The sequence below is a fragment of the Streptomyces sp. NPDC091682 genome (assembly GCF_044756625.1).
GTDB lineage: Bacteria > Actinomycetota > Actinomycetes > Streptomycetales > Streptomycetaceae > Streptomyces.
The window spans coordinates 55,718-112,838 of record NZ_JBIVTH010000020.1; the positions used below are offsets into that span (position 1 = coordinate 55,718).

The 57,121-nt window shown below is 70.3% G+C and carries 52 protein-coding genes and 1 tRNA gene (1 of these 53 only partly in view); 37 read left to right on the forward strand and 16 right to left on the reverse strand.

Features of this window, described 5'->3' with window-relative positions; all coding sequences use genetic code 11:
* Positions 1-85 precede the first annotated feature (85 nt).
* From ACIQK6_RS34010 to ACIQK6_RS34020, 3 genes are all read left to right on the forward strand, one after another.
* Entirely contained in the window at positions 86-1,033 is a 948-nt protein-coding gene (locus tag ACIQK6_RS34010; protein WP_329103682.1) for a hypothetical protein, read from the forward strand.
* Between the two features lie 103 nt (positions 1,034-1,136).
* Positions 1,137-2,708 carry an APC family permease gene (locus tag ACIQK6_RS34015; RefSeq protein ID WP_329103684.1) on the forward strand — a complete coding sequence of 524 codons (1,572 nt, stop codon included), beginning with the start codon at positions 1,137-1,139 and terminating at the stop codon, positions 2,706-2,708.
* Between the two features lie 220 nt (positions 2,709-2,928).
* Positions 2,929-4,368, forward strand: coding sequence for an amino acid permease (locus ACIQK6_RS34020; protein WP_402696501.1), 1,440 nt, complete (start codon positions 2,929-2,931; stop codon positions 4,366-4,368).
* 74 nt (positions 4,369-4,442) lie between these two features.
* Here ACIQK6_RS34020 and ACIQK6_RS34025 read toward each other — a convergent pair whose 3' ends face one another.
* Both ACIQK6_RS34025 and ACIQK6_RS34030 read right to left on the reverse strand, forming a co-directional pair.
* Complete coding sequence (locus ACIQK6_RS34025; protein WP_402696473.1) at positions 4,443-6,212, reverse strand: SpoIIE family protein phosphatase; 1,770 nt, start codon at positions 6,210-6,212, stop codon at positions 4,443-4,445.
* A 105-nt stretch (positions 6,213-6,317) separates the two neighbouring features.
* Positions 6,318-6,701 carry a hypothetical protein gene (locus ACIQK6_RS34030; RefSeq protein WP_329103690.1) on the reverse strand — a complete coding sequence of 128 codons (384 nt, stop codon included), beginning with the start codon at positions 6,699-6,701 and terminating at the stop codon, positions 6,318-6,320.
* 121 nt (positions 6,702-6,822) lie between these two features.
* On the opposite strand from ACIQK6_RS34030, the gene sigJ reads away from it, so the two are divergent.
* Positions 6,823-7,773, forward strand: a complete 951-nt coding sequence (sigJ, locus tag ACIQK6_RS34035; RefSeq protein WP_329103692.1) for an RNA polymerase sigma factor SigJ — start codon at positions 6,823-6,825, stop codon at positions 7,771-7,773.
* Positions 7,774-7,908: 135 nt separating this feature from the next.
* Here sigJ and ACIQK6_RS34040 read toward each other — a convergent pair.
* Positions 7,909-7,996, reverse strand: a tRNA-Leu gene (locus ACIQK6_RS34040).
* Positions 7,997-8,160: 164 nt separating this feature from the next.
* On the opposite strand from ACIQK6_RS34040, the gene ACIQK6_RS34045 reads away from it, so the two are divergent.
* The 3 genes from ACIQK6_RS34045 (at position 8,161) to ACIQK6_RS34055 (ending at position 10,736) form a co-directional block, all read left to right on the forward strand.
* Positions 8,161-9,486 carry a M20/M25/M40 family metallo-hydrolase gene (locus ACIQK6_RS34045; RefSeq protein ID WP_329103723.1) on the forward strand — a complete coding sequence of 442 codons (1,326 nt, stop codon included), beginning with the start codon at positions 8,161-8,163 and terminating at the stop codon, positions 9,484-9,486.
* Positions 9,487-9,615: 129 nt separating this feature from the next.
* Entirely contained in the window at positions 9,616-9,849 is a 234-nt protein-coding gene (chpH, locus tag ACIQK6_RS34050) for a chaplin ChpH (RefSeq protein ID WP_266598362.1), read from the forward strand.
* A gap of 158 nt (positions 9,850-10,007) precedes the next feature.
* Entirely contained in the window at positions 10,008-10,736 is a 729-nt protein-coding gene (locus tag ACIQK6_RS34055) for a chaplin (protein ID WP_402696474.1), read from the forward strand.
* Positions 10,737-10,775: 39 nt separating this feature from the next.
* Here the strand turns inward: ACIQK6_RS34055 and ACIQK6_RS34060 are convergent, their stop codons facing one another.
* Complete coding sequence (locus ACIQK6_RS34060) at positions 10,776-10,964, reverse strand: DUF5703 family protein (protein ID WP_030009118.1); 189 nt, start codon at positions 10,962-10,964, stop codon at positions 10,776-10,778.
* 47 nt (positions 10,965-11,011) lie between these two features.
* On the opposite strand from ACIQK6_RS34060, the gene ACIQK6_RS34065 reads away from it, so the two are divergent.
* On the forward strand, positions 11,012-11,662 hold the full coding sequence (locus tag ACIQK6_RS34065; protein WP_030009117.1) for a hypothetical protein: 651 nt from the start codon (positions 11,012-11,014) through the stop codon (positions 11,660-11,662).
* Between the two features lie 66 nt (positions 11,663-11,728).
* Here ACIQK6_RS34065 and ACIQK6_RS34070 read toward each other — a convergent pair whose 3' ends face one another.
* A complete protein-coding gene (locus tag ACIQK6_RS34070) occupies positions 11,729-14,098 on the reverse strand; it encodes an ATP-binding domain-containing protein (protein ID WP_402696476.1) in 2,370 nt (789 codons plus the stop codon).
* Complete coding sequence (locus ACIQK6_RS34075) at positions 14,095-15,078, reverse strand: aldo/keto reductase (RefSeq protein WP_402696478.1); 984 nt, start codon at positions 15,076-15,078, stop codon at positions 14,095-14,097. The genes ACIQK6_RS34070 and ACIQK6_RS34075 overlap by 4 nt, the downstream gene beginning before the upstream one ends.
* A gap of 100 nt (positions 15,079-15,178) precedes the next feature.
* On the opposite strand from ACIQK6_RS34075, the gene ACIQK6_RS34080 reads away from it, so the two are divergent.
* Positions 15,179-16,228 (forward strand): LLM class F420-dependent oxidoreductase, encoded by a 1,050-nt coding sequence (locus tag ACIQK6_RS34080; RefSeq protein WP_329103735.1) that lies wholly within the window; start codon positions 15,179-15,181, stop codon positions 16,226-16,228.
* A gap of 235 nt (positions 16,229-16,463) precedes the next feature.
* A complete protein-coding gene (locus ACIQK6_RS34085) occupies positions 16,464-17,294 on the forward strand; it encodes a ferritin-like domain-containing protein (protein WP_329103736.1) in 831 nt (276 codons plus the stop codon).
* On the opposite strand, the gene corA is transcribed toward ACIQK6_RS34085, so the two are convergent.
* Positions 17,272-18,264, reverse strand: a complete 993-nt coding sequence (corA, locus tag ACIQK6_RS34090; RefSeq protein ID WP_329103738.1) for a magnesium/cobalt transporter CorA — start codon at positions 18,262-18,264, stop codon at positions 17,272-17,274. The two genes, ACIQK6_RS34085 and corA, sit on opposite strands and share 23 nt — an antisense overlap.
* A gap of 54 nt (positions 18,265-18,318) precedes the next feature.
* Between corA and ACIQK6_RS34095 the strand changes: the two genes are divergently transcribed.
* The 4 genes from ACIQK6_RS34095 to mshC all read left to right on the forward strand — a co-directional run bounded on the left by ACIQK6_RS34095 (position 18,319) and on the right by mshC (position 21,861).
* The gene (locus ACIQK6_RS34095) at positions 18,319-19,038 is read left to right on the forward strand and encodes a histidine phosphatase family protein (RefSeq protein WP_329103740.1); all 720 of its coding nucleotides are present in this window, start codon (positions 18,319-18,321) and stop codon (positions 19,036-19,038) included.
* Positions 19,039-19,115: 77 nt separating this feature from the next.
* The gene (locus tag ACIQK6_RS34100) at positions 19,116-19,706 is read left to right on the forward strand and encodes a DUF3090 domain-containing protein (RefSeq protein ID WP_329103742.1); all 591 of its coding nucleotides are present in this window, start codon (positions 19,116-19,118) and stop codon (positions 19,704-19,706) included.
* On the forward strand, positions 19,670-20,521 hold the full coding sequence (locus ACIQK6_RS34105; protein WP_402696482.1) for an SCO1664 family protein: 852 nt from the start codon (positions 19,670-19,672) through the stop codon (positions 20,519-20,521). The genes ACIQK6_RS34100 and ACIQK6_RS34105 overlap by 37 nt, the downstream gene beginning before the upstream one ends.
* Before the next feature lie 110 nt (positions 20,522-20,631).
* Entirely contained in the window at positions 20,632-21,861 is a 1,230-nt protein-coding gene (mshC, locus tag ACIQK6_RS34110) for a cysteine--1-D-myo-inosityl 2-amino-2-deoxy-alpha-D-glucopyranoside ligase (RefSeq protein ID WP_329103746.1), read from the forward strand.
* Between the two features lie 155 nt (positions 21,862-22,016).
* On the opposite strand, the gene ACIQK6_RS34115 is transcribed toward mshC, so the two are convergent.
* From ACIQK6_RS34115 to ACIQK6_RS34135, 5 genes are all read right to left on the reverse strand, one after another.
* Positions 22,017-23,015 carry a PAC2 family protein gene (locus ACIQK6_RS34115; protein ID WP_329103748.1) on the reverse strand — a complete coding sequence of 333 codons (999 nt, stop codon included), beginning with the start codon at positions 23,013-23,015 and terminating at the stop codon, positions 22,017-22,019.
* A gap of 127 nt (positions 23,016-23,142) precedes the next feature.
* Complete coding sequence (locus tag ACIQK6_RS34120; protein WP_329103750.1) at positions 23,143-24,750, reverse strand: glycerol-3-phosphate dehydrogenase/oxidase; 1,608 nt, start codon at positions 24,748-24,750, stop codon at positions 23,143-23,145.
* 40 nt (positions 24,751-24,790) lie between these two features.
* Complete coding sequence (gene glpK / locus ACIQK6_RS34125) at positions 24,791-26,317, reverse strand: glycerol kinase GlpK (RefSeq protein ID WP_329103752.1); 1,527 nt, start codon at positions 26,315-26,317, stop codon at positions 24,791-24,793.
* A gap of 81 nt (positions 26,318-26,398) precedes the next feature.
* Positions 26,399-27,181, reverse strand: coding sequence for an MIP/aquaporin family protein (locus tag ACIQK6_RS34130; protein ID WP_329103754.1), 783 nt, complete (start codon positions 27,179-27,181; stop codon positions 26,399-26,401).
* 314 nt (positions 27,182-27,495) lie between these two features.
* Positions 27,496-28,263, reverse strand: a complete 768-nt coding sequence (locus ACIQK6_RS34135) for an IclR family transcriptional regulator (RefSeq protein ID WP_329103756.1) — start codon at positions 28,261-28,263, stop codon at positions 27,496-27,498.
* A 275-nt stretch (positions 28,264-28,538) separates the two neighbouring features.
* Between ACIQK6_RS34135 and metH the strand changes: the two genes are divergently transcribed.
* The 4 genes from metH to ACIQK6_RS34155 all read left to right on the forward strand — a co-directional run bounded on the left by metH (position 28,539) and on the right by ACIQK6_RS34155 (position 36,705).
* Positions 28,539-32,051, forward strand: a complete 3,513-nt coding sequence (gene metH / locus ACIQK6_RS34140) for a methionine synthase (protein ID WP_329103757.1) — start codon at positions 28,539-28,541, stop codon at positions 32,049-32,051.
* A 113-nt stretch (positions 32,052-32,164) separates the two neighbouring features.
* Positions 32,165-32,866: an HAD family phosphatase gene (locus ACIQK6_RS34145; RefSeq protein WP_329103758.1), complete on the forward strand. Its 702-nt coding sequence runs from the start codon at positions 32,165-32,167 to the stop codon at positions 32,864-32,866.
* Positions 32,867-33,445: 579 nt separating this feature from the next.
* On the forward strand, positions 33,446-35,050 hold the full coding sequence (locus ACIQK6_RS34150; RefSeq protein WP_329103759.1) for an ABC transporter substrate-binding protein: 1,605 nt from the start codon (positions 33,446-33,448) through the stop codon (positions 35,048-35,050).
* A gap of 71 nt (positions 35,051-35,121) precedes the next feature.
* On the forward strand, positions 35,122-36,705 hold the full coding sequence (locus ACIQK6_RS34155; protein ID WP_329103761.1) for an ABC transporter substrate-binding protein: 1,584 nt from the start codon (positions 35,122-35,124) through the stop codon (positions 36,703-36,705).
* Positions 36,706-36,810: 105 nt separating this feature from the next.
* On the opposite strand, the gene ACIQK6_RS34160 is transcribed toward ACIQK6_RS34155, so the two are convergent.
* Positions 36,811-37,482, reverse strand: coding sequence for a response regulator transcription factor (locus ACIQK6_RS34160; protein WP_329103763.1), 672 nt, complete (start codon positions 37,480-37,482; stop codon positions 36,811-36,813).
* Between the two features lie 64 nt (positions 37,483-37,546).
* Entirely contained in the window at positions 37,547-38,467 is a 921-nt protein-coding gene (locus ACIQK6_RS34165; RefSeq protein ID WP_329103765.1) for a RecB family exonuclease, read from the reverse strand.
* Between the two features lie 68 nt (positions 38,468-38,535).
* On the opposite strand from ACIQK6_RS34165, the gene ACIQK6_RS34170 reads away from it, so the two are divergent.
* The 3 genes from ACIQK6_RS34170 (at position 38,536) to ACIQK6_RS34180 (ending at position 41,551) form a co-directional block, all read left to right on the forward strand.
* Positions 38,536-39,834, forward strand: a complete 1,299-nt coding sequence (locus ACIQK6_RS34170; RefSeq protein WP_329103768.1) for a site-2 protease family protein — start codon at positions 38,536-38,538, stop codon at positions 39,832-39,834.
* Between the two features lie 18 nt (positions 39,835-39,852).
* Complete coding sequence (locus ACIQK6_RS34175) at positions 39,853-40,749, forward strand: tRNA (adenine-N1)-methyltransferase (RefSeq protein WP_053632380.1); 897 nt, start codon at positions 39,853-39,855, stop codon at positions 40,747-40,749.
* Positions 40,750-40,939: 190 nt separating this feature from the next.
* A complete protein-coding gene (locus ACIQK6_RS34180; protein ID WP_329103771.1) occupies positions 40,940-41,551 on the forward strand; it encodes a hypothetical protein in 612 nt (203 codons plus the stop codon).
* 4 nt (positions 41,552-41,555) lie between these two features.
* Here the strand turns inward: ACIQK6_RS34180 and ACIQK6_RS34185 are convergent, their stop codons facing one another.
* Positions 41,556-41,876 carry a ferredoxin gene (locus tag ACIQK6_RS34185; RefSeq protein WP_329103773.1) on the reverse strand — a complete coding sequence of 107 codons (321 nt, stop codon included), beginning with the start codon at positions 41,874-41,876 and terminating at the stop codon, positions 41,556-41,558.
* Between the two features lie 264 nt (positions 41,877-42,140).
* Here ACIQK6_RS34185 and arc point away from each other — a divergent pair, with 264 nt between their 5' ends.
* From arc to prcA, 6 genes are all read left to right on the forward strand, one after another.
* Complete coding sequence (gene arc, locus ACIQK6_RS34190) at positions 42,141-43,907, forward strand: proteasome ATPase (RefSeq protein ID WP_329103774.1); 1,767 nt, start codon at positions 42,141-42,143, stop codon at positions 43,905-43,907.
* Positions 43,908-44,173: 266 nt separating this feature from the next.
* A complete protein-coding gene (gene dop / locus ACIQK6_RS34195) occupies positions 44,174-45,685 on the forward strand; it encodes a depupylase/deamidase Dop (RefSeq protein ID WP_329103776.1) in 1,512 nt (503 codons plus the stop codon).
* Between the two features lie 199 nt (positions 45,686-45,884).
* Positions 45,885-46,097, forward strand: coding sequence for a ubiquitin-like protein Pup (locus ACIQK6_RS34200; RefSeq protein WP_030233608.1), 213 nt, complete (start codon positions 45,885-45,887; stop codon positions 46,095-46,097).
* Positions 46,098-46,473: 376 nt separating this feature from the next.
* On the forward strand, positions 46,474-46,707 hold the full coding sequence (locus ACIQK6_RS34205) for an endonuclease VII domain-containing protein (protein ID WP_399433914.1): 234 nt from the start codon (positions 46,474-46,476) through the stop codon (positions 46,705-46,707).
* Positions 46,659-47,498: a proteasome subunit beta gene (prcB, locus tag ACIQK6_RS34210; RefSeq protein WP_329103779.1), complete on the forward strand. Its 840-nt coding sequence runs from the start codon at positions 46,659-46,661 to the stop codon at positions 47,496-47,498. Before ACIQK6_RS34205 ends, prcB begins: the two co-directional genes overlap by 49 nt.
* Before the next feature lie 46 nt (positions 47,499-47,544).
* Positions 47,545-48,309 (forward strand): proteasome subunit alpha, encoded by a 765-nt coding sequence (gene prcA, locus ACIQK6_RS34215; protein WP_329103781.1) that lies wholly within the window; start codon positions 47,545-47,547, stop codon positions 48,307-48,309.
* 86 nt (positions 48,310-48,395) lie between these two features.
* Here prcA and ACIQK6_RS34220 read toward each other — a convergent pair whose 3' ends face one another.
* The gene (locus tag ACIQK6_RS34220; RefSeq protein WP_329103783.1) at positions 48,396-49,394 is read right to left on the reverse strand and encodes a LacI family DNA-binding transcriptional regulator; all 999 of its coding nucleotides are present in this window, start codon (positions 49,392-49,394) and stop codon (positions 48,396-48,398) included.
* Between the two features lie 146 nt (positions 49,395-49,540).
* On the opposite strand from ACIQK6_RS34220, the gene ACIQK6_RS34225 reads away from it, so the two are divergent.
* The 10 genes from ACIQK6_RS34225 to tatC form a co-directional block, all read left to right on the forward strand.
* A complete protein-coding gene (locus tag ACIQK6_RS34225) occupies positions 49,541-50,803 on the forward strand; it encodes an MFS transporter (RefSeq protein WP_329103786.1) in 1,263 nt (420 codons plus the stop codon).
* 128 nt (positions 50,804-50,931) lie between these two features.
* Positions 50,932-52,293 carry a Pup--protein ligase gene (gene pafA / locus ACIQK6_RS34230; RefSeq protein ID WP_030016332.1) on the forward strand — a complete coding sequence of 454 codons (1,362 nt, stop codon included), beginning with the start codon at positions 50,932-50,934 and terminating at the stop codon, positions 52,291-52,293.
* Between the two features lie 139 nt (positions 52,294-52,432).
* Positions 52,433-53,374 carry an FKBP-type peptidyl-prolyl cis-trans isomerase gene (locus tag ACIQK6_RS34235; RefSeq protein WP_329103788.1) on the forward strand — a complete coding sequence of 314 codons (942 nt, stop codon included), beginning with the start codon at positions 52,433-52,435 and terminating at the stop codon, positions 53,372-53,374.
* Positions 53,375-53,402: 28 nt separating this feature from the next.
* Positions 53,403-53,795, forward strand: a complete 393-nt coding sequence (locus ACIQK6_RS34240) for an FKBP-type peptidyl-prolyl cis-trans isomerase (protein ID WP_329103790.1) — start codon at positions 53,403-53,405, stop codon at positions 53,793-53,795.
* A gap of 173 nt (positions 53,796-53,968) precedes the next feature.
* On the forward strand, positions 53,969-54,925 hold the full coding sequence (locus tag ACIQK6_RS34245) for a WYL domain-containing protein (protein WP_329103792.1): 957 nt from the start codon (positions 53,969-53,971) through the stop codon (positions 54,923-54,925).
* Between the two features lie 103 nt (positions 54,926-55,028).
* Positions 55,029-55,997: a WYL domain-containing protein gene (locus ACIQK6_RS34250; protein WP_329103794.1), complete on the forward strand. Its 969-nt coding sequence runs from the start codon at positions 55,029-55,031 to the stop codon at positions 55,995-55,997.
* A gap of 14 nt (positions 55,998-56,011) precedes the next feature.
* Positions 56,012-56,239, forward strand: a complete 228-nt coding sequence (locus ACIQK6_RS34255; protein WP_030011077.1) for a hypothetical protein — start codon at positions 56,012-56,014, stop codon at positions 56,237-56,239.
* Positions 56,240-56,265: 26 nt separating this feature from the next.
* Positions 56,266-56,466, forward strand: a complete 201-nt coding sequence (locus ACIQK6_RS34260; protein ID WP_329103796.1) for a hypothetical protein — start codon at positions 56,266-56,268, stop codon at positions 56,464-56,466.
* 170 nt (positions 56,467-56,636) lie between these two features.
* A complete protein-coding gene (gene tatA, locus ACIQK6_RS34265) occupies positions 56,637-56,927 on the forward strand; it encodes a Sec-independent protein translocase subunit TatA (RefSeq protein ID WP_266598430.1) in 291 nt (96 codons plus the stop codon).
* 47 nt (positions 56,928-56,974) lie between these two features.
* Positions 56,975-57,121, forward strand: the 5' portion of a protein-coding gene (gene tatC / locus ACIQK6_RS34270; RefSeq protein ID WP_329103798.1) for a twin-arginine translocase subunit TatC. It continues 819 nt past the right edge of the window; 147 of the gene's 966 nt are visible here — the first part of the coding sequence; the start codon lies at positions 56,975-56,977; its stop codon lies off the right edge, out of view.

Below are 57,121 nucleotides of genomic sequence, written 5' to 3' on the forward strand. Positions count from 1 at the left end.
CCGACCGCGCGCGTGCGCACTGCGCGCGGGGGAGGCCGTCGCCGCCCCGCCCCCGTCCGCCCGCGTCTTGGAGGGAAACCCGCGGATGTCCCCGCCTCCGCCGCCCCTCGGCCGCGCCCGCAAGCGGGACGCCCGGCTCTTCGACCCGGCCCTGTGCGACGCCGAACTCGTCGACGTGCGCTCCCAGTTCACCCAAGGGCGGTGGGCCCGGGCCCGTGCCCTCCTCGTCGGCACCGGCGACGACTGGGACCGCCGCGGCCACCGCGTCACCGTCCTCGCGCAGACCCCGGCGGCCACCGCCTGGGCCCGCGAGTGGCTGCTCGCCGAACCGGAGAGCGCCGACGCCGCCACCCTGCTCGCCTGCGCCGCCGTCTTCACCGCCCTGCGCCAGAAGGGCACCCCGGCCACGGCCGAAGCGGCCTGCCGCCGGGCCGCCGCTCTGCACCCGGCGGACCCGACGCCCTGGCTCGGGCTCCTCCTCCTCTCCCGCGCCTTCGGCAGCGAGGAGGAGTTCAGCCGCCACTTCGACCAGGTCCGGGCCCGTCACCGCGAGCACCACCACGCCCATCACCTGATGGTCGCCAGACTGGCCGAACGTGCCCTCGGCTCCGGCCAGGACCCGCTCCACGAGGTCTACGACTTCGCGTCCTGGGCCGCCGAGGAGTCCCCGGCCGACTCCCCGCTCGCCGTGCTCCCGGTCGTCGCGCACGCCGAGCGGTACCGGGTGCTTGCCGCCACGCACGGCCACTCGCCCGAGTCGGCCGCCGCCCATTGGGCGGGCCGCCGCGCCCGCCAGGTCCTGCGCTCCGCCTTCGACTGGTGGCTGGAGTGGGAGCGCGAGGACCACCCCCGCAACCGCGTCGACCTCAACTTCCTCGCGCACGCCAAACTCTGCGAGGGTCGCCCCGCCGAGGCCGCCGCCCTCTTCCACCGCATCGGCAGCCATGCCACCCGCGCCCCCTGGTCCTATCCGGACCGGGACCCGCACGAGGCCTTCCTCGCCGCCCGCGGCGTCGCCCTCGGCACCGCCTGACCAGCACCGCCCGCCGGACGCCACCGGCCGGACGACACCCGCGAGCGCCCCCCCAGAAAGACGCCCATCCCCCGAGCACCACGCCCCCCGAAAGGACGCCGCCATGCCGACGGGCAGATCCTCCACGCTCCAAGACCCGGCCGAGATCCGTACGTACAAGGGCCAGGACCGGGCCCTGCGCGCCGACCGCCTCGGCACCGCAGGGCTGCTCCTGTCCGTGCTCGCCGCCAGCGCGCCCCTGATGGTCGTCGCCGGTGTCATGCCCACGACCTTCGGGGTCATGGGCATCGTCGGCCAGCCCCTGCTCTTCGTCATCCTCGGCGCCGTCCTCGCGCTCTTCAGCGTTGGCTACGCCGAGATGAGCCGCCACGTCCACAACGCCGGCGCCTTCTACGCGTACATCGCCCGCGGCCTCGGCCCCACCGCTGGCGCGGGCGCCGCCCTCGTCGCCCTCGTCGCGTACAGCGCCATGCAGGTCGGCGTCTTCGGCATCCTCGGCTTCGAAATATCCGGCCTCTTCGCCACCTACCTGGACATCGAACTCTCCTGGTGGATACCGGCGCTGCTCGCCGTCGCCGCCACCGGCGCGCTCGGCTGGCTCAAGATCGACCTCAACGCGAAGGTCCTCGGGGTCCTCCTCCTCGTCGAGTGCGTCCTGGTCGTCGTCTTCGACGTCGCCGCCATCGCCAAGCCGGCCGCCGAAGGCCTCTCGCTCCACGCCTTCAACCCCGAGACCCTGGGCGGAGCCGGCTTCGGCACCGCCCTCTGCTTCTGCATCGCCGCCTTCGTCGGCTTCGAGCAGTCCCCGGTCTACGCCGAGGAGACCAGCAAGCCGCACATCGTCGTCTCGCGCGTGATGTTCCTCGCCGTCGGCTTCGTCGCCCTCTTCTTCGCCGTCAGCGCCTGGGCCCTCACCGTCGCCACCGGCCCCTCCGAGGTCGTCAAGACCTCCGCCGAGGCGGGCCCCACCCTGCTCTTCCAACTCACCGAGGCCCGCCTCGGCACCACCTTCACCGACGTCCTGCACGTCCTCTTCGTGACCGGAATGTTCGCGGCCATGCTCAGCTTCCACAACGTGGTCGCCCGCTACGCCTTCGCCATGGGCCGCGAGGGCCTGCTCCCGGCCACCTTCGGCCGCACCAACGCCGGCACCGGCGCCCCCGCCACCGGCTCCCTGCTGCAGACCGGCGTCGCCGCCCTCGTCGTGATCGCCTTCGCGCTCACCGAGGACAAGGCCCCCGCCGACCCGGCCGTCGCGGTGCAGCCGCCCGACCCCACCACCCCCGTACTGCACCTGTTCACCTGGATGGGCAGCGTCGGCGCCCTCGGCGTGACCCTCCTCATGGCCGCCGCCTCCTTCGCCGTCATCGCCTTCTTCGTCCGCCGCGGCACCGCCGGCGCCCAGGTCTGGCGCCTCGTCGCGGCCGGCGCCTCCGGCCTCGCCCTGCTCGCCATCGCCGTCTACACCGTCAAGGACTTCGGCGTCCTGGTCAGCGCCGAGCAGGGCTCCGCGCTCAGCTGGGTGCTGCCCGGCATCATCGGCGCCGCCGTCGTGATCGGCCTGGCCTACGGAGCCCTGCTACGCCGCAGCCGCCCCGAGGTGCACGCCCGCATCGGCCTCGGCAACGAGGCCTTCCGCCTCGACCAGGCGGCAGAGGGAACCCCCGGCGACTGACCTCGCTTTCCAGCCCCTACGAAGCCTCCGGCACCCGTTTCCATGGTCGTCGGGGGCTTCGGTATGTAGGGGGTGCTTTTGGAGGGGAGCGGAGCCTCATGGTCTCCTGTTGCGACCAAACCACCCGGATCGCAGCACAGGGGACACCACCCAGCTCCCCTGCGCGGCGGCCCGGGCTTGCCTTGTCCCACCCACGAAGGCGAAGTCCTACATGAGTGACCTGAGTGACCGCACCTTGACCGAGGCACCCGCACCGGCGCCGACCCGCCATGTCGACGCCGGCGACGAGGGCTACAGCAAGGACCTCAAGTCCCGTCACATCAACATGATCGCGATCGGCGGGGCCATAGGCACCGGCCTCTTCCTCGGCGCGGGCGGCCGCCTCGCCGGCGCCGGCCCCTCCCTCGCGATCGCCTACGCGGTGTGCGGAGTCTTCGCCTTCTTCGTCGTCCGGGCCCTCGGCGAGCTCGTCCTCTACCGGCCCTCCTCCGGCGCCTTCGTCTCCTACGCCCGTGAATTCATGGGAGAGAAGGGCGCCTACACGGCCGGTTGGCTGTACTTCCTGAACTGGTCCACGACCACCGTCGCCGACATCACGGCCGCCGCGACCTACGCGCACTTCTGGTCGCTGTTCACCGACGTCCCCCAGTGGGTCCTCGCCTTCATCGCCCTCGCCATCGTGCTCACCGCCAACCTGATCTCGGTGAAGTACTTCGGCGAGATGGAGTTCTGGTTCTCGCTCGTCAAGGTCGCCGCCCTCGTCGTCTTCCTGATCGTCGGCATCTGGCTCGTCGCCACCAGCCACGACATCGGCGGCACCACCCCCGGCCTCGCCAACATCACCGACAACGGCGGCCTCTTCCCCTCCGGCGTCCTCCCGATGCTCCTGGTGATCCAGGGCGTCGTCTTCGCGTACGCCTCCGTCGAGCTCTGCGGAGTCGCCGCCGGCGAGACCGAGAACCCCGAGAAGATCATGCCGAAGGCGATCAACTCGATCATGTGGCGCGTGGGCCTCTTCTACGTCGGCTCGGTCGTCCTCCTCGCCCTCCTCCTGCCCTACACCGCGTACAGCTCCGACCAGAGCCCCTTCGTCACCGTCTTCGACAAGCTCGGCGTCCCCGGCGCCGCCGGCATCATGAACCTCGTCGTCCTGACGGCCGCCCTCTCCAGCCTGAACTCCGGCCTCTACTCCACCGGCCGCATCCTGCGCTCGATGTCCCTGTCCGGCTCCGCCCCCAAGTTCACCGGCGTCATGAACAAGGGCAAGGTCCCCTACGGCGGCGTCCTGTTCACCGCCGCCTTCGGCCTCGCGGGCGTCGGGCTGAACGCCTTCATGCCGAAGGACGCCTTCGAGCTCGTCCTGAACTTCGCCTCGCTGGGCATCCTCGGCACCTGGGCCATGGTCATGATCTGCTCGCTGTTCTTCTGGCGCCGCGCCCAGCAGGGCCTCGTGGAGCGCCCCTCGTACCGCCTGCCCTGGGCCCCGTACACCCAGATCGTCACCCTGGTCTTCCTGTTCACGGTGCTGGTCCTGATGTGGTGCGACGGCGGCGTCGGCCGCACCACGGTCCTCTTCGTCCCGGTCATCGGCGCCGCCCTGGTCGGCGGCTGGTACCTGGTCCGCGGCCGGGTGGCCGAACTCGCCACCACCCGCCGCTGATCCCACGACCGTCGAAGCCCCCGCACCGGACCCGTCCGGTGCGGGGGCTTCGCCACGCCGGCCCAGGAATCGGCCTAGTGTCCCCGCCGTGCGGCGGTGCGGGCGGCCAGGACCGTGACGTCGTCCTCCGCGTCGGTGACCCGCAGCGCCGCGAGCACCGTGTCGATGACCTCGTTCAGGGCCCCGTCCACCGGTAGCGGAATGCCGGTGAGCCGTTGCAGGGAAGCCTCGATGTCCTCGCCCCGGCGTTCGACCAGGCCGTCCGTGAAGAGCATCAGGACACAACCCGGCTTGAGTTCGAAGGACGCGTCCTCGTACCGGCCGTAGCCGGTGCCCAGCGGCGGGCCCACCGGGACCGGTGCCAGGAAAGGGCCCTGCCCGCGGCCGATGACCATGGCGGGCAGGTGCCCGGCGCTCGCGTGGACGCACGTCCCGGCGGCCCGGTCGACCAGGACGAGCAGGCAGGTGGCGACCCGGTCCAGACCGCCCGCGAAAACGACCTGGTCCGCCTCGCGCAGGATGTCCGCCGGAGGGTTCCCGGACGCGGCCAGCGCGCGGATGAGGGAGCGGTAGTGGCTCATGGCGACCGCCGCCTCGACCCCGTGGCCCATCACGTCGCCCATCACCAGCAGGGTGCGGCCGCCGGGCAGCGCCAGGCAGTCGAACCAGTCCCCGCCCACCAGGACACCCGTGCCGGAGGGCAGGTAGCGGGAGGCCACTTCCAGGTCGTCGTGCGGGAAGGTGGGCTCGGACAGCAGCGCCTGCTGCAGTTCGAGGGCCATCCCCTGCTCCCGGGCGAACCGCTCCGCCTTGGCGAGACTGGCGGCCGCCCGCTCCGCCAGGGTGCGGGCCACGACGACGTCCTCGAGCCCGAAGGCCGGCGAATCCCCGGCACGCACCAGCGTGAGGGTGCCGATCGGGCGGTCCTGGGCGATCAGCGGGACCACGACACCCGAGTGGATGCCCGCCTCCCGGTACGCGGAGACCCGGTCCGCGCTCGGCGCCGCCCGGCTGAAGGCCTCGTCGGAGGAGAAGTTGCCCCGCCACGGTTCACCGCTCTCCAGGCACTGCCTGACCGCGGAGCCGGGCTGGTAGTCCACGTGCTCCCCGGCCGCGCCGAGCACCCGCACCCGCGGCAAAAGTTCCCGTACCGAGGCCACGGCGACCCGGCGCAGCCGTAGGGCCCCGCCGGCGGGCAGCCCCCCGCCCGGCCCCTCCCGCGGGATGAGCTCCACGCTCGCGGCGTCGGCCAGCCCGGGAACCAGGAACTCGGTCAGCTCGCGACAGGTGGTGTCCACGTCGAGGGTGGTGCCGACCCGCACCGCGGCGGTGTCCAGCAGGAGCAGGCGCCGGTTGGTGCGCGACAGCTCCCGCTGCCGCTCCCTGGGGGCGCTGACCTCCAGGCCGATGCCCGCCAGCCCCAGTACGCGCCCGTCCTCCTCCAGTCGGTGGTAGGTCCCCCGCCACACCCGCGACTCGTACGGGGAATCGGCCAGGGTGCGGCCCTCCAGGACGAGTTCCCGGGGGCGCCCGTCCCGCAGTACCTCGTGCAGCACCTCATCGGGGCGCTCGACGTCCGGCAGCACCTCGTTCAGCGTCCGCCCCAGCAGCGCCTCGGCGGGCAGGCCGTTCATCACGGCCATGTGCGGGCTGACGTACAGGTAGCGCAGGTCGGTGTCGAGCAGGGCGATTCCCGCCCGGGCCCCGTCGAGGACCTGCCGCAGCAGTCGGTACTCGCGCACCAGTCGGTTCACATCGGACGGATCGCCCGCCAGGGCGGCGGCGACCACCTCGTCCACGTCCTGGCCGAACAGCGGACGAGGGCCGGCACCCTCAGCCCACATCACGGGACCTCCCTCAGCCGGTCTGCCCCTACGATGTGGTCCCAACATAGCAAAAGGGCAGGTCAGGGCGGTATCGCGTCGCTCTGACCTGCCCTGTTGCACGGATCAGGAGCGGTGGGCCGACGGCCTGCGGCTCAGCGCGAGCAGGCTCAGGGCAAACATCAGGACACCCAGGGGGACATGGACCGACGGTACGCGCGCGATGCCCAGGACCACCTGCACCGAGGCGAGGACGAGGAACCCCGACGAGTAGAGGATCGGCCGGGGCGACCCGCCGCCCGGCCGCCACGCCAGCACCGCGGCGATCACGTACAGCATCGTCGCCCCGTACATCACGCGCGCTCCGATGCCGTGCAGCAGTTCGCCGTGGGCCGAGGACAGCAGCACCCCGGCGGTGACCGCCTGGAAGAGGATGGCCAGGGTCTGCAGGCCGACGGTGACCTGCAGGAAAGTGAAGGTACGCGGCTGCTCCGTCGTCAGAGTGGCCATGGTGGCGGTCCTCTCTTCTGCCTCACGGCGTAGATCGATAGGGTCTCGGTAGTCCGACGACGTGGGCCCGCACAATGTGAGGCGGGGCACCGGGAGGCGGGCCGGGGGAGCGGTCGTGAGCATGAGTACGTCGTCCACGCACGGGGGCGCCGGGTCCGATCCGGCCCTGGACGTGATCGTCGGGGAGCGGACGCACCTCACCAACCTCGCCTACCGGCTGCTCGGTTCGCTGGCCGAGGCCGAGGACGCGGTACAGGAGACGTACGCGCGCTGGTACGCGATGCCGAAGCAGAAGCAGGAGGCCGTCGAATCGCCCGGCGCCTGGCTGACGACGGTCGCCGGCCGCATCTGCCTGGACCTGCTCGGCTCGGCGCGGGCGCGGCGCGAGCGCTACGTCGGCGAATGGGTCCCCGAGCCGCTGCCCGACCGCGCGGAGTGGATCAGCGGGCCGGCGGGCGGCGGGGCCGGGCCGGTCGATCCGGCGGACCGGGTCACCCTGGACGAGTCGGTCAACATGGCCTTCCTCGTCGTACTGGAATCGATGACCCCGGCCGAACGCGTCGCCTTCGTCCTCCACGACGTCTTCCGCTACCCCTTCGCCGAGATAGCCCGGATCGTCGGCCGGACGCCGGCGGCCTGCCGGCAACTGGCGACGTCGGCCCGCCGACGCGTGGGCGCCGCGCAGGTCCCGACGGCCCCGACGGCCGGACAGGCCCCTCTGGTACGGAACTTCAAGGAGGCGTGGGAGGCCAGGGACATCAAGGCCCTCGTCGGTCTGTTGGCACCCGACGCCGCGATGATCGCCGACGGCGGCGGGCTGGTCGGCGCCGCCCTGCGTCCGGTCGAGGGCAGTGCGCGCATCGCCGAGTACCTGATCCAGATCGCCGACAGGGCTCCCGGACTGGAGCTCCTCGAACGCTCGGTCAACGGACGGCCCGGCCTGGTCGCCCAGCACACCGGGGTCACCGTGACCGTGGCGGCGTTCGAGCTCAGCGGCGATCGCGTCACCCGCATCTGGGCGGTCCGCAATCCGGAGAAGCTCCGCCCCTGGTTGGAGGACGGCCGGGGCTGAGTCGGTGCGCCCCCGGTGACCGGCACCGTTAGGAACGGCCGGTTCCACCGGGGCGCCGCCCGGCAGGGGACAACGAAAGAGCCGGCCAGAGTGACTTCACATCACTCTGACCGGCTCTTCCAGGTCGTTTGACCATGGTGTCCGAGGGGGGACTTGAACCCCCACGCCCGATAAAGGGCACTAGCACCTCAAGCTAGCGCGTCTGCCATTCCGCCACCCGGACAAGGTGTCTGTCTCGCGTCCCTCGCGGGCCGTTCCGACGTGGAAAACATTACCAAACATTCCGGGGTCCTCGATCACACCCCCGGCGACCGAGGATCGCCCTTGGGGAGAGCGGCCCGGAGCGGGAGGATGGGGGTTCGGTACTGATCAGTGGGAGGAAGCAGCGTGAGCGAGTCGAGCACGGGCAGGACCGTCTCCGGCGAGGACGAGGTGGTCGACCTCTGCCGGGACCTCATCCGGATCGACACCAGCAACTACGGAGACCACTCGGGCCCCGGGGAGCGCAAAGCGGCGGAATGGGTCGCCGAGAAGCTCGCCGAGGTCGGGCTGGAGCCGCAGATCTTCGAATCGCACAAGGGGCGCGCCTCGACCGTGGCGCGGATCGAGGGGGAGGACCCCTCGCGGCCGGCGCTGCTGATCCACGGGCACACCGACGTGGTTCCGGCCAACGCCGCCGACTGGACGTACGACCCCTTCGCGGGCGAGATCGCCGACGGCTGCCTGTGGGGCCGGGGCGCCGTCGACATGAAGGACATGGACGCGATGACGCTGGCCGTCGTGCGCGACCGGATGCGCAGCGGGCGCAAGCCCCCGCGGGACATCGTGCTGGCCTTCCTCGCAGACGAGGAGGCGGGCGGCATCTACGGGGCCCGGCACCTCGTCGACAAGCACCCCGGCCTCTTCGAGGGCGTCACCGAGGCGATCGGCGAGGTCGGCGGCTTCTCGTTCACGGTCAACGAGAACCTGCGGCTCTACCTCGTGGAGACCGCCCAGAAGGGCATGCACTGGATGCGGCTCACGGTGGAGGGCACCGCGGGCCACGGCTCGATGACCAACAGCGACAACGCCATCACGGAGCTGTGCGAGGCCGTGGGCCGACTCGGCCGCCACCAGTGGCCGGTGCGCGTGACCAAGACGGTGCGCAGCTTCCTGGACGAGCTCTCGGACGCGCTCGGGACACCCCTGGACCCGGACAACATGGACGCGACGCTCGCCAAGCTCGGCGGCATCGCCAAGATGGTCGGCGCGACGCTGCGCAACTCGGCCGCCCCGACGATGCTCGGCGCCGGCTACAAGGTCAACGTCATCCCCGGCCAGGCGACGGCCCACGTCGACGGCCGCTTCCTGCCGGGCTACGAGGACGAGTTCTTCGCCGACCTGGACCGGATCCTCGGCCCGCGCGTGAAGCGGGAGGACGTGCACGGCGACAAGGCGCTGGAGACGGACTTCGACGGCAAGTTGGTGGACGCCATGCAGGGCGCCCTGAAGGCCGAGGACCCGATCGCGCGGGCGGTCCCGTACATGCTCTCGGGCGGTACGGACGCCAAGTCCTTCGACGACCTCGGCATCCGCTGCTTCGGCTTCGCTCCGCTGCAGTTGCCGCCGGAGCTGGACTTCGCCGGGATGTTCCACGGTGTGGACGAGCGGGTGCCGGTCGACGGACTGAAGTTCGGTGTGCGGGTGCTCGACCGGTTCATCGACAACGCCTGAGATTCGAGAAGGTGTGCGCATTCCACTGAGAAGAGTGAATGCACTCATACGCTCGTAGCCCCGGTGAACCCTCCTCGTTACAGGTGTTGCGGTCCGCGGCTGGGACCGCATTGCCTACTAGGAGGAACAATGATCAAGAAGGTTGTCGCCGCAGTGGCTGCCACCGGTGGCCTGGTTCTCGCGGGTGCGGGCCTGGCCCACGCCGATGCGGGTGCGCAGGGTGCGGCCATCGGCTCCCCCGGTGTCCTGTCCGGCAACGTCGTGCAGGTTCCCGTTCACATCCCCGTGAACGTCTGCGGCAACACGATCTCCGTGATCGGCCTGCTGAACCCGGCCTTCGGCAACACCTGCGTCAACGCCTGACGCGTCTGAAGTCTTCGGCCCCGGAGCGCATCCCGCGCTCCGGGGCCACCGGGCTTTCAGGCCCGAATTTCCTTCACTTCCGGCGCACCGGCGGGGGAGCCAGGTGGGCCGGGCCGTCGGACGACGGCCGAAACGCACACACCAGGGGACGAGTACAGATGCGACGACCGGCACAGGTCACCAGGAAGACCCTGATCACGATGGCGGCGGCGGGGGGTGTCCTCGCGATGGGCGGGGGCTACGCACACGCGGACTCCGCCGCCTCGGGGCACGCCGCGAACTCTCCGGGCCTGCTGTCCGGGAACAACCTGCAGGCGCCCGTGGACGCGCCGGTGAACGCCTGCGGGAACACGATCACGGTGGTGGGAGCTCTCAACCCGGCCTTCGGGAACCACTGCGCCAACGGACCCGGCCACACCAAGCCGAAGCCCCCGAAGCCGCCGAAGCCGCACCACCCGGGCGACGACGAACCGTGCGACGACCACCCGGGCAACCCCGGGAACCCGGGCAACCCGGGCAGCCCGGGTAACCCCGGTAACCCTGGGAACCCCGGTAACCCCGGTAACCCCGGTAACCCTGGGAACCCCGGTAACCCTGGTAACCCTGGTAACCCCGGCAACCCTGGTAACCCCGGGAACCCGGGCAACCCCGGCAACCCTGGTAACCCCGGGAACCCGGGCAACCCCGGCAACCCTGGTAACCCCGGGAACCCGGGCAACCCCGGTACCGGCACCCCCGTCACGCACCCCGGGCCCGGAACCGGGAGCAACACCCCCGGTCTCGCCGCCACCGGGTCCGGTGACGTGCTCACCGCCGGGCTGCCGCTCGCGGGCGGCCTGCTGCTCGCCGGCACCGTGCTCTACCGGCGGGCCCGCAACGCCGCCTGACGGACGTTCACGGCGCGGGCCCCGTCCCCGGGGCCCGCGTCACCAGGTCGCGCGGACCTGACGGATGATCCGGCGGCGCAGTCGCACACGGCGGCTGCCGTCCCGGTACAGGCTCAGTCGGTCGAGTTCCCAGTTCCCGTACTCGGCATGGTCGGTCAACAGGCGGGTCGCCTCCTTGCGAGGTACACCGCGGGGCACGTACACGTCGACGAATTCGTATTCCGGCATCGCATCTATTGTGCGGGCAGAGCCCTGCTACGGATAGCGTCTGTCCTATGTCTGATGCCGATCTGCCCACTGTTGCCGAGGTACGCGCCGCCGCCGAGGCGGTCAAGGCCGCGCTCGACCGTCACCTCGCCGCGGTCGAGCACAGGATCGGGGACGAGGACCCGGACGTCTACGCCGCGTTCAACGAACTCGCCGCCGCGGCCGAGGTGTACGACGAACTCCTCTACGACCGGTACGACGAGGTCACCCCCTTTGAGATCCCCACGCCCGAGGACGGTGTCCCGTACACCGGCCCCGCCGAGCCCGCCGCCTTCAGCGTGCTCATCCGCCGCGACTACGCCGTGGTCGAACCGGCCCGGCTGATCGCCCAGGCCGAACGGGTCGCCGCGCACGACCGGGACGCCGAATTCGTGGGCGACGGCGGCAGCGCCGACGCGCTGGGCGTCCTCTTCGGGGAGTACGAGCCCGACGAGATCGCCTCCCGCTACAAGGACTTCGGGCTGGAGGAGGGTGACTCCACGCTCTGGATCGCGGCCTCGGAGGAGGTGGCGGAACCGGGGGAGTGGCTGGGCTCGCCCTTCGGGCACATCGACCCGCAGGACGTGCTGCACCGGTTCGACGTCAGCTCCGTCTTCGACGAGGAGGCCGACGAGTTCGACGAGGACGAGGCCGCGGAGCCGGGGCTGACCCCGGCCTGACCCCCGGCCTTGACCCCCACCCCCGATCCGTGGCCCCCGTCCTCCCGGGCGGGGGCCACGGCCGGTTCACTGCGGCTGCTGCGCGCCCGCCGTCGCCAGGGCCGTCAGCAAGCCCGTCAGGCGCGTCGTACGCGGCTTCGCGGGCACCTCGGCCACTGCGTGCGGCAGCGCCTGGTCGACCCCGTGCACCACGGACAGGTGCCGCTCGCCCCGCCCGAACGCCGTGTAGACCCAGTCCCGCGACAGCGCCTGCGCCGCGTCACCTGGCAGTACGACGACCACCGCCGGCCAGCGCGTGCCCACGGCCTGGTGCGCCGTCACCGCCCAGCCGTGCCGCACCCGGGACTCGACGAGCTCCTTCGGCACGACGATCCGTGCGCCCGCCCGGTCCAGGTGCAGGCCCTCGGCGTCGGCCGACACCACCCGGGCCGCCAGCGCCCGTCCGGCCGACGGCACGTGGACGACCCGGTCACCGGGGTCGAAGCCGCCGAAGCGGCCCGGACCGGGGTTCAGGCGCTCCTTCAGGGCGGCGTTCAGCGCCCTGGTGCCCGCCGAGCCGCCGTGGCCTGGGGTGATCACCTGTACGTGGTCCGCCGGGATCCCGAAGGCCCGCGGCACCGATTCCGCCACCAGCTGCACGGCCCGGTGCACGGCTTCCCCGGCGTCCTTCACCGGAACGATGACGACCTCCTTGCCCGGGGCGTCCACCTGGTTGAGCTCCCCGATGCCGATCCCGGAGACGAGCTCGCCGAGGGGGCCCGGGTCGGGGGTGCGGGAGATCGACTGCGGGCAGGTACGGGCCGCCAGCACATCGGCGAACACCCGCCCGGCCCCGGCCGACCCGAGCACGCCGGGGTCCCCGGAGAGCACCAGCCGGGCCCCGTCCGGGACGGACTCCACCAGGGCGGCCGCGGTCTCCACGTCCAGCTGCGGCGCGTCCAGCACCACCAGCAGGTCCAGCGCGAACTGGCCGTCCGCGTCCCGCCCGGGCCCCTCGGCGCCGGACAGCAGCCCGGCCACGGTCACCGGGTCCGGGCCGCCGCCGGGGGCGTGCGCGGCCACGCAGACCCGTAGGCCCAGCTCCCGGGCCGCGACGGCCAGGGCGACCGGTTCGGCACGGGCGGCCTCGCCACCGGTGTGGGTGACCAGGCCGTGGCCCGCGACCGCGCGGATCAGCTCGGCGGCGGAGGGACTCGGCGCGGACCCGGCGGCCCGCTCCCAGTCCCCGGGGGCGTCGAAGGTGCCTGCGGCCAGCCGGGCCAGGCCGTCGGCCAGGCTCTCCTCGGCCATGGCGGCACCCTCCAGGCCCACGAGCAACCGAACGGGCTGCGCTGCGTCCTCGGCGTCTTCGGTGTCCTTGGCGTCCGCGCCGACCGGCGGCCCCAGGGGCTCGTGGAAGACCAGCACCGAGCCCTCGGCGATGGCCTGTTCCAGCGCCTCGGCCGGATCCGGTACGCCGTACTGGGCCAGGGCCTTCTCCAGCACCGGGGCCTCCAGGGCGGTGTGGCCCTTCAGCCCCGCCTGGGCCAGCAGCCAGCCCACCAGGACGGTGGTGCGGCGCTCGTCCCCGGGACCCGCTTCGGGGCCCAGCAGGGTCCGGGCGAAGCCGTCGGCCTGGGCCGGACGTACGGCGGGGAGCGCCAGCAGCCGCCAGGGGTTCTCGGTGAGCTGCCCGGCGGCGTCCTCGCCCAGGGCCGCCGCGGCGCTGGCCGCCAGGGCCTCGGGGGCGCCACCGCGGGCCAGTACCGCCCGTACGCCCTCGACGCTGTCGGCGGAGGGCGCGGGCGCGGCCGCCACGGCCGGGGTGACGGGGCGCGGTGCCGGGGGCGCGGCGGGTGCCTTGCGGGGCGTGGCCGGGGCCTCGTCGAAGTACACGGCGGAGGGCTTCGCACCGCTCTCCACGGCCCGGACGGCGGCCAGCAGGTCGGCTGCCCTCCCGCTCAGCTTCGCACCGGCCTCGACGGGCGCCTCCCGCTCGGCCTTGCGTCGGGCGATCCGCTCCCGCTCGATCTTCTGGGCGGCCAGTTCGGCCTGGGCCTCGGAGAGCGCGGGCGTCACCTGGGCCTCGGCGGCCGGCTCGGCGGTGCCCTCGGGGTCGGCCCCGGGATCGGCGTCGGCCTCGGCTTCGGATCCGGCCGCGTCATCGGCTGCCGCAGGGGCGGTCTCCGGGCCGGTCCCGGCCTCGGGCCCTGCGGGGCTCTCCCCCACCCCGCCCCTTCCCGAAACCGAGGGCTCCGCCCCCGGGCCCCCGTCTTCGCCCGCGGCGACCCCGTCGTCCTCGGCACCGCCCGCATCCGCCTCGGACCCGGCGTCCGCCCGCCCGGGCTCGGGAGCGGCTTCGGGGGCCGCTTCCGGTTCGGCGGCTGCGGACGGGTCGGCCTCCGGGGCGGCCGGGTCCTCCGCGGCAGCGGTGTCGGCCTGAGGGTCCGTACTCACAGCGTGCTCCAGTCCTGATCGGGGTAGCGGTGCACCGGAGCCGAAACATCGTCCAGCGCCCGGCAGATCTCCTCCGGAAGACTAAGGGCCTCCACCGACAGTGCCGCCCCGAGCTGCGCGGACGTCCGCGCGCCGACGATCGGCGCCACCACCCCCGGCCGGTCCCGGATCCACGCCAGGGCCACCTGGAGCGGGGTCACGGCCAGGCCCTGGGCCGCCGTCACCACCGCGTCCACGATCCGCCCCGCCGCCTCGTCGAGGTACGGGTCCACCAGAGCGGCCAGCGCCTCCGAGGCGCCCCGGGAGTCGGCCGGGGTGCCGTCCCGGTACTTGCCCGTCAGCACCCCGCGGCCCAGCGGCGAGGAGGGCAGCAGGCCGATCCCGAGGTCCAGCGCGGCCGGCAGCACCTCGCGCTCGACCCCCCGCTGGAGCAGGGAGTACTCCATCTGCGTCGAGGCGATCCGGGTGCGCACCCCGGGGGCCGCGAGCTGCCAGGTCGCCGCCTTCGCCAGCTGCCAGCCGCAGAAGCCCGCCAGTCCCGCGTACCGGGCCCGGCCGCTGCTCACCGCCAGGTCCAGCGCCTGCAGGGTCTCCTCCAGCGGGGTCGCGGGGTCGAACGCGTGCACCTGCCACAGATCGACGTAGTCGGTGCCCAGCCGGTCCAGCGAGGCGTCGAGGGCGGCGAGCAGGTGCCCGCGCGAGCCGTCGAACCTGCGGTCCGGGTCAGGAACGCTGCCCGCCTTGGTCGCGATCACCAGGTCCCGGCGCGGGACGAGCCCGCCCACCAGCCGCCCGAGGAGGTACTCCGCCTCGCCGCCGCCGTAGGCGTCGGCGGTGTCGACGAGCGTTCCGCCCGCCTCCCAGAACGTCTTCACCTGCTCGGCGGCGGCGTCCTCACCGGTGTCGCGGCCCCAGGTGAGGGTGCCGAGGCCGATCCGGGAGACGCGCAGTCCGGTGCGGCCGAGATGCCTCTGCTCCATGAGCGCTGAGACTACTGGGGCGCTGACGCGGAGGACCTTGGCGCGCTACAGTCCCCGCACACCAACGTTACTGATCGGTAAACCGGTAAGGGGACGATACATGCGGCTCGGCATCAATCTTGGTTACTGGGGCGCGGGCATGGACGCCGACAACCTCGCCGTCGCCCAGGAGGCCGACCGCCTGGGTTACGACGTCTGCTGGGCCGCCGAGGCCTACGGCTCCGACGCCCCGACCGTGCTCGCCTGGGTCGCCGCCCAGACCGAGCGCATCGACGTCGGCTCGGCGATCATGCAGATCCCGGCCCGTCAGCCCGCCATGACCGCCATGACGGCGGCCACCCTCGACTCGCTCACCAAGGGCCGCTTCCGGCTCGGCCTCGGCGTCTCCGGACCCCAGGTCTCCGAGGGCTGGTACGGCGTCAAGTTCGACAAGCCGCTGGCCCGCACCCGCGAGTACGTGGAGATCGTCCGCAAGGCCATGAGCCGGGAGCGGCTCTCCTACGACGGCGAGCACTGGACCCTGCCGCTGCCGGACGGCCCGGGCAAGCCGATCAAGCTGACCGTGCACCCCGAGCGCGAGCACATCCCGCTCTACATCGCCGCCATCGGCCCCAAGAACCTGGAGCAGACCGGCGAGATCGCCGACGGCGCCCTGCTGATCTTCCCGGCCGCCGAGCACCTGGAAGCCACCGCCCTCACGCACATCCGGGCGGGCCGCGAGAAGGCCGGGCTGACCATGGAGGGCTTCGACGTCTGTCCGACCGTGCCGCTGGCCCTCGGCGAGGACGTGAACGCGCTCGCGGACATGTTCCGCCCCTACACCGCCCTGTACGTGGGCGGCATGGGCAGCCGGAAGCAGAACTTCTACAACCAGCTGGCCCAGCGCATGGGCTACGAGAAGGAAGCCGCCGAGATCCAGGACAAGTACCTGTCGGGAGACAAGAACGGCGCCGCCGCGGCCGTGCCGCACTCGCTGATCGACTCGACCACCCTGCTCGGCCCGGTCGCGCGGATCGCCGACGGGATGCGGGCCTACGCGGAGGCCGGGGTCACCACCCTCACGCTCGCCCCGGCCGGGTTCACCCTGGACGAGCGGATCGCGGCCCTGCGCGCCGGTACCGAGGCGATGGAGCTGGCGGGCCTGGCCTGATCGCCCCCCGCCCGACCGGCTGATCCGGTGCCGGCGGGCGGACGCCGGCACCGGTGGACGCCTTCGCGGCCGTGGTGGGGGCTCGGGGGTCTTCCCCGCCACGGCCGACACAGCGAACAACGCCGGGAACGCCCACCGGGTTACGCACGGTGGCCCACCCCCCGATTTCGTTCATTCGGACGAGTAGTGCGACCCATCGGTTGCCCGCCCCGCCCACCGGAGTTTGACTCGTTCCATGCTCTCTGCCCGCAGCCTGTTCCAGGAGATCGTGGACAACGACGACTCCTTCCAGCTGTTCTGCTCCATCGCCGCCAGCGGGGAGACCCAGGGCGGCTGGGAGAACGCCCGCATCGCGGCCCTGGTGCCGGACGGCATGCGCCACCTCGCGCCCAAGATCACCCGGCACGGCGCCGACGAGGACAAGCACGGCCGGATCTTCAACGCGCTGCTCCGCAAGCGGGGCCTGCCCGCCGTCCCGGTACCCCCCGAGACCGACTACACCATGCTGCTGGAGCGCCGCGGCATCGGCCTCGCCCACGAGAAGCTGCGCCGCGAGGTGGCGCTGAGCGAGGAGGACATCGTCGTCTACCTCGCGCACAGCCGCGTCACCGAACAGCGTGCCGCCGACCAGATGGACATGCTGGTCAAGTACTTCGGCGACCACCCCGAGGTGGGCAAGGCGATCCACCTGATCAGCCACGACGAGGACAACCACCTCGCCTACTGCCACGAGGAACTGCTGCGCCTGGCCCGCTCCGGCTACGGCCGGACCATCCAGCGGGTGCTCCGCGAGAGCGCGCTCGCCGAGATCTCCGTCTACCGCGACGTGAGCCTCGCCGTCATGAGCCACATGGGACGGCTGCTGCACTGGCCGGCCCCGAAAGCGGCCTCGCTGGCCGCCGGCATCCGGGCGATGTACGCGTACGAGCGGTTCAGCGGCTGGCACCGGATGGTGAACCTGCGACTGCCCGAGCGCCTGGACGCCCTCGGCGGCGCACCGGGCGCCGCGGCCGGGCCCGCCCACGCCCCGCGCGAGAGGGAGCTCAGAGCCAGCCCCGGCGCTTGAACATCCGGTGCAGGCCCACGCACGCACCCGCCATGACCACCAGCACCGCCGGGTAGCCCCAGGCGTGCCGCAGCTCCGGCATGTGGTCGAAGTTCATCCCGTAGATCCCCGCCACCATCGTCGGGACGGCCGCCATCGCCGCCCAGGCCGAAATCTTGCGCATGTCGTCGTTCTGCCGCAGGCCCATTTGCGCGAGGTGCGCGGCGAGCGCGTCCGACAGCAGCCGGTCCAGGCCCTCGATGTATTCGTTCGCCTTGGTCAAGTGGTCGGCGACATCGCGGAAGAACGGCTGCGCGTGCTCGTGGACGAAGGGGACCTCCCCGAAGGCGAGGCGGTCCATCGGCTGGAGCAGCGGGCTCGTCGCCCGCCGGAACTCCAGCACCTGCCGCTTGAAACCGTAGATCCGGGCGGCGGTGTTCTTGGTGTCCGAGGCGTTCGGGGCGAAGACCTCGGCCTCCAGCTCCTCCAGGTCCGCCTGCAGCTCGGCCGCCACCTCGATGTAGTGGTCGACCACCGCGTCGGACACCGCGTACAGCACCGCCGTCGGGCCGTGCCGCAGCACGTCCGGCTCCTGTTCCAGCCGGTGGCGCACGGCCGCCAGCGGGGCCCCCACACCGTGCCGGACCGTGACGACGAACGAGTCCCCTATGAACACCATCAGCTCGCCCGCGGTCACCGTGTCCGCGTCCTCGTCGTACAGCACCGGCTTGAGGACGACGAACAGCGAATCGTCGTACACCTCCAGCTTCGGGCGCTGGTGCGCGGTCAGCGCGTCCTCCACTGCCAGCGGATGCAGGCCGAACTCCTGGCTGACGTGGTCGAATTCCTTCGCGGTCGGCTCGTGCATGCCGATCCACAAGAAGGCGTCACCGGCCGCCCGGGCCTCGTCGAGGGCGTCCGAGAAATCGTCCGGCCCCTCGGTGCGGCGGCCGTCCCGGTAAATCGCGCAGTCCACAATCACGCCGGGCATTCTTCCCTGCCCACGGCCCGCCCGCACACGTGCGGCAGCGCATACGCTGGCCCCATGGCCACGCTGATCCTCGTACGACACGGGCGGTCCACCGCCAACACCGCTGGGCTGCTCGCCGGATGGACCCCCGGAGTGGCCCTCGACGAGCGCGGCGCGGAGCAGGCCGCCGCGCTGCCCGGCCGGCTGGCGGGGGTGCCGCTCGCCGCCGCCGTCACCAGCCCGCTGCAGCGCTGCCGGGACACCCTCGCACCCCTGATGGCCGCCCGGCCGGAGCTGGAACTGCACACCGACGAGCGGATCGGCGAGTGCCACTACGGCGATTGGTCGGGCCGCAAACTGTCCGAGCTCTCCGACGAACCGCTGATGAAGATCGTCCAGCAGCACCCGTCGGCCGCAGCCTTCCCCGGCGGCGAGTCCATGCGGGCCATGCAGGCGCGCGCCGTGGACGCCGTACGCGACTGGGACGCGCGGATCGAGCAGGAGCACGGCAGCGACGCCGTCTTCCTGATGTGCTCGCACGGCGACATCATCAAGTCCCTGGTCGCGGACGCCCTGGGCATGCACCTGGACCTCTTCCAGCGCATCCACGTCGACCCCTGCTCGGTGACGGCCGTCCGGTACACCGCCACCCGGCCCTTCGTGTTCCGGCTCGGCGACACCGGGGACCTCGGCCCGCTCGTCCGGCGCCCCGCCGCACCCGAGAGCGTCGCCTCCGACAAGGACACCGAAGACGCGGGGAACGCCGTCGTGGGAGGCGGCGCGGGCGCGGCTTGATCGCCCGGCGCAGTAGGGTGGACGGGCCAACACAAGGGCGCAGACCTGCCCCTGCCGCCGAGACTTGGAGACTGGACGTGCCCCGTCAGGTGTTCCTCTACGACCCCCCGGACCGCTTCGTGGCCGGCACGGTCGGTCTGCCGGGACGCCGTACGTTCTTCCTGCAGGCCTCCGCCGGCCCCCGCGTCACCAGCGTCTCCCTGGAGAAGACCCAGGTAGCGGCGCTCGCCGAGCGGATGGACGAGCTGCTGGACGAGGTCGTACGGCGGACCGGCGGCAACGCGCCGGTCCCGGCCGTCGCCCCCGCCGAGGCCGCCGACACCGCGCCGCTGGACGTCCCGGTCGACGAGGAGTTCCGCGTCGGCACCATGGCCCTGGCCTGGGACGGCGAGGAGCAGCGCATGATCGTCGAGGCCCAGGCGCTCGTCGAGCTCGACGCGGACTCCGACGAAGACCTCGCCGAGGCCGAGGAGCGGCTCCTCCAGGACGAGGAGAACGGCCCGCCGATGCTGCGGGTCCGCCTCACCGGCTCCCAGGCCCGGGCCTTCGCCAAACGGGCCCTGGACGTCGTCAACGCCGGCCGCCCGCCGTGCCCGCTGTGCAGCCTCCCGCTGGACCCGGAGGGGCACGTGTGCCCGCGCCAGAACGGCTACCGGCGCCAGGCGTGAGGGACACGGGGGAGAAGATGGAGGAACTGCTCGCCCGGGGCGAGCTCACCGTCATAGGCCGGATCCGCGACGCGTCCAACGCCGTCCTGCTGTGCAGCGTCACGCACGGGGACGTGAGCGCCGACTGCGTCTACAAGCCGGTCAAGGGCGAGCGGCCGCTGTGGGACTTCCCCGACGGGAACCTCGCCCGCCGGGAGGTCGCCGCCTACCTGATCTCCGAGGCCACCGGATGGGGCCTGGTCCCCGCCACCGTGCTGCGCGACGGACCGTACGGCGAGGGCATGGTCCAGCAGTGGATCGACGCCGAGCAGCCGGACGAGCACGCCCCGCTGGGAGCGCTCCTCGGACTCGTCGACGGCGAGGAGGCAGGGGAGGGCTGGAAGGCCGTCGCCCTCGCCGAGGTCGGCGAAGGCCGCACCGCGCTGCTCGTGCACGCCGACGACCCCCGACTGCGCCGGCTCGCCGTACTCGACGCCGTGATCAACAACGGCGACCGCAAGGGCGGCCACCTGCTGCCCGCGCCCGACGGCCGGCTCTACGGCATCGACCACGGCGTGACCTTCCACGCCGAGGACAAGCTGCGCACCCTCCTGTGGGGCTGGGCGGGCGAGCCGCTGACCGACGAGGCGCGCGAGGTGCTGGCCGCGCTCGCCGACGGGCTGGCCGAGGGGGCCCCGCTCGCCACCCGGCTGGCCGAACTGATCACGCCGGTCGAGCTGGCCGCCGTACGGGACCGGGTGGGGCACCTGCTGCGCACCGGAACCCACCCCCGGCCGTCCGGGCAGTGGCCGTCGATCCCCTGGCCACCGGTCTGAATCAGCCATTGGTCGTACGCACAGAATCGGCCAGACCGCAAGAGTGCCGATCAAGACAACAGTGCAGGTCCAGTTCGTTTCCGGAACATCCGTCCGGTTAGGCTCGAGACATGCATGCCTGGCCCGCTTCTGAGGTCCCCGCCCTTCCTGGCAAGGGCCGCGACCTCCAGATCCACGACACCGCGACCCAGGGGACGATCACCCTCGCCCCCGGTCCCGTCGCCCGTATCTACGTCTGCGGCATCACTCCGTACGACGCGACCCACATCGGTCACGCGGCGACCTACAACGCGTTCGACCTCGTACAACGCGTGTGGCTCGACACCAAGCGGCAGGTCCACTACGTCCAGAACGTCACGGACGTGGACGACCCGCTCCTGGAGCGGGCGCTGCGCGACAACCAGGACTGGACCGAGCTGGCGGAGCGCGAGACCGCACTCTTCCGCGAGGACATGACGGCCCTGCGGATGCTGCCCCCGCAGCACTACATCGGAGCCGTCGAGGCCATACCCGGCATCGTGCCGCTGGTCGAGCGGCTGAGGGACGCGGGCGCGGCGTACGAGCTCGAGGGCGACACCTACTTCTCGGTCGAGGCCGACCCGCACTTCGGCGGGGTCTCCCACCTCGACGCCGAGGCGATGCGGCTGCTCTCGGCCGAGCGGGGCGGCGACCCCGACCGGCCCGGGAAGAAGAACCCGCTGGACCCGATGCTGTGGATGGCCGCGCGTCCGGGCGAGCCGAGCTGGGACGGCGGCTCGCTGGGCCGCGGCCGGCCGGGCTGGCACATCGAGTGCGTGGCGATCGCCCTGGACCACCTGGGCATGGGCTTCGACATCCAGGGCGGCGGCTCCGACCTGGCGTTCCCGCACCACGAGATGGGTGCGTCGCACGCGCAGGCGCTGACGGGCGAGTTCCCGATGGCCAAGGCGTACGTCCACGCGGGCATGGTGGCACTGCACGGCGAGAAGATGTCGAAGTCGAAGGGCAACCTCGTCTTCGTATCGGCGCTGCGCCGCGCCGGGGTGGACCCGGCGGCGATCCGCCTGGCCCTGCTCTCGCACCACTACCGGGCCGACTGGGAGTGGACGGAGGCCGTCCTCGACGAGGCCGTGGCCCGGCTGGAGCGCTGGCGCGCGGCCGTGTCCCGGCCGGACGGCATCCCGGCGGACGCCGTGCTCGAAGAGGTCCGCGAAGCCCTGGCGAACGACCTGGACGCCCCTGCGGCGCTGGCGGCCGTGGACCGCTGGGTGGAGCTCCAGAACGCCACCGACGGCGACGACGAGTCTGCCCCGGGCCTGGTCTCCCGCACGGTGGACGCCCTCCTGGGCGTGGCGCTGTAACCCGGCCGCAGCGACACCGATGCCCCTGGCCCACCGGGCCGGGGGCATCTCCCTTTCCGCCGTCGGACGGGGACGCGCCGGCCGCTGCGCGGAGCTTCCCCACCCCGCCCCTTCCCGAAACCGGGCAGCGCCCGGGAGACGGCGGGAGGGCGCGCCTACGCGTCCGGGGCGTCGTCCTCGCCGGGGGACGGGGCGGCCGGCGGCTCGGGATCCTCCCCGGAGGGGTCCGGCTTGCGCTTCGGGGGACGGGGGAGGCCCCCGGTCGTGTCCCGCAGGTAGGAGCCGTCGCCCGGCTCCGCCGCCGGGCCCGCCGCCGGGTCGCGCCGCCGCAGGTACCGCTCGAACTCCCGCGCGATCGCGTCCCCCGAGGCCTCCGGCAGGTCGGCCGTGTCCCGCGCCTCCTCCAGCGTCTGGACGTACTCCGCCACCTCGCTGTCCTCGGCGGCCAGTTGGTCCACGCCCAACTGCCACGCCCGGGCGTCCTCCGGCAGTTCGCCCAGCGGGATCCGGATGTCGATCAGATCCTCGAGCCGGTTCAGCAGGGCCAGCGTCGCCTTCGGGTTCGGCGGCTGGGAGACGTAGTGCGGCACCGCCGCCCACAAGGACACCGCCGGGACGCCCGCGTGCGTACACGCCTCCTGCAAGATGCCCACGATGCCCGTCGGGCCCTCGTACTTGGTCTCCTCCAGGTCCATCGTCCGCGCCAGGTCCGCGTCCGAGGTGACCCCGCTCACCGGCACCGGCCGGGTGTGCGGGGTGTCCCCGAGCAGCGCGCCCAGGATGACCACCATCTCCACGCCCAGCTCGTGCGCGAAACCGAGGATCTCGTTGCAGAACGACCGCCACCGCATGGACGGTTCGATGCCCCGGACCAGCACCAGGTCCCGCGGCTTGGCACCGCCGATCCGGACCACCGACAGTCGCGTCGTCGGCCACGTGATCTTCCGTACCCCGTTGTCCAGCCATACCGTCGGCCGGTTGACCTGGAAGTCGTAGTAGTCCTCGGCGTCGAGCGCCGCGAAGACCTCGCCCTTCCACTCCCGGTCCAGGTGTGCGACCGCACCGGAGGCCGCGTCACCCGCGTCGTTCCAGCCCTCGAACGCGGCCACCATGACCGGGTCGATCAGCTCGGGCACGCCCTCAAGCTCGATCACCCAGGTCTCCTTCCGAAGTTCCCTTGCGTACGTGGGTCAGCCTAAGCCTTGATGAGGCACCGGCCACAGCCCACGACAGAGGGGCGGTTCCCCTCGGAACCGCCCCTCTTCCCCACCTGCGCAAGAGCTATGCCTTGCGGGCCAGCATCTCCTCGACCCGGGCCTTCACGGAGTCGTCGTCCAGGCCGCGGATCGTCACCGTCGTACGGCGGCGCAGCACGTCGTCGACCGTCTCGGCCCACTCGTTGTCACGGGCGTAGGCGACCTGCGCCCAGATCTCCGGACCGTCCGGGTGGATCCGCTCGGCCAGCGCGGGGTCCTCGTTCGCGATGCGCGCGATGTCGAAGGCCAGCGAGCCGTAGTGGGAAGCCAGGTGGCGGGCCGTCAGCGGGTCCATCCGCGTCCCCGGCTCCCGGTCCACCAGCAGTCGGTGCGCGACCGCGTTCGGGTTGGCGACGCCGGGCAGCGCGATCCGGCGCACCAGCGACTTCACCGGCTCCATGTCCTCGGTCAGCGGGCTGCCCGGGAGCTTCGCCAGCTTGTCCATGACCACACGGCCAATGTGGCGGTACGTCGTCCACTTGCCGCCGGCCACCGACAGCATGCCGCCGGCGCCCTCGGAGACGACCGTCTCGCGCTTGGCCTTCTCGACGCCGCCGGGGCCGCCGGGCAGCACCCGCAGGCCCGCGAAGGCGTACGTCATCAGCGAGCGGTCCAGGTCCGCGTCCTTCACCGAGAAGGCCGCCTCGTCCAGGATCTGCGTGATGTCGGACTCGGTGGCGCGCACGTCCGCCGGGTCGCCCTCGTACACCTCGTCGGTGGTGCCGAGCAGCAGCTGGTCCTCCCACGGGAGGGCGAAGGTGATGCGGTACTTGTCGATCGGGGTGGCCATGGCGGCCTTCCACGGCGACTTGCGCTTCATGACGATGTGCGCGCCCTTGGAGAGGCGGATCGACGGCATGGAGTGCTTGTCTTCCATGCGCCGCAGGTGGTCCACCCACGGGCCGGTGGCGTTGAGCACGACGCGCGCGTCGACCCCGAACTCGGTGCCGTCGAGACGGTCCTTGAGCTCGGCGCCGGTGACCCGGCCGCGCGTCTTGCGTAGTCCGGTGACCTCGGCGTGGTTCAGGACGACCGCGCCCGACTCGACGGCCGCACGGACCGTCATGACGGCGACGCGGGAGTCGTTCATCTGGTGGTCGTAGTAGACCGCCACGGCCTTGAGGTTGTCCGTCTTCAGACCAGGGTTGTCGGCGACGGCACGGGCCGGGGATATGACCTTGCCCATGCCGTCGCCGAAGGCCGAGAGGGCGGAGTAGGCGAAGACGCCCGCGCCCAGCTTGGCCGCACCCACCGGACCGCCCTTGTAGACCGGCAGGTAGAAGGTGAGCGGGTTGACCAGGTGCGGGGCCACGTCCTTGGCCAGCACCCGCCGCTCGTGGTGGTTCTCCGCGACCAGCTTGACCGCGCCGGTCTGCAGGTAGCGCAGGCCACCGTGGACGAGCTTGGAGGAGGCCGAGGAGGTGGCGCCGGCGAAGTCGCCGGCGTCCACCATGGCAACCCGCAGGCCCGACTGCGCGGCGTGCCACGCCACGGAGGTACCCAGGATTCCACCACCGATGACCAGCAGGTCGTACGTGGCCTTCGACAGCTGCTCACGGGTCTGTGCGCGGCTGACGTTGGCACCGGCGGTCGGGTGCGTGCCCAGTGCGGTCACGCTCTGCAGGCTGCTCATATCTCTCTTAGCTCCTCGTCGATTGACTCAGCTGGTGCGGTCAGCTGGCGTCTTCGTCGTCGACCCAGCCCATGGAACGCTCCACGGCCTTGAGCCAGCTCTTGTACTCGCGGTCCCGCTGGTCGGCGGGCATCCGCGGGGTCCACTCCGCCGCGCGGCGCCAGTTGGCGCGCAGGGCGTCGGTGTCGGGCCAGAAGCCGACGGCCAGGCCGGCGGCGTAGGCGGCGCCGAGGCAGGTGGTCTCGGCGACCATCGGGCGCACCACGGGGGCGTCCAGGAAGTCCGAGAGCGTCTGCATCAGCAGGTTGTTGGAGGTCATGCCGCCGTCGACCTTGAGGGCGGCGAGCTCGACGCCCGAGTCCTTGGTCATGGCGTCGGTGATCTCGCGGGTCTGCCAGGCGGTGGCCTCCAGGACGGCACGGGCGATGTGCGCCTTGGTGACGTACCGGGTGAGGCCGGCGATCACACCGCGGGCGTCGGAGCGCCAGTACGGGGCGAAGAGGCCGGAGAAGGCCGGCACGAAGTAGGCGCCGCCGTTGTCCTCGACCGAGGAGGCCAGGGTCTCGATCTCGGCCGCGGACTTGATCAGGCCCATCTGGTCGCGCATCCACTGGACGAGCGAGCCGGTGACGGCGATGGAGCCCTCCAGCGCGTAGACCGGCTTCTGGTCGCCGATCTGGTAGCCGACCGTGGTCAGCAGGCCGCTGTAGGAGTTGATGACCTTGTCGCCGGTGTTCATCAGCATGAACGTTCCGGTGCCGTAGGTGGACTTCGCCTCGCCCTCGGCGAAACAGGTCTGGCCGAAGAGGGCGGCCTGCTGGTCACCGAGCGCCGAGGCGACCGGGACACCGGCGAGGACGCCGTCCTTGACGTGGCCGTAGACCTCGGCGGAGGACTTGATCTCGGGGAGGACGTTGAGCGGGACGCCCATCGACTCGGCGATCTTCTCGTCCCAGGCCAGGCTGTGCAGGTTCATCAGCATGGTGCGCGAGGCGTTGGTGACGTCGGTGACGTGCACACCGCCCTGGGCGCCGCCGGTGAGGTTCCAGATGACCCACGAGTCCATGGTGCCGAAGAGGATGTCGCCGGCCTCGGCGCGCTCGCGCAGGCCCTCGACGTTGTCGAGCAGCCAGCGGACCTTCGGGCCCGCGAAGTAGCTCGCCAGCGGCAGGCCGGTCTCGCGGCGGAAGCGGTCCTGGCCGACGTTGCGGCCGAGCTCCTTGCACAGGGCGTCGGTGCGGGTGTCCTGCCAGACCAGTGCGTTGTGCACCGGCTCGCCGGTGTGGCGGTCCCACAGGACCGTGGTCTCGCGCTGGTTGGTGATGCCGACGGCCTTGACGTCCGCGGCGGTGATCTCCGCCTTGGCGATCGCTCCGGCGACGACCTCCTGGACGTTGGTCCAGATCTCGGTCGCGTCGTGCTCGACCCAGCCCGGCTTCGGGAAGATCTGCTCGTGCTCCTTCTGGTCGACGGCGACGATACGGCCGTCGCGGTCGAAGACGATGCAGCGGGAGGAGGTGGTGCCCTGATCGATCGCGGCGATGAAGGGACCGGTGCTGGTGGTCATGTTGGCTGCTCCTGGCAGGTCGGGTGAGTAGGCGGAATCAGGAGGGCGGTGCGGATCTTACGATCTTGCCGGTACTGCTGATCAGGCGAACGCGATGTTGTACAGACCACCGGCGAGCGCGGCACCGACGAGCGGGCCGACCACCGGGATCCAGGAGTAACCCCAGTCGGAGCCGCCCTTGTTGGGCAGCGGCAGCAGGGCGTGCACGATGCGCGGGCCGAGGTCGCGCACCGGGTTGATGGCGTAGCCGGTCGGGCCACCGAGCGAGAGACCGATGCCGACGACCACGAACGAGGTGATCAGGACGCCGATGACACCGAGGCCCTTGCCGCCGTCCTGGAGGCCCTGGGTCAAGATCGCCAGGACCAGGACGGCGGTACCGATGATCTCGGTCGCCAGGTTCTGCACGACGTTACGGATCTCGGGGCCGGTGGAGAAGATGCCGAGCACCGGACCGGCCACGTCGTGCGGGTGCGGGTCCTCGGGACCGAGCTTGGCGTCGCGGATGTGCTCCGGGTCGGCCAGGTGGACGCGGAACTGCCCGTAGTAGGTGATCCACATCAGGACCGCGCCGAGCATGGCGCCCAGCAGCTGGCCGGCGAAGTAGACGGGCGTGTCGCCCCACTCGCCGGTCTTGACGGCGAGGCCGACGGTGACCGCCGGGTTGAGGTGCGCACCGGAGAGCGGCGCGGACACGTAGGCGGCGATCAGGACGGCGAAGCCCCAGCCGAAGGTGATCGCGAGCCAGCCCGCATTGCGGGCCTTGGAGCTCTTGAGTGTCACGGCGGCGCAGACGCCACCACCGAGCAGGGTGAGCAGGGCGGTACCGATGGTCTCGCCGATGAAGATGTCGGAGCTGGACACCCGCGACTCCTTACGTACGTCCAGGGGTGGGCGGACACCGGGTCCCTCCGGTGGTTCCGCGCACTCGGTGAGTTCTGCACCGGTCCTTGGCCTTGTCGCATCCTAGCGCGTATTGCCGGTAGGTGTTCGACAATGCCGACCGATGAACGGCAGTTTTCCGCCCAAGTGAAGAACGCGTCAAGGGTCGGCCAGGCCAATGTGTCGGATCGTTACCCGTAGGTGCGATCAGCCAAATCCAGCCATTCGATGGCCGAGATAGGGCGAAAAAAGGGCAGAAGGGGGCCAGGTGATGGCCTAAACCTGCTAAAGGGAGGTCAGAACCGGCCCGCGCCGAGATCGCGTGAAACCGCACGCGCACAGTCCCGCACCGAGGCCACCAGGGCCGCACGGGGCTCGCCGCCCTCGCCGCACACCCGCTCCACGGCGCCCGCCACCGCCACCGCGCCCACCGGCATCCGGCGCCGGTCGTGGATCGGCGCCGCCACCGACGCGACGCCCTCCCAGGTCTCCTCGACGTCGGCGGCCCAGCCGCGCGCCCGGGTCAGCCCGAGGACCTCCTCGAAGCCGATGCCGTCCGTGACCGTACGGGGGGTGAACGCCTCGCGCTCGACCTCCAGGGCCTGGGTGTGCGCCACCGGATCGTAGGCGGACAGCACCTTGCCCAGCGCGGTGGAGTGCAGCGGCTGCATGGCCCCGACCTCCAGCACCTGGCGGCTGTCGTCGGGCCGGAACACGTGGTGCATGATCAGCACCCCGCTCTGGTGGAGCACGCCCACGTACACGCTCTCGCCGCTCGCCCGGGCCAGGTCGTCCGTCCACACCAGGGCGCGGGCGCGCAGCTCGTGCACGTCGAGGTAGCTGTTGCCCAGGCGAAGCAGCTCCGCGCCCAGCTGGTACCGGCCCGAGGTCGGGTCCTGCTCCACGAAGCCCTCGGCCTGCAGGGTGCGCAGGATGCCGTGGGCCGTGCCCTTGGCCAAGCCCAGCGAGGACGCCACGTCCGAGAGTCCCAGCCGGCGTTCGCCGCCCGCCAGGAGTCGCAGCATCGCAGCGGCTCGTTCGAGCGACTGGATGTTCCGTGCCATCGTGCAGCCTCCTGCAGACCTTCGGTAGTACTGACCATCTTGACGCGGTTCGACAATGCTGAACAGTATCGGTCGATGTCGACCTTGCGCACCGTCGGACAGCTGTTCGCCGTACCGTCGCAGGGACACCGCCCCGGAAAGTCCCCGCCACAGAATGCAGTCCGCCACGTGGGACACCCACACCGGGGCGCCTGCCTCGCGGTTACCCTGGCCGCGTGCACCCTTGACACAGAGGGGGTGCAAAGCCGACAGCCGTCGCATCCCAGGGAGCACCCATGGCTTCGTTGCCCACCCCGCCCGCCGACACCCAGACCCGGGCCGATGCCCTCCGGGAGGCGCTCGCGACCCGCGTGGTCGTCGCCGACGGAGCCATGGGAACGATGCTCCAGGCGCAGGACCCCACCATGGAGGACTTCCAGCAGCTCGAAGGCTGCAACGAGGTCCTCAACATCACCCGCCCCGACATCGTGCGCTCCGTCCACGAGGCGTACTTCTCGGTGGGCGTGGACTGCGTCGAGACCAACACCTTCGGCACGAACTACGCGGCGCTCGCCGAGTACGACATCGCCGAACGCAATTTCGAGCTGTCGGAGGCCGGCGCGCGCATCGCCCGCGAGGTCGCCGACGAGTTCACCGCCTCCACCGGTCAGCAGCGCTGGGTCCTCGGCTCCATGGGCCCCGGCACCAAGCTCCCCACGCTCGGCCACATCACCTACGGCCAGATCCGCGACGCCTACCAGATCAACGCCGAGGGCCTGCTCTCCGGTGGCGCCGACGCGCTGCTCGTCGAGACCACCCAGGACCTCCTGCAGACGAAGTCCTCGATCATCGGCGCCCGCCGGGCCATGGAAGCCCTCGGCGTCACCGTCCCGCTGATCTGCTCCGTCACCGTCGAGACCACCGGCACGATGCTCCTCGGCTCCGAGATCGGCGCGGCCCTGACCGCCCTGGAGCCGCTGGGCATCGACATGATCGGCCTGAACTGCGCCACCGGCCCCGCCGAGATGAGCGAGCACCTGCGCTACCTCGCGCGCAACGCCCGCATCCCGCTCTCCTGCATGCCCAATGCCGGCCTGCCCGTCCTGACCAAGCAGGGCGCGCACTACCCGCTGACCGCCCCCGAGCTCGCCGACGCCCAGGAGACCTTCGTCCGCGAGTACGGCCTCTCCCTGGTCGGCGGCTGCTGCGGCACGACCCCCGAGCACCTGCGCCAGGTCGTCGAGCGGGTCCGCGGCACGGCCGTCACCGAGCGCACCCCCCAGCCCGAACCCGGCGCCGCCTCGCTCTACCAGACCGTGCCCTTCCGCCAGGACACCTCCTACATGGCGATCGGCGAGCGCACCAACGCCAACGGCTCCAAGAAGTTCCGCGAAGCCATGCTGGAGGCCCGCTGGGACGACTGCGTGGAGATGGCGCGCGACCAGATCCGCGAGGGCGCGCACATGCTCGACCTCTGCGTGGACTACGTGGGCCGCGACGGCGTCGCCGACATGGAGGAGCTGGCTGGCCGCTTCGCCACCGCCTCCACCCTGCCCATCGTCCTGGACTCCACCGAGGTTCCCGTCATCCGGGCGGGCCTGGAGAAGCTCGGCGGCCGCGCGGTCATCAACTCCGTGAACTACGAGGACGGCGACGGCCCCGAGTCCCGCTTCGCCAAGGTCACCCGACTGGCCCAGGAGCACGGCGCCGCGCTCATCGCGCTGACCATCGACGAGGAGGGCCAGGCCCGCACCGTCGAGCACAAGGTCGCCATTGCCGAACGGCTCATCGAGGACCTGACGGCCAACTGGGGGATCCGCGAGTCGGACATCCTCATTGACACGCTGACCTTCACCATCTGCACCGGCCAGGAGGAGTCCCGGAAGGACGGCATCGCCACGATCGAGGCGATCCGCGAGCTCAAGCGGCTCCACCCGGACGTCCAGACCACCCTCGGCCTGTCCAACATCTCCTTCGGCCTCAACCCGGCCGCCCGCGTCCTGCTGAACTCGGTCTTCCTCGACGAGTGCGTCAAGGCCGGCCTGGACTCCGCCATCGTCCACGCCTCCAAGATCCTGCCGATCGCCCGCTTCGACGAGGAGCAGGTCACCACCGCCCTCGACCTGATCTACGACCGGCGCGACGGCGACTACGACCCGCTCCAGAAGCTGATGGCCCTCTTCGAGGGCGTCAACACCAAGTCCCTCAAGGCCGGCCGCGCCGAGGAACTCCTCGCCCTGCCGCTGGACGAGCGACTGCAGCGCCGCATCATCGACGGCGAGAAGAACGGCCTGGAGGCCGACCTCGACGAGGCCCTTCAGACCCGCCCCGCCCTCGACATCGTCAACGACACCCTCCTGGAGGGCATGAAGGTCGTCGGCGAGCTCTTCGGCTCGGGCCAGATGCAGCTCCCCTTCGTCCTCCAGTCCGCCGAGGTCATGAAGACGGCCGTCGCGTACCTCGAACCGCACATGGAGAAGACCGATGACGAGGGCAAGGGCACGATCGTCCTCGCCACCGTCCGCGGCGACGTCCACGACATCGGCAAGAACCTCGTCGACATCATCCTCACTAACAACGGCTACAACGTCGTCAACATCGGCATCAAGCAGCCCGTCTCCGCGATCCTCGAAGCCGCGCAGGAGCACAAGGCCGACGTCATCGGCATGTCGGGCCTGCTCGTGAAGTCGACCGTGATCATGAAGGAGAACCTGGAGGAGCTGAACCAGCGCAAGCTGGCCGCCGACTACCCGGTGATCCTCGGCGGCGCCGCCCTCACCCGCGCCTACGTCGAGCAGGACCTCCACGAGATCTACGAGGGCGAGGTCCGCTACGCCCGCGACGCCTTCGAGGGCCTGCGCCTCATGGACGCCCTGATCGCCGTCAAGCGCGGCGTCCCCGGCGCGACCCTGCCCGAGCTCAAGCAGCGCCGCGTCGCCAAGCGCGACGTTCCGGCCCTCCAGGTGGAGGAGCCGGAGGAGTCCGGCGGCCGCTCCGACGTGTCCGTCGACAACCCGGTGCCCGCCCCGCCGTTCTGGGGCACCCGCGTGGTCAAGGGCATCCCGCTCAAGGACTACGCCTCCTGGCTCGACGAGGGCGCCCTCTTCAAGGGCCAGTGGGGCCTCAAGCAGGCCCGCGCGGGCGGAGCCACGTACGAGGAGCTCGTCGAGAGCGAGGGCCGTCCGCGGCTGCGCGGCCTCCTGGACAAGCTGCACACCGAGAACCTGCTGGAAGCCGCCGTCGTCTACGGGTACTTCCCCTGCGTCTCTAAGGGCGATGACCTGATCATCCTCGACGACGCCGGCAACGAACGGACCCGCTTCACCTTCCCGCGCCAGCGTCGCGGCCGACGCCTGTGCCTCGCGGACTTCTTCCGCCCCGAGGAGTCGGGCGAGACCGACGTCGTCGGCTTGCAGGTGGTCACCGTCGGCTCGAAGATCGGCGAGGCCACCGCCAAGCTGTTCGAGTCGGACTCCTACCGCGAGTACCTGGAGCTGCACGGCCTTTCGGTCCAGCTCGCCGAGGCCATGGCCGAGTACTGGCACGCCCGCGTCCGCGCCGAGCTCGGATTCGGCGGTGAGGACCCGGCGAAGGTCGAGGACATGTTCGACCTCAAGTACCGCGGTGCCCGCTTCTCGCTCGGCTACGGCGCCTGCCCCGACCTGGAGGACCGCGCGAAGATCGCCGACCTCCTGGAGCCGGAGCGGATCGGCGTCCACCTGTCGGAGGAGTTCCAGCTCCACCCGGAGCAGTCCACCGACGCGATCGTGATCCACCACCCCGAAGCGAAGTATTTCAACGCACGCTGAGCTCCACCGACGTACACTTGTCGGTCCCATACAGGCCGGTCGCCTGTTCCCCGGGGTCGTATGCCCCGCGGAAGAGGTGACCGGCCTTCTCGTCCCTTCTGAGAGGCATGCGCATGACGAGCACCGTTCCCGCCCCCGTCGCCCGTACGGCCGACGGTTCTGCCCTGCAGGCGGTGCTGCTCGACATGGACGGCACCCTCGTCGACACCGAGGGCTTCTGGTGGGAGATCGAGGCCGAGATCTTCCAGGAGCTCGGCCACCGCCTCGACGAATCCTGGCGCGACGTGGTCGTCGGCGGCCCCATGAGCCGCAGCGCGACCTTCCTGATCGAGTCGACCGGCGCCGCCATCGGCCTCGCCGAGCTGAGCGTCCTGCTCAACGAGCGCTTCGAGGCCCGCATCGCCGACCGGGTGCCGCTGATGCCCGGAGCCGAGCGGCTGCTGACCGAGCTCGCCCGGCACAACGTGCCCACCGCCCTCGTCTCCGCCTCCCACCGCCGGGTGATCGACCAGGTCCTCCTCACCCTCGGCCGCGACCGCTTCACGATGACGGTCGCCGGCGACGAGGTGGCCCGCACCAAGCCGCACCCCGACCCGTACCTGTTCGCCGCGCGCTCGCTGGGCGCACACCCCTCGCGGTGCGCGGTCATCGAGGACACCCGCACCGGTGTGGCGGCCGCCGAGGCCGCCGGCTGCCGGGTCGTGGCCATCCCCTCGGTCGGCGTGATCGAACCCGCCCCCGGGCGCACGGTCGTCCGCTCGCTGGAGGACGTGGACCTCGCGTTCCTGCGCTCGCTCATCGCCCCGTTTAACTGAGAGTGACGACCCCGGCCTCCGATCGGGCGTGCACTACCCAAGCGGACACATCGGCATGCACTGGCCTACATCGGTATGCATTGCCACGCACCGGAGCCCCCCGAGCACGCTCCGTGCCGAACGGAACGCTGTTCGGCTGCGTCCTGGCGGAAGGATCTTCCGTGATAGGTCCCGGAGGCTGAAATTCCATCCCCTCCGGGGTTGTTGCGCAGGGTGACCTTGGTCACCCTGCGCACCTTCGGCGACTCCCTCCCGGGGCCCCCTCGGCTTCCAATGTGTCCACATTGATCAGCCCCTGACCGAATCTGCGCAGCCTGCCTGCCAACAGGCAGTTCGCTCCGATCACAGTGCGATTACGCCTCAAGTTCCGCCAGTTCCAGCCATCCCTCCCCGGACCACTACTGTCGATGCGGGCACTACGCCGCACCTCAGCCGGCCCCGACACACACCCCTGTGCCGGGACCGCGTGGACCGATCGTCACAACACCGGCCCGATCGTTCCGCCCCGAACGGGCGACCGACGCGAAGTGCCCTCTACGCCGCTTTGAACAAGTGCCGGTTACAGGGAGTACTTCCAGCATGAACCGCAAGACCATGGTGCTGACGGCCGCGGCCGGACTGCTCACCCCTGCGCTGGCCGCCTGCGGCAGCGCGAGCGGCGGAGGAGCAGGATCCGGCGCGATCGTCGTCGGCACCACCGATCGGTTCGAGGCCGCAGACTTCGCTCCCGCCCCCTTCGACCCGGCCTACGCCTACGACGCCAGCACCTGGAACGTCCTGCGCCAGACCGTCCAGACGCTGATGCACACCCCGCGCGGCGGCGGCCAGCCCGTCCCCGAAGCAGCCTCCGCCTGCCGCTTCACCGACGCCGGCAACGAGAGCTACCGCTGCACCCTGCGCCCCGATCTGAAGTTCGCCGACGGTGAGCCCCTCACCGCCAAGGACGTCAAGTTCTCCATCGACCGCGTCCGCACCATCAAGGACGAGAACGGCCCCTCCTCGCTGCTCTCCACTCTCGACAACGTCGAGGTCAAGGGCACCGACACCGTCGTCTTCCACCTGAAGACCCCGGACGCGACCTTCCCGTTCAAACTCTCCACCCCCGCCGCCGGCATCGTCAGTGAGAAGAACTACGACGCCAAGAAGCTCCGCGAGGGCTTCGCCGTGGACGGCTCCGGCCCGTACACGATGAAGGCCGAGGTCAAGGGAAACCAACTGGTCCGCGCCGTCTTCACCAAGAACCCGCACTACAAGGGCGACCTCAAGCTGCAGAACGACAAGGTCGAGCTGCGCACCTTCGCCGACTCCCCGACCATGGGCAAGGCACTCACCGACGGGAAGATCCACATGGTCTCCCGCACCCTGTCGCCCGCCCAGATCACCGAGCTCAGCGCCAACCCGCCCAAGGGCGTCAAGCTGGTCCCGATGCCCGGCCTGGAGATCCGCTACCTCGGCTTCAACACCGAGGCCCCGGTCGTCAAGGACAAGGCCGTGCGCCAGGCGCTCGCCGCCGCCGTCGACCGCGGCCAGCTCATCTCCAAGGTCTACGGCAAGTCCGCCCAGCCGCTCTACTCGCTGGTCCCCACCACCGTCACGGGCCACGTCAACTCCTTCTACAACAAGTACGGCGAGGCCAACACGCCCAAGGCCGCCGCCCTGCTGAAGGAGGCCGGGATCAAGACCCCGGTCAAGCTGACCCTGCACTACACCAGCGACCACTACGGCGACGGCACGGCCGCCGAGTTCGAGGCCCTCAAGGCCCAGCTCAACTCCACCGGCCTGTTCGACATCACCGTCCAGGGCAACGAGTGGGCGGACTTCCGCCCCGCCCAGAAGAAGGGCGACCACGCCGCCTACGGGCTCGGCTGGTTCCCCGACTACCCGGACGCCGACAACTTCCTCGCCCCGTTCCTGGAGCAGGACAACTTCTTGGGCACGCCGTACGCCAACAGTGCGGTGCGCAGCAGGCTCATCCCCGAATCCCGGCGGGCGGTCGACCGTACGGTCGCCGTCCCCGCGATCACGGAGATGCAGGACATCGTCGCCGAGGACGTACCCGTCCTGCCCCTGTGGCAGGGCAAGCAGTACGTCGCCGCACGCGACGGGATCACCGGAGTGGAGTGGTCGGTCAACGCCATCTCCGACCTCCAGTTGTGGGAGCTCGGCCGTGGCGTAAGCGGCTGAGCAAGGCAAAGACCGGCAGCGGGTGTCGCGGGCCGGAACAACGAAACAGTTCGACTGTGAAGGACGTTCGCGTGAATCGACGTAACCAGTGGCTGGCGGCTCCGCTCGGCGCAGCCACCGCCGCCGCGCTGCTCAGCGGTTGCGGTTCGACCGATGGCTCCAATGCCGGCAGCGGCAAGGGCGTGGTCATGGGCATATCCGACAAGGTGAAGTCCGTCGACCCGGCATCGGGCTACGACCCGGGCTCCTGGCTGCTGTTCAACAACGTCTTCCAGTCGCTGCTGAGCTTCCCCAAGGGCGGCACCACCCCCGAGCCCGACGCCGCCCAGGCCTGCGGCTTCGAGGGCGGTGACAGCAAGCTCTACAAGTGCACCCTGCGGGACGGCCTGAAGTTCAGCAACGGCCACAGCCTCACCTCGAAGGACGTCAAGTTCTCCTTCGAGCGCACCCTGAAGATCAACGACGCCAACGGTCCCGCCGTGATGCTCTCGTCGATCTCCAGCATCGACGCCCCCGACGACAAGACCGTCGTCTTCAAGCTCAAGACCTCCGACGCCACCTTCCCCAGCAAGATCGCGTCCGGCGCCGGCTCCATCGTCGACCACGCCGAGTACCCGGCCGACAAGCTGCGCAGCGACAACAAGGCCGTCGGCTCCGGCGTCTACAAGCTCGACTCGTTCGGCGAGAAGAGCGCCACCTTCTCCGTCAACGAGTCCTACAGCGGCAAGGCCAAGGCCAAGAACACCGGCGTCACGCTGAAGTTCTTCAACGGCGACCAGGCCGGCCTCAAGACGACCCTCGAAAGCGGCGACGTCGACTTCGCCTTCCGCGGCCTCGCCGCCAAGGACATCGCCGCCCTCGCCTCCAGCAAGACCGGCGACAACAAGGTCGACGTCGTCCAGGGCACCGGCGCCGAGGTCGAGCACATGGTGTTCAACGTCAACGACCCCGTCGTCGGCAAGCTCCCCGTGCGCAAGGCCATCGCCTACCTCATCGACCGCGAAGCCCTCGTCCGGGACGTGTACGCGGGCACCGCCACCGCGCTCTACTCCATCGTGCCCACCGGCATCGCCGGCCACACGACCCCGTTCTTCGACCGCTACGGCGGCACCCCCCAGCTCGACAAGGCCAAGGCCGTCCTCAAGGCCGGCGGCATCAACGGCAAGGTCAAGCTGACCCTGTACTCCACCCCCTCCCGCTACGGCCCCTCCACGGACCAGCAGTTCGAGGTCATCGCCAAGCAGCTCAACGACAGCGGCCTCTTCGACGCCGACGTCAAGTCCGTCGAGTACGAGCAGTACGAAAAGGACATCCAGGCCGGCAAGTACGGCATCTACGTGAAGGGCTGGGTGCCCGACTACCCGGACGCCGACAACTTCACGCAGCCGTTCTTCGGCCCGGACAACGTGCTGAACAACAACTACGACAACAAGGAGATCACCGGGACGATCATCCCGTCGACCTCCGCGAAGTCCGACCGCACCGCGGCCAACACCGACTACAACCGCCTCCAGGACATCGTCGCCGAGGAGCTCCCCCTCATCCCGCTCTGGCAGGGCAAGCAGTACGCCGTCACCCGCCAGAACGTGAGCGGCCTGCAGTGGTCCCTCGACGCCTCCACCGTCTTCCGCTTCTGGGAGATCAGCAAGGGCTGATGCCACCGCAGCCGGGCCCGCCCCAGAGCGGGCCCGGCGCCACGCGGAGGGGGCCGTACGTGCGCGCACGTACGGCCCCCTCCGCGTTGTCCGCGCCCGGCCGGACTACTGGGACCCGGGACGCACCAGACCGCTCTCGTACGCGTACACCGCCGCCTGGACCCGGTCCCGCAGCCCCAGCTTCGTCAACACGTGCCCCACATGCGTCTTGACCGTCGTCTCGCTCACGAACAGATCCGCCGCGATCTCCGCGTTCGACAGCCCCCGGGACACCAGCTTCAACACCTCGACCTCACGCTCGGTCAGCGTCCCCAACGTGTTCGGAAGGCTCTCCTCACCCGACGGAAGATGCCCCGCGTACTTGTCCAGCAACCGCCGCGTAATACTCGGCGCGAGCATCGCCTCACCCGCCGCGACCACCCGGATCGCCTGCACCAGCTCGTTCGCCGGCGCATCCTTCAGCAGGAACCCGCTCGCCCCCGCCCGCAGCGCCTCCACCACGTACTCATCCAGATCGAACGTGGTCAGCACCAGCACCTTCGCCGGCCCGTCCCGCTCCGGACCCGTGATCTGCCGCGTCGCCTCCACCCCGTCCATCCGCGGCATCCGGATGTCCATCAGCACCACATCGGGCTGCAGCGCCCGCACCTGGTCCAGCGCCTGCAGACCGTCCCCGGCCTCACCGACCACCGCCAGGTCCTCCTCCGCCTCCAGGATCATCCGGAAGCCGGTGCGCAGCAGCGGCTGGTCGTCGACCAGAAGGACGCGGATCGCCACGGGGTCTACCTCGTATTCGTCGGACGGCTACGGCGGGCCCGTCCATTCTGCCCTGACACCAAGATCAGGACTCCGCCGGGAGCTCCGCCCCCGACCGCGCCGGGGGCACCTGAGCGCCGAAACCCGGGGAGATCGCCAGAGGATAGGGCGGGGGAGTACCACCGAACTCCGGACACACCGCCTGATGATCACACCAGCCACACAGCTTCGTCGGCCGCGGACGCCACTCACCCGACGCCGTCGCCTCCCGGATCGCCTCCCACAACGCGAGCAGCTTCCGCTCCACCCGCTCCAGATCCGCAACCACCGGGTCGTACGTCAGCACGTCCCCACTGCCCAAATACACCAGCTGCAGCCGCCGCGGCACCACCCGCTTCAGCCGCCACACCACCAGCGCGTAGAACTTCATCTGGAACAGCGCACCCTCCGCGTACTCCGGCCGCGGCGCCTTCCCCGTCTTGTAATCGACGATCCGCACCTCCCCCGTCGGCGCCACGTCCACCCGATCGATGATCCCGCGCAGCCGCAACCCCGAATCCAGCTCCGCCTCCACGAAGAACTCCCGCTCCACCGGCTCCAGCCGCGTCGGGTCCTCCAACGTGAACCACCGCTCGACCAACGCCTCGGCCTCCGTCAGCCACCGCGCCAGCCCCGCCCCCTCGTCACCCTCCGGAAACAGCTCCGCCAGCTCCGGCTTCGACTCCAACAACCGGTCCCACTGCCCCGGAACCAACGCCTTCGCCCGCGGCGCCGTCCGCTCCTGCGCCGGATGATCAAAGAGCCGCTCCAACACCGCATGCACCAGCGTCCCGCGGGTAGCAGCGGCACTGGGCTTCTCCGGCAGCCTGTCGATTACCCGGAACCGGTACAGCAACGGGCACTGCATGAAATCGCTCGCCCGCGAAGGGGAGAGCGAAGAAGGCGCCACAGCGCCCCGCGCATCGGCATCGGCTGCGCCAGGCACAGCACCAGGGCTCGTCGTCATGCACAAAACCCTACGACCCACCACCGACAGGACGCGCATACCATCGACGACGACCCCCCTCGCACTGCATGATCGGACCATCACAAACCGCTACCGCACCACCCCGTACGCGAACAGAACACCGAACAGAACACACTGGGAACACCAGCACCGAACGAAGGACAACCGTGGCAGACACCGACGAAACCGGCGAGCGCGCAGGGAGCCGCTCCGGACCGGGCGGCGGACTCCTCATGGGCCGCCCCTTCGGCGTACCCGTCTACGTCTCGCCCAGCTGGTTCCTCGTCGCCGCCCTCATCACCTGGGTCTTCGGCGACCAACTCGACCGCGTCCTGCCCGACCTCGGACCCGTCCGCTACCTCGTCTCCCTCTTCTTCGCCGTCGCCTTCTACGCCTCCGTCCTCGTCCACGAACTCGCACACACCGTCGCAGCCCTGCGCTTCAAACTCCCCGTGCGCCGCATCCAGCTCCAGTTCTTCGGCGGAGTCTCCGAGATCGAAAAGGAATCCGAGACGCCCGGCCGCGAATTCGTCCTCGCCTTCGTCGGCCCCCTGCTCTCCCTCCTCCTCACCGGGGCCTTCTACCTCGGCATGAAAGCCGTCGACCCGGCCACCGTCCCCGGCGTCCTCCTCGCCGGCCTGATGATCTCCAACCTGCTGGTCGCCGCCTTCAACCTGCTCCCCGGCCTCCCCCTCGACGGCGGCCGCATGCTCCGCGCCGTCATCTGGGGCATCACCGGCAAACCCATGGCCGGCACCGTCGCCGCCGCCTGGGTCGGCCGCGGCCTCGCCCTCGCCGTCCTCATCGGCCTCCCCCTCCTCACCCACACCGGAACCCTCGGCAACCGCACCGAGGAAATCGGCGGCATGAACACCGTCATGGACGCCCTCCTCGCCGCCATCCTCGCCGGCATCATCTGGACCGGCGCCGGCAACAGCCTGCGCATGGCCCGCCTGCGCGAACACCTCCCCGAACTCCGCGCTCGCACCCTCACCCGCCGCGCCATCCCCGTCGAGAACACCACCCCCCTCAGCGAAGCCCTCCGCCGCGCCAACGAAGCCGGCGCCCGCGCCCTCGTCGTCGTCGACGGACAGGGCGACCCCACCGCCATCGTCCGCGAAACCGCCATCGCCTCCGTCCCCGAACACCGCCGCCCCTGGGTCGCCGTCAGCACCCTCGCCCAAGACCTCACCGACGGCATGAAGGTTTCAGCGGACCTCACCGGCGAAGAACTCCTCGACCACCTCCGCGCCACCCCCGCCACCGAATACCTCGTCCTCGAAGCCGGCGGCACCATCTACGGCGTCCTGTCCACCCTCGACGTCGAAAAGGCCTTCGTGAAGGCCATGGCACGGCCCCAGTCCTGAAGCCAATACACTGGTCACATGTCCGAACCGACCGGTGCCGCCCGCCGACGCGGGCCCTTCAAGGTCGGGGACCAGGTACAGCTCACCGACCCCAAGGGCCGCCACTACACGTTCACGCTCGAAGCCGGGAAGAATTTCCACACCCACAAGGGTTCCTTCCCGCACGACGAGCTGATCGGTGCTCCCGAAGGCAGCGTTGTCCGCACCACGGGCAACGTCGCATACCTCGCGCTGCGCCCCCTGCTCCCCGACTACGTCCTGTCCATGCCCCGCGGCGCCGCCGTGGTCTACCCCAAGGACGCGGGCCAGATCCTGGCCTTCGCCGACATCTTCCCCGGCGCACGCGTCGTGGAAGCGGGAGTGGGCTCCGGCTCCCTGAGCAGCTTCCTGCTGCGCGCCATCGGCGACCAGGGCATGCTCCACAGCTACGAGCGCCGCGCGGACTTCGCCGAGATCGCCACCGCCAACGTCGAACGCTACTTCGGCGGCCCCCACCCCGCATGGCAGCTGACCGTCGGCGACCTCCAGGACAACCTGTCCGACACCGACGTCGACCGCGTCATCCTCGACATGCTCGCCCCGTGGGAATGCCTGGAAGCGGTCTCCAAGGCCCTGGTCCCCGGCGGCATCCTCTGCTGCTACGTGGCCACCACCACCCAGCTGTCCAAGACCGTCGAGTCCATCCGCGAGATCGGCTGCTTCGCCGAGCCGCAGCCCTGGGAATCGATGATCCGCAACTGGCACGTGGAAGGCCTCGCCGTCCGCCCCGACCACCGGATGATCGGCCACACCGGCTTCCTCGTCACCGCCCGCCGCCTCGCGGACGGCGTCGAGCCCCCCATGCGCCGCCGCCGCCCCGCCAAGGGCGCCTACGGCGAGGACTACGACGGCCCCGGCAGCGACCGCTCCGCATAACGGCCCCGCAGACCCGACGCAGACCCAACACGAAGGCGCTGTGGCACAGTTCCCCCGACCCACCCGGGAACTGCACCACAGCGCCTTTTCGTTGTCCCGTGCACCAGCCCCGGACCCAGCCGTTCCACCACCCTGTGAGGTGTGGCACGATGCTGGCTCCCCGTCACCCTTCGCACAGGAGACACCCCGCGTGACGCACAGCCACGCCGAGACGGCCCCGCTCCCGCACACCCCGGAGCACAGCCGCACCAGGCCCGTCCACTGGCTCGCCACGGCCACCGCCATGGCAGCCGTCATAGCCGCCGCAGGACTCGTACAGCCCGCCACCGGCACCCCGGCCACCCACACCACCGCCACCGACGCAGAACCGCCCGCACAAGACCCCCGGGCCACCGCACCCGACCCGGCAGGCGTCACCTACCCCCTCGACTGCAAGGGCGCCCCGCAGACCGTCACCACCAGCGCCCAGGGCGACCTCGACGGCGACCGCCGCCCCGAAACCGTGGCCGCCGTCCGCTGCGAAGCCGGCTCCGGCACCCCGCCCCACGCGATCTACGTACTCACCCAGGACCCGGCCCAAGGCACCCGCCCCCGCGTCGTCGCCACCCTGCTCGACACCGCGAAACGACAGACCGCCACCGAGCTCACCGTGCGCGACGGACTCGTCACGGCAACCCTCGTCGGCTACTCCTCACCCGACGTACCCCGCTACAGCCCCGACACGAAACAGCTCGCCAAGTGGCGCTGGAGCGACGGAAAATTCCGCCAGGAGCTGACGGACTCGGCCGCCAGGAGTGTTTGAAGCGTCACTCCGCGTCGGGGCCGAAGACTTCCACCCTGTCCGAAACGCGCCTTACGTGAATGCAGTCCCCCGGACATTCCTTCGCCGAATCGACCACGTCCTGGAGCAGCACCAGCGGAACCGGAGTGGTCGCCCCCACATCCTGCAGCAGCTCGTCCTCCGGGCTCTTCACGTACGCCAGACCATCGATGTCCAGCTCGAACACCTCAGGCGCGTACTGCACGCAGATGCCGTCCCCGGTGCACAGGTCCTGATCGATCCAGACCTCGAGCGGCTCGCCGGCCTCGCCGCCGCCGCCCGTCGGAGCCTCCTGCTGCACGGTCATATCTCCTGCCGTTCCCTGCGCTGAGTGATCCATCCCGATCACGACCCGCAGCAAGTCGCGCGAGCCCTGACGGGTGTTGAACAGTTCGACCTTACAACCGGCTGCTTCCCGAGTTTGATGGGTGGGTATTTCCTTGGCGTGAGGGAGTACGCAAGGGTGAAGATCGGACACACCTCTACCGTCTTTGTGATCTAGGGGTTTCAATCACCACCAGCCCAGGTAGGGTCAGGAAGCGTCCAGCTCCCCTTGGAGGAGGTGAGGACCGTGGCAGCCCACGACGACGACATCAACCGCGGCATCCGGCCCGCGCGAGGGTCCGAAGACCCCGCCGGCCAGGTTGCCTATCTCGAGCAGGAAATCGCCGTCCTGCGACGAAAGCTCGCCGACTCTCCGCGACACACGAGGATTCTCGAAGAGCGGATCGTCGAGCTCCAGACAAACCTGGCCGGCGTATCCGCACAAAACGAACGACTCGCGAATACCCTCCGTGAGGCCCGAGACCAGATCGTGGCCCTCAAGGAAGAAGTCGACCGGCTCGCACAGCCGCCGGCCGGTTTCGGTGTCTTCCTGCAAGCCAACGAGGACGGCACCGTCGACATCTTCACCGGAGGCCGAAAGCTCCGCGTGAACGTCAGCCCCAGCGTCGACCCGGAAGACCTCCGGCGCGGCCAAGAGGTCATGCTCAACGAGGCCCTCAACGTGGTCGAGGCCATGGAATTCGAGCGGGCCGGGGACATCGTCACCCTCAAGGAGATCCTCGAGGACGGCGAGCGCGCCCTGGTCGTCGGGCACACCGACGAGGAAAGGGTGGTGAGGCTCGCCGAGCCGCTCCTGGACATCACCATCCGCCCCGGCGACGCCCTCCTGCTCGAACCCCGCTCCGGCTACGTCTACGAGGTCGTCCCCAAGAGCGAGGTCGAAGAACTCGTCCTCGAAGAGGTCCCGGACATCGACTACGACAAGATCGGCGGCCTGGGCGACCAGATCGAGCTGATCCGCGACGCCGTCGAGCTCCCCTACCTCTACCCCGACCTCTTCAAGGAACACGAACTGCGGCCCCCGAAGGGCATCCTGCTCTACGGCCCGCCCGGCTGCGGCAAGACGCTCATCGCCAAGGCCGTCGCCAACTCCCTTGCCAAGAAGGTCGCCGAGGTGACCGGCCAGCCCGCCGGGAAGTCCTACTTCCTGAACATCAAGGGCCCCGAACTCCTCAACAAGTACGTCGGCGAGACCGAGCGCCACATCCGCCTCGTCTTCCAACGTGCACGTGAGAAGGCCAGCGAGGGCACCCCCGTCATCGTCTTCTTCGACGAGATGGAATCCCTCTTCCGCACCCGCGGATCCGGAGTCAGCTCGGACGTGGAGAACACCATCGTCCCCCAGCTGCTCGCCGAGATCGACGGCGTGGAAGGCCTGGAGAACGTCATCGTCATCGGCGCCTCCAACCGCGAAGACATGATCGACCCGGCCATCCTGCGCCCCGGCCGCCTCGACGTGAAGATCAAGATCGAGCGCCCGGACGCCGAGGCCGCGAAGGACATCTTCGCCAAGTACCTCAAGGCCTCGCTGCCCCTGCACACGGACGACCTGTCCGAACACCAGGGCTCCTCGGCCGGCACCGTCCACAGCATGATCCAGACCGTCGTCGAGCAGATGTACGCCGAAACCGAGGAGAACCGCTTCCTCGAGGTCACGTACGCCAACGGCGACAAGGAAGTCCTCTACTTCAAGGACTTCAACTCCGGCGCGATGATCCAGAACATCGTCGACCGGGCCAAGAAGATGGCGATCAAGGCCTTCCTCGAACACAACCAGAAGGGCCTGCGGGTCTCCCACCTGCTCCAAGCCTGCGTGGACGAGTTCAAGGAGAACGAGGACCTGCCCAACACCACCAACCCGGACGACTGGGCCCGCATCTCCGGAAAGAAGGGCGAACGGATCGTATTCATCCGCACCCTCGTCACCGGAAAGCAAGGCGCGGACACCGGACGCTCCATCGACACGGTGGCAAACACCGGTCAGTACCTCTGACAAAGCGGGGCGGCTGCGGATGCCCACCCCGGGCATCCGCAGCCGACTGCTTTACCCCACCCCATTACCGGCCTCTTTTCAGCCGGTGACGAGGCCGATCCAATGACGGAAATGATCTCCCCACGAGCGCGCAGTGGTTCTAGGCTCTTCCGTACCGCCGGCCGCGCAGTGCGGGGACGGGCACCGCACAGGCACACGCACCGGAGCACCAGCGGTACTTGAGCGCCGCTCCCGAAAGGGGAGCGCCGCCGGGCAAGGAGGGCCGCATGACCGTACGGCGAGTAATGGGGATCGAGACGGAGTACGGGATCTCCGTCCCGGGGCACCCGAACGCCAATGCCATGCTCACCTCGTCCCAGATCGTCAACGCCTACGCGGCGGCGATGCACCGGGCGCGACGCGCCCGCTGGGACTTCGAGGAGGAGAATCCGCTGCGGGACGCCCGCGGCTTCGACCTCGCCCGCGAGGCCGCCGACAACAGCCAGCTGACCGACGAGGACATCGGCCTCGCCAACGTCATCCTCACGAACGGCGCACGGCTCTACGTCGACCACGCGCACCCCGAATACAGCTCGCCCGAGATCACCAACCCGCTCGACGCCGTCCTCTGGGACAAGGCCGGCGAACGGATCATGGCCGAAGCGGCCGTCCGCGCCGCCCAGCTCCCCGGCGCCCAACCGATCCACCTCTACAAGAACAACACCGACAACAAGGGCGCCTCCTACGGCACGCACGAGAACTACCTGATGAAGCGGGAAACCCCCTTCTCGGAGATCGTGCGCCACCTGACCCCCTTCTTCGTCTCGCGACAGGTCGTGACCGGCGCGGGACGCGTGGGCATCGGCCAGGACGGCCGCGACCACGGCTTCCAGATCAGCCAGCGCGCCGACTACTTCGAGGTCGAGGTCGGCCTGGAGACCACCCTCAAGCGCCCCATCATCAACACCCGCGACGAACCCCACTCGGACGCCGAGAAGTACCGCCGACTCCACGTGATCATCGGAGACGCCAACCTCTCCGAGATCTCCACCTACCTCAAACTCGGCACGACCGCACTTGTCCTGTCCATGATCGAGGACGGGTTCATCAACGTCGACCTGGCCGTCGACCAGCCCGTACGCACCCTGCACCAGGTCTCCCACGACCCCGACCTCCAGCACCTGATCACGCTGCGCAGCGGCCGGACACTGACCGCGGTGCAACTCCAGATGGAGTACTTCGAGCTGGCGCGGAAGTACGTGGACGAACGTTTCGGGTCGGACGCGGACGAGCAGACCAAGGACGTACTGGGTCGCTGGGAGGACGTGCTGGGCCGGCTGGAGAGCGACCCGATGAGCCTGTCGGGGGAGCTGGACTGGATCGCCAAGCGGGAGATCCTCGAGGGCTACCGGCGCCGGGACGGGCTGGACTGGGACGCGGCGCGGCTGCACCTGGTGGACCTCCAGTACTCGGACGTACGGCCCGAGAAGGGTCTGTACAACCGCCTGGTGGCCCGCGGCAAGATGAAGCGCCTGGTGGAAGAGCCGGCGGTGGAGCGGGCTCAGAGCAAGCCCCCGGAGGACACCCGGGCCTACTTCCGCGGCCGCTGCCTGGAGCAGTACGCGGACGACGTGGCCGCGGCGTCCTGGGACTCGGTGATCTTCGACCTCCCCGGCCGGGACTCGCTCCAGCGGGTCCCGACGCTGGAACCCCTGCGGGGGACCCGCAACCACGTCAAGGAGCTCCTGGACCGCTGCCGCACGGCGGAGGACCTGGTGCGGGTGCTTTCGGGGCAGTGAGCGGTGCATGGGGGGCCTGAAAGGCCTCCGGTCTGGGAATCATGAAGAGAACCGGACGTTGTACTGCGAGCTTTTGAACAAGTGCGGGGACGAATGTCAGACCCTCCCTATAGGGTCCGACGTAGGGTCTGATCTTGAGAGATCCCGAATCCCGGGGTCTCTCGACATGAGCGTGCGAACCGAGCGGGGTGAGGTAGACATGGCGACCAAGGACACCGGCGGCGGACAGCAGAAGGCGACGCGCTCGACCGAGGAGGTCGAGGAGGCCGCGGTCGAAGAATCGACCGACCTCAAGGAGCGCCAGGAGAAGCTCTCCGACGACGTCGACTCCGTACTTGACGAAATCGATGATGTGCTCGAGGAGAACGCGGAGGACTTCGTGCGCTCCTTCGTTCAGAAGGGTGGCGAGTGATTTCACCTTCGAATCGAAGGTGACACTCGCAGGGGAGGGTGAGTGTCGGAGGCAGGTAAGAAGTGTGGGCGGTGTGGCGTAGTCAAGCCGTTCGATGCTTTCGCTTCGAACCGGGCCATGCGTGACGGCCTGCAGTGCTATTGCAGGCCGTGCGCAGCCGATAGCCAAGGGGAAGAACGTGCGTCCCCGAGTCGAAGCCCCTGCGGGGCACAAATACTGCCGCCGGTGCGGGGAGGTCAAGCCCCACTCGGAATGGGACCGGAACAAGACGGCTTCGGATGGGTTATCGACGCGTTGCAAGGCGTGTCGAGCGGTCGAAAGTCGGGCAGGGCACCTCAAGCGTTCCTACGGCATGACCGAGGCCGATCGGGACGAAATGATCGCCGCCCAAGGCGGGCTCTGCTGTATCTGTCTGAAGCGCCCTGCGGTACATGTGGATCACTGCCACAAGACGGGTAGGGTCCGAGGCGTACTTTGCTTCAACTGCAACACGGCCATCGGCAAGTTGGGTGACGACCCCGACGCAGCCCGTCGGGTCGTCTCATACTTGGAGGGACACGCGTGGAAGCCAACAATCGTGGCACAGGGCGTCTACCGGCAGCCTTCCTGACGCCGGGGTCGTCGTCCTTCATGGACTTCCTGGGCGCGCACTCGCCCGAGATGCTGCCCGGCAACCGCAAGCTGCCGGAGGGTGTCGTCGAGGCGCCGCACGGGACGACCATCGTTGCCGCCACCTTCCCCGGCGGGGTGGTCCTCGCCGGTGACCGGCGGGCGACCATGGGGAACATGATCGCGCAGCGGGACATCGAGAAGGTGTTCCCCGCCGACGAGTACTCCGCCGTCGGCATCGCCGGTACGGCCGGCCTGGCCGTGGAGATGGTCAAGCTGTTCCAGCTGGAGCTGGAGCACTTCGAGAAGGTGGAGGGGACGACCCTCTCCCTGGAGGGCAAGGCCAACCGGCTCTCCACCATGATCCGGAGCAATCTGGGGATGGCCATGCAGGGCCTGGCCGTCGTGCCGCTGTTCGCGGGGTACGACGAGGCCAAGGAGAAGGGTCGGATCTTCTCCTACGACGTGACCGGCGGCCGCTCCGAGGAGCACGGTTACGCCGCCACCGGTTCCGGTTCGATCTTCGCCCGGGGCTCCATGAAGAAGCTCTACCGCCCCGATCTGACGGAGGAGCAGGCCACCACCCTGGTCGTCCAGGCGCTCTACGATGCCGCCGACGACGACTCGGCGACCGGTGGGCCGGACCTGTACCGCCACATCTACCCGATCGTCACCGTGATCACGGACGAGGGGTTCCGCAGGCTGACCGACGACGAGTCGCAGGAGCTCGCCCGTACGGTCACCAACCGTCGGCTGGAGCAGCCCGACGGCCCGCGCGCCGCCCTGCTCTGACCATCCGTCGCCCCGTAGGAGCCCAGAAGAAAGGGACGGACAGCCGGTGTCGACTCCGTTCTATGTGTCACCCCAGCAGGCCATGGCCGACCGGGCGGAATACGCCCGCAAGGGCATCGCCCGCGGTCGCAGCCTGGTCGTGCTGCAGTACGCCGACGGCATCGTGTTCGTCGGCGAGAACCCGTCCCGTGCGCTGCACAAGTTCAGCGAGATCTACGACCGGATCGGCTTCGCGGCCGCCGGCAAGTACAACGAGTACGAGAACCTGCGGATCGGTGGTGTGCGGTACGCGGATCTGCGCGGGTACACCTATGACCGTGACGACGTGACGGCCCGTGGGTTGGCGAACGTCTACGCGCAGACGCTCGGCACCATCTTCTCCTCGGCCGGTGAGAAGCCGTACGAGGTGGAGCTGGTGGTCGCGGAGGTCGGTGCGACCGCCGCGGGCGACCAGATCTACCGGCTGCCGCACGACGGGTCGATCGTGGACGAGCACGGTTCGGTCGCGGTCGGTGGCAATGCCGAGCAGATCAGTACCTTCCTGGATCAGCGGCACCGGGACGGGATGACCCTGTCCGAGGCGTTGAAGCTGGCGGTGCAGGCGCTGTCCAGTCAGGCGAACGGTGCTGACAAGGCGATTCCGGCGGAGCGGCTGGAGGTCGCGGTGCTGGACCGTACGCGTGCGCAGCAGCGCAAGTTCAAGCGGATCCGTGGTCGGCAGCTGTCGCGCCTGCTGGAGGCGGACGTGACGGCGGCGGTGCAGGCGGATGCCGTGTCGAACGACGAGGCGCCGGAGGACGACGCCGAGTAGCCGCGTAGAGGCAGTGTGTGCGGGGCCCCGGTTCGCCGTTCTCGGCGGGCCGGGGCTTCGTCGTGTCCGGAGTCGTGTCCGGTCGGTTACGGGGTCGGGGCGGGGCCCGTGGAGTCGCGGACGGCGAGTCGGACGGGGATGTCGGGGGCGGTCCAGGGGGTGCCTTCGAGGACGGCGAGGAGGGCGGTCATGCCTTGTTCGCCGACGCGTTCGGCGGGGAGGTGGACGGTGGTGAGTTCGGGTTCGACGGCGGTGGCGAGGGCGAGGTCGTCGAAGCCGGTGACGGAGAGGTCTTCGGGGATGCGCAGGCCGAGGCGGCGGGCGGCCTTGCAGGCGCCGGCGGCGAGGATGTCGTCGTCGCAGATGATGGCGGTGGGGCGGTCCTGGGGGGTGGCCAGGGCGGTCTCCATGGCCGTACGGGCGGCGTCGACGGTGAGGGGGGCCCGTACGGTGCGCAGCTCGGTTTCGGGGCCGAGGATGGCGGTGAGGGCTTCGGCGCGGGTGTGGAAGGTCCAGGAGTCGACGGCGGAGGCGAGGTGGAGGAAGCGGCGGTGGCCGAGGGCGAGGAGGTGTTCGGTGACCTGGCGCATGCCGTCGGCCATGGCGAGGTTGACGTGGGCGGCGGCGGTGTCGGCGGTGGGGTCGCTGTCGAGCATGACGAGGGGCAGGGTGTTGCCGCCGATGGCGTCGAGGGTGTGGGCGGCCATGGAGGAGGCGATGACTCCGTCGAGGGCGGCGCGGGCGGAGGCGAAGGGGTCGCGGGCGGGGCCGGTGCCGTCGGGGGAGGGGTAGAGGACGACGCCGAAGCCGTGTGCGGCAGCGACGCGGGCGGCTCCGGTGTAGACGCGGGCGAAGAATTCGTTGGTGAGGGCGGGGACGACGAGGAGGGCGGTGCGGGTGGTGCCGAGGCGGAGGTTGCGGGCGGCGAGGTTGGGGCGGTAGCCGAGGCGGGTGGCGGTTTCTCGGACGTGGGTGGCGGTGCGTTCGGAGACGCGGCCGGGCCATTTGTCGCCGAGGACGAGGGAGACGGTGGCCTGGGAGACCCCGGCGGCGGTGGCCACGTCGCGGCTGGTGGGTCTCGTCACAGGGTGCTCCTGAAGTGCGAGGTCGGGGGTGTGGTGGGGTCCGTGGGGTGGACCGGCGGACTGCGGCCATGGTACGTATGAGGCGTCACGTTATACGTATTACTTGGATGGTTCCCGGTTGGATCCGGGCAGAAGGTGGGGCGGAGATGGCCGCGGGATACGCGGAGCTGCTGAGGACCCGGCACGCCGCGAGGCTGCTGGTTGGCACGCTCGTGGGCCGGCTGCCCAATGCCACCGGGCCGATCGCGATCGTGCTGTTCACGCGCGCCGAGGGCGGCAGCTACAGCCTGGCGGGGGCACTGGCCGCCGCGTACGGGTTGGCGAACGCGGTGGGTCAGCCGCTGCTGGGGCGGGCCGTCGACCTGTTCGGGCAGCCCCGGGTGCAGTTGCCGGCGGCTCTGGTTTCCGCGCTGGGCATGGTGTGGCTGGCGCTCGCGGGTACGGGGTCCGCGGTGGCCGCGTACGCCGCGGTGGTGGTCGCGGGGTTGTTCACGCCGCCGCTGGAGGGCGGGCTGCGGGCGTTGTGGCCGGGGGTGCTGGGCGGTCGTGAGGAGAAGGTGCACGCGGCGTACGCGATGGACGCGGTGGCCCAGGAGGTCATGTTCACCGTCGGTCCGTTGCTGGTGACGCTGTTCGTGGCGATGTGGTCGCCGGCCGGGGCGCTGTTGGCGCTGAACGCGATCGGTGTGCTGGGTGCGCTGTCGGTGGTGGTGAGCGAGCCGTCGCGGAAGTGGCGTTCGGCGCCGCGGGAGGCGCACTGGTTGGGGGCGCTGCGTTCGCGGGGGCTGTTGGCGCTGCTGGGTGCGTTCTTCTTCGTGGGCATGGCGCTGGGTTCGATCACGGTGGCGGGTGTGGCGTACGCGGATGAGCACGGCGGTCAGGTGGTGTACGGCTGGTTGATGGCGGCGCTGGGGCTGGGTGCGTTGATCGGTGGGGTGTTCTACGGTGCGCGGCAGTGGGTCGGTGCGCCCGAGCGCCGGTTGCGGCTGCTGGTGGCGCTGCTGGCGGTCTGCTACCTGCCGCTGATGCTGGTTCCGGGTGCGGTGGCGATGACGGGGCTGTCGGCGCTGGCGGGCGTGTTCCTGGCGCCTGCGCTGGCGTGTGCGTTCATCGTGGTGGACCGGCATGCTCCGGTGGGCACGGTGACGGAGGCGTTCTCGTGGCTGGTGACGTTCTTCGGGGTGGGTGCGGCGATCGGTACGGCGGCGGCGGGGCCGGCGGTGGAGCTGGGGGGTACTGCGGCGGGCTTCGGTGTGGCGAGCGTGGCGGGTGGTTTGGCGCTGCTGGTTCTGATGGTCACTCAGCGGGTGATGGCAACTGGTGGGCGCAGTCGCGCGGTGGCGCGCTCGTCCGACGGTGTGTCGGAGGTGGCTCCTGACGTGCCGTCGGAGGTGGGGTCGGCGTCCTGATCGGTGGGTGCGGCGGATGGGCCGATCGGGCCGTGATGGGGGTGTCGATCGGCCCGCTGGTGGGAGCTGATCGAAATGGCGCTCCCGAACCCGGTTTCAGAAGAGGGCAGAAGGCGTAATGTTCAGTCATGGACCGCCGCATTTTCGGGCTGGAGAACGAGTACGGCGTCACGTGCACGTTCAGGGGACAGCGCCGACTGTCTCCTGACGAAGTGGCGCGCTACCTCTTCCGCCGTGTTGTGTCATGGGGCCGCAGCAGCAATGTCTTCCTGCGGAACGGCGCCCGCCTCTACCTCGACGTGGGTTCGCATCCGGAATATGCAACTCCCGAATGCGACAACGTGACCGAGTTGGTCACGCACGACAAAGCAGGCGAGCGCATTCTCGAAGGTCTGCTCGTCGACGCCGAACGACGCCTGCACGAGGAGGGAATCGCGGGCGACGTCTATCTCTTCAAGAACAACACCGACTCGGCGGGCAACTCGTACGGCTGCCACGAGAACTACCTGGTGGCCCGGCACGGGGAATTCTCCCGCTTGGCGGACATTCTCATTCCGTTCCTCGTCACGCGCCAGTTGATCTGTGGCGCGGGCAAGGTGCTCCAGACGCCGCGGGGTGCGGTGTACTGCGTGAGTCAGCGGGCCGAGCACATCTGGGAGGGCGTCAGCTCGGCCACGACGCGCTCGCGGCCGATCATCAACACCCGGGACGAGCCGCACGCGGATGCCGAGCGCTACCGCAGGCTGCACGTGATCGTGGGTGACTCGAACATGTCCGAGACGACCATGCTGCTCAAGGTCGGGGCCACCGATCTGGTACTGCGCATGATCGAGGCGGGCACGGTGATGCGGGACCTGACCCTGGAGAACCCGATCCGGGCGATCCGTGAGGTCAGCCACGACATCACGGGTCAGCGCAAGGTGCGCCTGGCGAGCGGCCGGGAGGCTTCGGCGCTGGAGATCCAGCGGGAGTACTACGACAAGGCGGTGGACTTCGCCGAGCGCCGGGGGATCCGTACCGGTGTGGTGGACCAGGTGCTGGAGCTGTGGGGCCGCACGCTCGACGCGATCGACGCCGAGGACCTGGACCGGATCGGGACCGAGATCGACTGGGTCATGAAGTACCAGCTGATCGAGCGGTACCGGGCGAAGCACAACATGACCATGTCGAATCCGCGGGTGGCTCAGATAGACCTCGCGTACCACGACATCCACCGTCGGCGCGGGCTGTACTACCTGCTGGAGCGCAAGGGGCAGGCGGCGCGGATCTGCAATGACCTGAAGATCTTCGAGGGCAAGTCGGTGCCCCCGCAGACGACGCGGGCGCGGCTGCGCGGGGACTTCATCCGGCGGGCGCAGGAGCAGCGGCGGGACTTCACGGTGGACTGGGTGCACCTGAAGCTCAATGACCAGGCGCAGCGGACGGTGCTGTGCAAGGACCCGTTCCGGTCGGTGGACGACCGGGTGGAGAAGCTGATCGCGGGCATGTGAGCGGGCACGTAGGACCCGCAGAGTGACCGCAGTGTGACATCGCACTCCTCGCCGGGGCCCCGTACGTCTCTCGTACGGGGCCCTGTGCACGGCTTAGAGTGGCGAGCGACCGCTTTGCCGTCTGAGATCTGAGGAACACGTGCGCCGACTTGCCGGCCTGCTTGTCGTACCCCTGCTGCTGCTGACGACCGCAGCGTGTGGCGACGACGGCGGCTCTGACTCCGCCCAGATGAAGAACGGGGCTCCCGCGATCACCAAGGGTGCCGCCTTCGGGGAGACGCCCACCCTGTCGCAGGGCAAGGGTGCGCCGCCCAAGGAGCTCAAGGTGGTGACGATCAGCGAGGGCGCCGGACCGGCGCTCAAGAAGAACGACATCGCGCAGGTCCACTACCTCGGCCAGGTGTGGGACGGCAAGGAGTCGTTCGACAAGAGCTTCGGGCGGCCCGCGCCCTTCGATGTGACCATCGGTGCGGGTGCGGTCATCAAGGGCTGGGACCAGGGCCTGGAGGGCCAGAAGGTCGGCAGCCGCGTCGAGCTGGTGATCCCGCCGGAGCTCGGTTACGGGGCCCAGGGTTCGCCCCCGAAGATCAAGCCGAACGCCACGCTGGTCTTCGTCGTGGACATCGTCAAGGGCACGACCGTTCCGGCCTCGGCCACGGGCAAGGAAGTCGCCCAGGACAACAAGGACCTGCCCAAGGTCGGCACGAACGCGGACGGCAAGGAAGTCTCCGTGACCGTCCCGAAGGACACCGCGGAGCCCACCAAGCTGGTCTCGGACTACGTCCTGGAGGGTGACGGCGCGGTCGTGAAGGACACCGACAGCGTCGTGGTCAAGTTCAACGGCAAGACGTGGAAGGACGACAAGTCCTTCGAGAGCACCTACACCAGCGATCAGGCGATCACCTGGCCGCTGGGTGAGCTTTCGGTCAAGGGTCTGAAGGACGGCATCGTCGGCAAGAAGGTCGGCAGCCGCATCCTGCTGGTCATCCCGCCGGACCAGGGGTTCGGGGACAAGGAGCAGGGCACCATCCCGGCGAATTCGACGCTGGTCTTCAGCCTCGACATCCTCGCGGTGATGTAAGACTGTTCCGGTTGACCGTTTCGTACGTATGAGGAGAAGTTCCGTGAGTGACCTCCAGAAGCCCGAGATCGACTTCCCCGAGGGCGAGGCCCCCAAGGACCTCGTGATCGAGGACATCTGGCTGGGCGACGGCGCCGAGGCCAAGAAGGGCGACCGGGTCGCCGTCCACTACGTGGGCGTGGCCTTCTCCACCGGCGAGGAGTTCGACGCCTCCTGGAACCGCGGTTCCGCGCTGCAGTTCCAGCTCGGCATCGGTCAGGTCATCTCCGGCTGGGACCAGGGCGTCCAGGGCATGAAGGTCGGCGGTCGTCGCAAGCTGACGATTCCGGCGCACCTCGCCTACGGCGACCGTGGCGCGGGCGGTGCGATCGCCCCGGGCGAGACGCTGATCTTCGTCTGCGACCTGGTCAAGGTCGGCTGATCCGGTCATCCGCGATCGGTGCAGGGGCCCCCGCCGTCCGGCGGGGGCCCCTCGCTTTTTTGCCCGGGCGCGCCGGGGCGGTACGGTCATCGGTCAATGGGTCCTTCCGCAACCGGTCGTGGCCCGGTGACGGTCCGACGGACGTGTAGGCGGAGAAGGGCGGAAGGGCGTCGATGGCGATTGCCAAGGCCGAGCGGCTGATGAATCTGGCGCTGTGTCTGCTGGGGACCCGCCGGCCGCTCAGCAAGCGGGAGTTGCGCGGTTCCATCGAGGCCTACATGGAGGCCGGCAACGACGAGTCCTTCAACCGCATGTTCGAGCGGGACAAGGACGACCTGCGTGAACTCGGCCTCGTCATCGAGACGGTGGAGAACCTGGACGGCGAGACCGGTTACCTGGCCCGCCGGGACAGCAACCGGTTGCCTCCCGTCTCGCTGGACGCCGAGGAGGCCGCGGCCCTGGGGCTGGCGGCCAAGGTCTGGCAGCAGGCGCGGTTGGCGGGGGCCGCCAGCGGGGCCCTGCAGAAGCTGCGCGCGGGCGGGATGCCCGAGGTGGAGGACCCGTACGAGGGACAGCACAGCGCGATCGAGCCGCGCATCCCGGTCCACGAGGCGGCCTTCGAGCCGCTGATGCTGGCCTGCCGGGACCGCCGGCCGGTGGTCTTCGACTACCGCAAGTCCACCGCCGCCCGGCCCGAGGCCCGGCAGGTGGAGCCCTGGGCGCTGGAGTGCTGGCGCGGCCACTGGTACCTGGCCGGGTACGACCGGGACCGCGGGGCGGAGCGGGTGTTCCGGCTCTCCCGGATCACCGGCAAGGTCCGCTCCCGGGCCGCGAAGTACACCGCCGAGGTGCCGGACGTGGTGACCGTGCGGGAGACCGTGGCGAGCTGGGCCGGGGAGAGCGCGGACCGCAGCGCGCTGATCCGGCTGCGGGCCGGGGCGGGTTACCCGCTGCGGGCCAAGGCCACCGCGGTGCGCGAGGGCGGGGACGGCTGGGACGAGTTGGAGATCCCGTACGGGCACGGGTTGGACGCCTGGCTGGTGGAGTTCGGGCCCGACGTCGTCGTGGTCGGTCCGGCCGACCTGCGGGCGGACGTGGTGGACCGGCTGCGGGCCGTGGCCGGGGCCTGATCGGGGCCGATCCCGGGGCCCGCGGGCCCGGCGGCCGATCCGCGGCCGCACCGTTCGACAAGAGCGACATCCACGACGTGCCCTGAGGGGGAGACGTACCAGCATGGCTGCCAACGCCATCGACCAGACCCGCCGGATGCTGTCCCTGGTGACGTACCTGCGCGAGCGCCCCGGTGCGCACGTCGCGGACGTCGCGCGCGCCTTCGGGATCACGGAGGACGAGCTGATCTCGGACCTCGACGTGCTGCCCATGTGCGGGACGAGCTTCCGGGGCGGGGACCTGCTCGACATCGACACCGACGGGGAGCGCATCTGGTGGCGCAATCCCGACGCCTCGGGGGAGTCCACCGCCGAGCCGCTGCGGCTGGCCGCCGACGAGGCGACCGCGCTGCTGGTGGCCGCGCGCGCGGTGGCCACCCTGCCCGGGCTGCGCGAGAGCGACCGGAACGCCCTGCTGCGGGCCACGGCCAAGCTGGAGGCGGCCGCGGGCGAGGTGGCCGGGGCCAGCTCCCGGCTGTCGGTGACCTTCGAGTCCGAGGGCGGGGTCTTCGCGGACGTCGACCGGGCCATCGCGGAGCGCCGGCGGCTGTGGCTGCGCTACTACTCGCCCGCGCGGGACGAGCTCACCGAGCGCACGGTCGACCCGATCCGGCTCTTCGCGGTGGGCCACACGTACATGGAGGGCTGGTGCCACCTCTCGGAGGCCCGGCGCACCTTCCGCCTCGACCGGGTCGCGGAGATCCGGCTGCTGGACGAGCGGGCCGAGCCGCCCGCCATCGAGCCGCGGGACCTGTCCGAGGGCTTGGTCCAGCCGGCGGCCGAGGACCCGGAGGTCGTGGTCGAGGTGGGGCCGGGAGGGCGCTGGGTCGCCGAGTACTACCCGCACGACAGTGCGGAGGAGCTGGCCGGGGGCGGTCTGCGGATCACCCTGCGCAGCCCGGATCCGGCCTCGTTGCGCCGCCTCGCGCTGCGGCTGGGTCGTGAGGGCCGGATCGTCGCTCCGGCCGAGCTGGCGGACAGCGCGCGCAACGCCGCCCGGGAGGCGCTGGCGGGTTACGGGGAACAGGTCTGAGGGGGACGCGGTCGATGTCGCCAACGTCCGGGCCCGTCGCCTTCAAGGCCTCCTGTCCCGACTGCCGGGCCCGCTTCGAGCTGGACGCGGGCGCCCTGCGGCTGGCCATCGGCGGGAGCAGGCGGACCACCTTCTACTCCTTCACCTGCCCCGAATGCGGTGCCGCCGTACGCAAACCGGCCGGCGAGCGGATCGTGGAACTGCTCACCGGTGGTGGCGTGAGCACCCTGCGCAGCATCTGACCCGGCGGGTGGCCTAGGCTCGGCCCATGATGTGGCCGATGTTCGCAATTGTCCTGGGCTTCCTCGGGGTGGCCGTGCTCGCCGTGCTCGCGGTGCGGGTGTACGTGGAGGTGCGCAGGCTGGCTTCCCAGGTGGCGCAGGCCAGCCGCCGGGTCACCGACGCTTCGGCGGATCTCGAGCGGGCGGCCGTCGATCTGGCCCGGGCGGGGCACGGAGCACGTCCCTGACCCGGGGCGAACGCGTGTGACCGGGGCATGTTCAACCTGCCCAGGTGCAAGCGGGGGGACCCCGGGGGATTGCCGGGCGTTAACCCCCGGGGGTTACGATCCTCGGTAGAGCAAGTCCTAGGCGCCCCGTCCGGCGTGCTGTGAACCTCGGAGAAGAAGGAAGATACCTAATGGGCAACTTCAGGGGTTGGGAAATCCTTGTCATCGTCGGACTGATCATCCTGCTGTTCGGCGCCAAGAAGCTCCCTGACATGGCCCGCTCCCTCGGCAAGTCGGCCCGCATCCTCAAGAGCGAGGCCAAGGCCATGAAGAAGGACGGCGAGGGTGACGACGTCGCCGCCGCCGCGCCCGCGGACCAGTCCGCGCAGCAGCCCGTCGCCCCGCGTACCATCCAGGCCGCTCCGGGTGACGTCAGCAGCTCGCGTCCGGTGAGCGAGCCGAACCGCACCGCCCAGGGCTGACACCCGCCGTACACGCCAGTCATCTGCAACGAGACAAGGGACGTGGGTTGCTCAACTCTGCCCGCAAGCAGGAGAAGAAGGAACGGCAGGCCAAGGACGCCGAAGGGCGCATGCCTCTCGTCGAGCACCTGCGTGAGCTTCGTAACCGCCTGCTGAAGTCGGTCTTGGCGATCGTGGTGATCACGATCATCGCC

Excerpts from the sequence above, each read along its gene's own strand:
- ACIQK6_RS34075 (WP_402696478.1), bottom strand. The coding sequence starts at position 15,078 with ATGGAGCAGAGGCATCTCGGCCGCACCGGACTGCGCGTCTCCCGGATC.
- ACIQK6_RS34145 (WP_329103758.1), top strand. The coding sequence starts at position 32,165 with ATGACGAGCACCGTTCCCGCCCCCGTCGCCCGTACGGCCGACGGTTCT.
- metH (WP_329103757.1), top strand. The coding sequence starts at position 28,539 with ATGGCTTCGTTGCCCACCCCGCCCGCCGACACCCAGACCCGGGCCGAT.
- ACIQK6_RS34165 (WP_329103765.1), bottom strand. The coding sequence starts at position 38,467 with ATGACGACGAGCCCTGGTGCTGTGCCTGGCGCAGCCGATGCCGATGCG.
- ACIQK6_RS34025 (WP_402696473.1), bottom strand. The coding sequence starts at position 6,212 with ATGTGGGCTGAGGGTGCCGGCCCTCGTCCGCTGTTCGGCCAGGACGTG.
- corA (WP_329103738.1), bottom strand. The coding sequence starts at position 18,264 with ATGCCCGGCGTGATTGTGGACTGCGCGATTTACCGGGACGGCCGCCGC.
- ACIQK6_RS34085 (WP_329103736.1), top strand. The coding sequence starts at position 16,464 with ATGCTCTCTGCCCGCAGCCTGTTCCAGGAGATCGTGGACAACGACGAC.
- ACIQK6_RS34245 (WP_329103792.1), top strand. The coding sequence starts at position 53,969 with ATGGCGATTGCCAAGGCCGAGCGGCTGATGAATCTGGCGCTGTGTCTG.
- ACIQK6_RS34255 (WP_030011077.1), top strand. The coding sequence starts at position 56,012 with ATGTCGCCAACGTCCGGGCCCGTCGCCTTCAAGGCCTCCTGTCCCGAC.
- sigJ (WP_329103692.1), top strand. The coding sequence starts at position 6,823 with ATGAGTACGTCGTCCACGCACGGGGGCGCCGGGTCCGATCCGGCCCTG.
- ACIQK6_RS34135 (WP_329103756.1), bottom strand. The coding sequence starts at position 28,263 with ATGGCACGGAACATCCAGTCGCTCGAACGAGCCGCTGCGATGCTGCGA.
- mshC (WP_329103746.1), top strand. The coding sequence starts at position 20,632 with ATGCATGCCTGGCCCGCTTCTGAGGTCCCCGCCCTTCCTGGCAAGGGC.
- ACIQK6_RS34175 (WP_053632380.1), top strand. The coding sequence starts at position 39,853 with ATGTCCGAACCGACCGGTGCCGCCCGCCGACGCGGGCCCTTCAAGGTC.
- ACIQK6_RS34250 (WP_329103794.1), top strand. The coding sequence starts at position 55,029 with ATGGCTGCCAACGCCATCGACCAGACCCGCCGGATGCTGTCCCTGGTG.
- ACIQK6_RS34200 (WP_030233608.1), top strand. The coding sequence starts at position 45,885 with ATGGCGACCAAGGACACCGGCGGCGGACAGCAGAAGGCGACGCGCTCG.
- ACIQK6_RS34065 (WP_030009117.1), top strand. The coding sequence starts at position 11,012 with ATGTCTGATGCCGATCTGCCCACTGTTGCCGAGGTACGCGCCGCCGCC.
- ACIQK6_RS34080 (WP_329103735.1), top strand. The coding sequence starts at position 15,179 with ATGCGGCTCGGCATCAATCTTGGTTACTGGGGCGCGGGCATGGACGCC.
- dop (WP_329103776.1), top strand. The coding sequence starts at position 44,174 with ATGACCGTACGGCGAGTAATGGGGATCGAGACGGAGTACGGGATCTCC.
- ACIQK6_RS34015 (WP_329103684.1), top strand. The coding sequence starts at position 1,137 with ATGCCGACGGGCAGATCCTCCACGCTCCAAGACCCGGCCGAGATCCGT.
- ACIQK6_RS34185 (WP_329103773.1), bottom strand. The coding sequence starts at position 41,876 with ATGACCGTGCAGCAGGAGGCTCCGACGGGCGGCGGCGGCGAGGCCGGC.
- ACIQK6_RS34055 (WP_402696474.1), top strand. The coding sequence starts at position 10,008 with ATGCGACGACCGGCACAGGTCACCAGGAAGACCCTGATCACGATGGCG.
- ACIQK6_RS34225 (WP_329103786.1), top strand. The coding sequence starts at position 49,541 with ATGGCCGCGGGATACGCGGAGCTGCTGAGGACCCGGCACGCCGCGAGG.
- ACIQK6_RS34095 (WP_329103740.1), top strand. The coding sequence starts at position 18,319 with ATGGCCACGCTGATCCTCGTACGACACGGGCGGTCCACCGCCAACACC.
- ACIQK6_RS34010 (WP_329103682.1), top strand. The coding sequence starts at position 86 with ATGTCCCCGCCTCCGCCGCCCCTCGGCCGCGCCCGCAAGCGGGACGCC.
- tatA (WP_266598430.1), top strand. The coding sequence starts at position 56,637 with ATGGGCAACTTCAGGGGTTGGGAAATCCTTGTCATCGTCGGACTGATC.
- ACIQK6_RS34120 (WP_329103750.1), bottom strand. The coding sequence starts at position 24,750 with ATGAGCAGCCTGCAGAGCGTGACCGCACTGGGCACGCACCCGACCGCC.
- ACIQK6_RS34170 (WP_329103768.1), top strand. The coding sequence starts at position 38,536 with ATGATCGGACCATCACAAACCGCTACCGCACCACCCCGTACGCGAACA.
- ACIQK6_RS34060 (WP_030009118.1), bottom strand. The coding sequence starts at position 10,964 with ATGCCGGAATACGAATTCGTCGACGTGTACGTGCCCCGCGGTGTACCT.
- ACIQK6_RS34240 (WP_329103790.1), top strand. The coding sequence starts at position 53,403 with ATGAGGAGAAGTTCCGTGAGTGACCTCCAGAAGCCCGAGATCGACTTC.
- ACIQK6_RS34150 (WP_329103759.1), top strand. The coding sequence starts at position 33,446 with ATGAACCGCAAGACCATGGTGCTGACGGCCGCGGCCGGACTGCTCACC.
- chpH (WP_266598362.1), top strand. The coding sequence starts at position 9,616 with ATGATCAAGAAGGTTGTCGCCGCAGTGGCTGCCACCGGTGGCCTGGTT.
- glpK (WP_329103752.1), bottom strand. The coding sequence starts at position 26,317 with ATGACCACCAGCACCGGTCCCTTCATCGCCGCGATCGATCAGGGCACC.
- ACIQK6_RS34030 (WP_329103690.1), bottom strand. The coding sequence starts at position 6,701 with ATGGCCACTCTGACGACGGAGCAGCCGCGTACCTTCACTTTCCTGCAG.
- ACIQK6_RS34205 (WP_399433914.1), top strand. The coding sequence starts at position 46,474 with ATGATCGCCGCCCAAGGCGGGCTCTGCTGTATCTGTCTGAAGCGCCCT.
- ACIQK6_RS34260 (WP_329103796.1), top strand. The coding sequence starts at position 56,266 with ATGATGTGGCCGATGTTCGCAATTGTCCTGGGCTTCCTCGGGGTGGCC.
- pafA (WP_030016332.1), top strand. The coding sequence starts at position 50,932 with ATGGACCGCCGCATTTTCGGGCTGGAGAACGAGTACGGCGTCACGTGC.